57 protein-coding genes, 2 tRNA genes and 1 other RNA gene (1 of these 60 only partly in view) are annotated in these 57,671 nt (G+C 30.0%); 32 read left to right on the forward strand and 28 right to left on the reverse strand.

The window, feature by feature from the left end:
- Positions 1-286: the final stretch of an ArnT family glycosyltransferase gene (locus tag ACW9W3_RS02695; protein ID WP_457764628.1), read on the forward strand. It extends 1,292 nt beyond the left edge of the window; only the last 286 of its 1,578 coding nucleotides appear in the window; the start codon falls outside the window, past its left edge; it ends in the stop codon at positions 284-286.
- A gap of 31 nt (positions 287-317) precedes the next feature.
- On the opposite strand, the gene ACW9W3_RS02700 is transcribed toward ACW9W3_RS02695, so the two are convergent.
- From ACW9W3_RS02700 to ACW9W3_RS02715, 4 genes are all read right to left on the reverse strand, one after another.
- Entirely contained in the window at positions 318-887 is a 570-nt protein-coding gene (locus ACW9W3_RS02700) for a hypothetical protein (RefSeq protein WP_457764629.1), read from the reverse strand.
- Positions 888-955: 68 nt separating this feature from the next.
- On the reverse strand, positions 956-1,810 hold the full coding sequence (locus tag ACW9W3_RS02705) for a sulfotransferase family protein (RefSeq protein ID WP_457764630.1): 855 nt from the start codon (positions 1,808-1,810) through the stop codon (positions 956-958).
- A gap of 77 nt (positions 1,811-1,887) precedes the next feature.
- On the reverse strand, positions 1,888-2,862 hold the full coding sequence (locus tag ACW9W3_RS02710) for a glycosyltransferase (RefSeq protein ID WP_457764631.1): 975 nt from the start codon (positions 2,860-2,862) through the stop codon (positions 1,888-1,890).
- Positions 2,863-2,918: 56 nt separating this feature from the next.
- Positions 2,919-3,413: a hypothetical protein gene (locus tag ACW9W3_RS02715; protein ID WP_457764632.1), complete on the reverse strand. Its 495-nt coding sequence runs from the start codon at positions 3,411-3,413 to the stop codon at positions 2,919-2,921.
- Between the two features lie 202 nt (positions 3,414-3,615).
- On the opposite strand from ACW9W3_RS02715, the gene ACW9W3_RS02720 reads away from it, so the two are divergent.
- From ACW9W3_RS02720 to ACW9W3_RS02730, 3 genes are all read left to right on the forward strand, one after another.
- Positions 3,616-3,891, forward strand: a complete 276-nt coding sequence (locus ACW9W3_RS02720; RefSeq protein ID WP_457764693.1) for a glycosyltransferase — start codon at positions 3,616-3,618, stop codon at positions 3,889-3,891.
- Positions 3,892-4,028: 137 nt separating this feature from the next.
- Positions 4,029-4,892 carry a sulfotransferase domain-containing protein gene (locus ACW9W3_RS02725; protein ID WP_457764633.1) on the forward strand — a complete coding sequence of 288 codons (864 nt, stop codon included), beginning with the start codon at positions 4,029-4,031 and terminating at the stop codon, positions 4,890-4,892.
- Positions 4,893-4,972: 80 nt separating this feature from the next.
- A complete protein-coding gene (locus ACW9W3_RS02730; RefSeq protein WP_457764634.1) occupies positions 4,973-5,104 on the forward strand; it encodes a glycosyltransferase in 132 nt (43 codons plus the stop codon).
- Positions 5,105-5,124: 20 nt separating this feature from the next.
- Here the strand turns inward: ACW9W3_RS02730 and ACW9W3_RS02735 are convergent, their stop codons facing one another.
- The 4 genes from ACW9W3_RS02735 to ACW9W3_RS02750 all read right to left on the reverse strand — a co-directional run bounded on the left by ACW9W3_RS02735 (position 5,125) and on the right by ACW9W3_RS02750 (position 10,310).
- Positions 5,125-6,243: a hypothetical protein gene (locus ACW9W3_RS02735; protein WP_457764635.1), complete on the reverse strand. Its 1,119-nt coding sequence runs from the start codon at positions 6,241-6,243 to the stop codon at positions 5,125-5,127.
- A gap of 280 nt (positions 6,244-6,523) precedes the next feature.
- Complete coding sequence (locus ACW9W3_RS02740; RefSeq protein ID WP_457764636.1) at positions 6,524-7,612, reverse strand: glycosyltransferase; 1,089 nt, start codon at positions 7,610-7,612, stop codon at positions 6,524-6,526.
- 120 nt (positions 7,613-7,732) lie between these two features.
- Complete coding sequence (locus tag ACW9W3_RS02745) at positions 7,733-8,950, reverse strand: asparagine synthase-related protein (RefSeq protein ID WP_457764637.1); 1,218 nt, start codon at positions 8,948-8,950, stop codon at positions 7,733-7,735.
- Positions 8,940-10,310 carry a nucleotide sugar dehydrogenase gene (locus tag ACW9W3_RS02750; protein WP_457764638.1) on the reverse strand — a complete coding sequence of 457 codons (1,371 nt, stop codon included), beginning with the start codon at positions 10,308-10,310 and terminating at the stop codon, positions 8,940-8,942. Before ACW9W3_RS02750 ends, ACW9W3_RS02745 begins: the two co-directional genes overlap by 11 nt.
- Positions 10,311-10,420: 110 nt before the next feature.
- On the opposite strand from ACW9W3_RS02750, the gene ACW9W3_RS02755 reads away from it, so the two are divergent.
- From ACW9W3_RS02755 to ACW9W3_RS02765, 3 genes are read left to right on the forward strand one after another with little or no spacing between them, the layout of a single operon-like run.
- A complete protein-coding gene (locus tag ACW9W3_RS02755) occupies positions 10,421-11,260 on the forward strand; it encodes a sugar phosphate nucleotidyltransferase (protein ID WP_457764639.1) in 840 nt (279 codons plus the stop codon).
- A 31-nt stretch (positions 11,261-11,291) separates the two neighbouring features.
- Positions 11,292-12,599: a UDP-glucose dehydrogenase family protein gene (locus ACW9W3_RS02760; RefSeq protein WP_457764640.1), complete on the forward strand. Its 1,308-nt coding sequence runs from the start codon at positions 11,292-11,294 to the stop codon at positions 12,597-12,599.
- A gap of 48 nt (positions 12,600-12,647) precedes the next feature.
- Positions 12,648-13,562, forward strand: a complete 915-nt coding sequence (locus ACW9W3_RS02765) for an NAD-dependent epimerase/dehydratase family protein (RefSeq protein WP_457764641.1) — start codon at positions 12,648-12,650, stop codon at positions 13,560-13,562.
- A 219-nt stretch (positions 13,563-13,781) separates the two neighbouring features.
- On the opposite strand, the gene ACW9W3_RS02770 is transcribed toward ACW9W3_RS02765, so the two are convergent.
- Complete coding sequence (locus ACW9W3_RS02770) at positions 13,782-15,833, reverse strand: pentapeptide repeat-containing protein (protein WP_457764642.1); 2,052 nt, start codon at positions 15,831-15,833, stop codon at positions 13,782-13,784.
- A gap of 195 nt (positions 15,834-16,028) precedes the next feature.
- Here ACW9W3_RS02770 and ACW9W3_RS02775 point away from each other — a divergent pair, with 195 nt between their 5' ends.
- Positions 16,029-17,078, forward strand: a complete 1,050-nt coding sequence (locus ACW9W3_RS02775) for a glycosyltransferase family 4 protein (protein ID WP_457764643.1) — start codon at positions 16,029-16,031, stop codon at positions 17,076-17,078.
- Positions 17,079-17,088: 10 nt separating this feature from the next.
- Here the strand turns inward: ACW9W3_RS02775 and ACW9W3_RS02780 are convergent, their stop codons facing one another.
- On the reverse strand, positions 17,089-18,141 hold the full coding sequence (locus tag ACW9W3_RS02780) for a methyltransferase domain-containing protein (protein ID WP_457764644.1): 1,053 nt from the start codon (positions 18,139-18,141) through the stop codon (positions 17,089-17,091).
- A gap of 54 nt (positions 18,142-18,195) precedes the next feature.
- Positions 18,196-19,134, reverse strand: coding sequence for a glycosyltransferase family 4 protein (locus ACW9W3_RS02785; protein ID WP_457764645.1), 939 nt, complete (start codon positions 19,132-19,134; stop codon positions 18,196-18,198).
- Between the two features lie 261 nt (positions 19,135-19,395).
- Between ACW9W3_RS02785 and ACW9W3_RS02790 the strand changes: the two genes are divergently transcribed.
- A complete protein-coding gene (locus tag ACW9W3_RS02790; RefSeq protein WP_457764646.1) occupies positions 19,396-20,103 on the forward strand; it encodes a class I SAM-dependent methyltransferase in 708 nt (235 codons plus the stop codon).
- Between the two features lie 7 nt (positions 20,104-20,110).
- Here the strand turns inward: ACW9W3_RS02790 and tes are convergent, their stop codons facing one another.
- A complete protein-coding gene (tes, locus tag ACW9W3_RS02795) occupies positions 20,111-21,775 on the reverse strand; it encodes a tetraether lipid synthase Tes (protein ID WP_182129610.1) in 1,665 nt (554 codons plus the stop codon).
- A gap of 118 nt (positions 21,776-21,893) precedes the next feature.
- Between tes and ACW9W3_RS02800 the strand changes: the two genes are divergently transcribed.
- Genes ACW9W3_RS02800 through ACW9W3_RS02810 form a run of 3 tightly spaced genes read left to right on the forward strand, consistent with a single transcriptional unit; the run spans position 21,894 to position 23,326 of the window.
- Positions 21,894-22,661, forward strand: a complete 768-nt coding sequence (locus ACW9W3_RS02800) for a TrmB family transcriptional regulator (protein ID WP_371504423.1) — start codon at positions 21,894-21,896, stop codon at positions 22,659-22,661.
- A gap of 1 nt (position 22,662) precedes the next feature.
- Entirely contained in the window at positions 22,663-23,112 is a 450-nt protein-coding gene (locus ACW9W3_RS02805; RefSeq protein ID WP_371504422.1) for a metal-dependent transcriptional regulator, read from the forward strand.
- A 49-nt stretch (positions 23,113-23,161) separates the two neighbouring features.
- A complete protein-coding gene (locus tag ACW9W3_RS02810) occupies positions 23,162-23,326 on the forward strand; it encodes a hypothetical protein (RefSeq protein ID WP_008296916.1) in 165 nt (54 codons plus the stop codon).
- On the opposite strand, the gene ACW9W3_RS02815 is transcribed toward ACW9W3_RS02810, so the two are convergent.
- Positions 23,327-23,746: a secondary thiamine-phosphate synthase enzyme YjbQ gene (locus ACW9W3_RS02815; RefSeq protein ID WP_457764647.1), complete on the reverse strand. Its 420-nt coding sequence runs from the start codon at positions 23,744-23,746 to the stop codon at positions 23,327-23,329.
- A 170-nt stretch (positions 23,747-23,916) separates the two neighbouring features.
- Between ACW9W3_RS02815 and ACW9W3_RS02820 the strand changes: the two genes are divergently transcribed.
- Positions 23,917-24,333: a hypothetical protein gene (locus tag ACW9W3_RS02820; RefSeq protein ID WP_457764648.1), complete on the forward strand. Its 417-nt coding sequence runs from the start codon at positions 23,917-23,919 to the stop codon at positions 24,331-24,333.
- A gap of 32 nt (positions 24,334-24,365) precedes the next feature.
- Positions 24,366-25,409: a pelota family protein gene (locus ACW9W3_RS02825; protein WP_457764649.1), complete on the forward strand. Its 1,044-nt coding sequence runs from the start codon at positions 24,366-24,368 to the stop codon at positions 25,407-25,409.
- Here the strand turns inward: ACW9W3_RS02825 and cutA are convergent.
- A complete protein-coding gene (gene cutA, locus ACW9W3_RS02830; protein ID WP_457764650.1) occupies positions 25,406-25,717 on the reverse strand; it encodes a divalent-cation tolerance protein CutA in 312 nt (103 codons plus the stop codon). The two genes, ACW9W3_RS02825 and cutA, sit on opposite strands and share 4 nt — an antisense overlap.
- 88 nt (positions 25,718-25,805) lie before the next feature.
- On the opposite strand from cutA, the gene ACW9W3_RS02835 reads away from it, so the two are divergent.
- From ACW9W3_RS02835 to ACW9W3_RS02850, 4 genes are all read left to right on the forward strand, one after another.
- Positions 25,806-26,957, forward strand: coding sequence for a site-2 protease family protein (locus tag ACW9W3_RS02835; RefSeq protein ID WP_457764694.1), 1,152 nt, complete (start codon positions 25,806-25,808; stop codon positions 26,955-26,957).
- Between the two features lie 43 nt (positions 26,958-27,000).
- A complete protein-coding gene (locus ACW9W3_RS02840) occupies positions 27,001-27,915 on the forward strand; it encodes a TIGR00269 family protein (RefSeq protein WP_457764651.1) in 915 nt (304 codons plus the stop codon).
- A gap of 34 nt (positions 27,916-27,949) precedes the next feature.
- Positions 27,950-28,261, forward strand: an RNA gene (ffs, locus tag ACW9W3_RS02845) — signal recognition particle sRNA.
- Positions 28,262-28,292: 31 nt separating this feature from the next.
- The gene (locus ACW9W3_RS02850) at positions 28,293-28,625 is read left to right on the forward strand and encodes a hypothetical protein (RefSeq protein ID WP_457764652.1); all 333 of its coding nucleotides are present in this window, start codon (positions 28,293-28,295) and stop codon (positions 28,623-28,625) included.
- Here the strand turns inward: ACW9W3_RS02850 and ACW9W3_RS02855 are convergent.
- Both ACW9W3_RS02855 and ACW9W3_RS02860 read right to left on the reverse strand, forming a co-directional pair.
- Positions 28,622-28,900, reverse strand: a complete 279-nt coding sequence (locus tag ACW9W3_RS02855) for an acylphosphatase (protein ID WP_457764653.1) — start codon at positions 28,898-28,900, stop codon at positions 28,622-28,624. The two genes, ACW9W3_RS02850 and ACW9W3_RS02855, sit on opposite strands and share 4 nt — an antisense overlap.
- A 49-nt stretch (positions 28,901-28,949) precedes the next feature.
- Positions 28,950-29,684 (reverse strand): 50S ribosomal protein L2, encoded by a 735-nt coding sequence (locus ACW9W3_RS02860; RefSeq protein WP_457764654.1) that lies wholly within the window; start codon positions 29,682-29,684, stop codon positions 28,950-28,952.
- Between the two features lie 103 nt (positions 29,685-29,787).
- On the opposite strand from ACW9W3_RS02860, the gene ACW9W3_RS02865 reads away from it, so the two are divergent.
- The 3 genes from ACW9W3_RS02865 to gatE are packed head-to-tail and all read left to right on the forward strand — an operon-like array spanning position 29,788 to position 35,217.
- Complete coding sequence (locus tag ACW9W3_RS02865; RefSeq protein ID WP_457764655.1) at positions 29,788-31,974, forward strand: CDC48 family AAA ATPase; 2,187 nt, start codon at positions 29,788-29,790, stop codon at positions 31,972-31,974.
- A 32-nt stretch (positions 31,975-32,006) separates the two neighbouring features.
- Positions 32,007-33,296: a Glu-tRNA(Gln) amidotransferase subunit GatD gene (gene gatD / locus ACW9W3_RS02870; RefSeq protein WP_457764656.1), complete on the forward strand. Its 1,290-nt coding sequence runs from the start codon at positions 32,007-32,009 to the stop codon at positions 33,294-33,296.
- A 13-nt stretch (positions 33,297-33,309) separates the two neighbouring features.
- Positions 33,310-35,217 carry a Glu-tRNA(Gln) amidotransferase subunit GatE gene (gene gatE / locus ACW9W3_RS02875; protein WP_457764657.1) on the forward strand — a complete coding sequence of 636 codons (1,908 nt, stop codon included), beginning with the start codon at positions 33,310-33,312 and terminating at the stop codon, positions 35,215-35,217.
- Between the two features lie 5 nt (positions 35,218-35,222).
- Here gatE and ACW9W3_RS02880 read toward each other — a convergent pair.
- The 6 genes from ACW9W3_RS02880 to ACW9W3_RS02905 all read right to left on the reverse strand — a co-directional run bounded on the left by ACW9W3_RS02880 (position 35,223) and on the right by ACW9W3_RS02905 (position 40,822).
- A tRNA-Leu gene (locus ACW9W3_RS02880) sits at positions 35,223-35,307 on the reverse strand.
- A gap of 238 nt (positions 35,308-35,545) precedes the next feature.
- Entirely contained in the window at positions 35,546-36,085 is a 540-nt protein-coding gene (locus tag ACW9W3_RS02885; RefSeq protein ID WP_457764658.1) for a 5' nucleotidase, NT5C type, read from the reverse strand.
- A 4-nt stretch (positions 36,086-36,089) separates the two neighbouring features.
- Positions 36,090-37,175, reverse strand: coding sequence for a molecular chaperone DnaJ (dnaJ, locus tag ACW9W3_RS02890; RefSeq protein ID WP_457764659.1), 1,086 nt, complete (start codon positions 37,173-37,175; stop codon positions 36,090-36,092).
- Positions 37,176-37,223: 48 nt separating this feature from the next.
- Positions 37,224-39,083 (reverse strand): molecular chaperone DnaK, encoded by a 1,860-nt coding sequence (gene dnaK / locus ACW9W3_RS02895; RefSeq protein ID WP_457764660.1) that lies wholly within the window; start codon positions 39,081-39,083, stop codon positions 37,224-37,226.
- A gap of 6 nt (positions 39,084-39,089) precedes the next feature.
- The gene (locus tag ACW9W3_RS02900) at positions 39,090-39,647 is read right to left on the reverse strand and encodes a nucleotide exchange factor GrpE (RefSeq protein ID WP_457764661.1); all 558 of its coding nucleotides are present in this window, start codon (positions 39,645-39,647) and stop codon (positions 39,090-39,092) included.
- A gap of 35 nt (positions 39,648-39,682) precedes the next feature.
- Positions 39,683-40,822, reverse strand: coding sequence for a hypothetical protein (locus ACW9W3_RS02905; RefSeq protein WP_457764662.1), 1,140 nt, complete (start codon positions 40,820-40,822; stop codon positions 39,683-39,685).
- 62 nt (positions 40,823-40,884) lie between these two features.
- Here ACW9W3_RS02905 and ACW9W3_RS02910 point away from each other — a divergent pair, with 62 nt between their 5' ends.
- The 3 genes from ACW9W3_RS02910 to ACW9W3_RS02920 all read left to right on the forward strand — a co-directional run bounded on the left by ACW9W3_RS02910 (position 40,885) and on the right by ACW9W3_RS02920 (position 42,860).
- The gene (locus ACW9W3_RS02910) at positions 40,885-41,913 is read left to right on the forward strand and encodes a DUF354 domain-containing protein (protein WP_457764663.1); all 1,029 of its coding nucleotides are present in this window, start codon (positions 40,885-40,887) and stop codon (positions 41,911-41,913) included.
- Positions 41,914-41,981: 68 nt separating this feature from the next.
- Positions 41,982-42,054: transfer RNA gene (locus tag ACW9W3_RS02915), tRNA-Gln, on the forward strand.
- Positions 42,055-42,122: 68 nt separating this feature from the next.
- Positions 42,123-42,860 carry a GDP-mannose dehydrogenase gene (locus tag ACW9W3_RS02920; protein ID WP_457764664.1) on the forward strand — a complete coding sequence of 246 codons (738 nt, stop codon included), beginning with the start codon at positions 42,123-42,125 and terminating at the stop codon, positions 42,858-42,860.
- A 9-nt stretch (positions 42,861-42,869) separates the two neighbouring features.
- Here ACW9W3_RS02920 and ACW9W3_RS02925 read toward each other — a convergent pair whose 3' ends face one another.
- Positions 42,870-43,631 carry an ABC transporter permease gene (locus ACW9W3_RS02925; protein ID WP_457764665.1) on the reverse strand — a complete coding sequence of 254 codons (762 nt, stop codon included), beginning with the start codon at positions 43,629-43,631 and terminating at the stop codon, positions 42,870-42,872.
- Positions 43,615-44,553 carry an ABC transporter ATP-binding protein gene (locus tag ACW9W3_RS02930; RefSeq protein ID WP_457764666.1) on the reverse strand — a complete coding sequence of 313 codons (939 nt, stop codon included), beginning with the start codon at positions 44,551-44,553 and terminating at the stop codon, positions 43,615-43,617. Before ACW9W3_RS02930 ends, ACW9W3_RS02925 begins: the two co-directional genes overlap by 17 nt.
- 244 nt (positions 44,554-44,797) lie before the next feature.
- On the opposite strand from ACW9W3_RS02930, the gene ACW9W3_RS02935 reads away from it, so the two are divergent.
- On the forward strand, positions 44,798-46,174 hold the full coding sequence (locus ACW9W3_RS02935) for a single-stranded DNA-binding protein (RefSeq protein WP_457764695.1): 1,377 nt from the start codon (positions 44,798-44,800) through the stop codon (positions 46,172-46,174).
- Here the strand turns inward: ACW9W3_RS02935 and ACW9W3_RS02940 are convergent.
- Positions 46,171-48,912: a DEAD/DEAH box helicase gene (locus ACW9W3_RS02940; RefSeq protein ID WP_457764667.1), complete on the reverse strand. Its 2,742-nt coding sequence runs from the start codon at positions 48,910-48,912 to the stop codon at positions 46,171-46,173. The two genes, ACW9W3_RS02935 and ACW9W3_RS02940, sit on opposite strands and share 4 nt — an antisense overlap.
- 99 nt (positions 48,913-49,011) lie before the next feature.
- Positions 49,012-49,671, reverse strand: a complete 660-nt coding sequence (locus tag ACW9W3_RS02945) for an ATPase domain-containing protein (RefSeq protein ID WP_457764668.1) — start codon at positions 49,669-49,671, stop codon at positions 49,012-49,014.
- Between the two features lie 108 nt (positions 49,672-49,779).
- Between ACW9W3_RS02945 and ACW9W3_RS02950 the strand changes: the two genes are divergently transcribed.
- Positions 49,780-50,025 carry a U6 snRNA-associated Sm-like protein LSm6 gene (locus tag ACW9W3_RS02950; RefSeq protein ID WP_014964213.1) on the forward strand — a complete coding sequence of 82 codons (246 nt, stop codon included), beginning with the start codon at positions 49,780-49,782 and terminating at the stop codon, positions 50,023-50,025.
- Between the two features lie 16 nt (positions 50,026-50,041).
- The gene (gene metK, locus ACW9W3_RS02955; protein WP_457764669.1) at positions 50,042-51,208 is read left to right on the forward strand and encodes a methionine adenosyltransferase; all 1,167 of its coding nucleotides are present in this window, start codon (positions 50,042-50,044) and stop codon (positions 51,206-51,208) included.
- On the opposite strand, the gene ACW9W3_RS02960 is transcribed toward metK, so the two are convergent.
- Positions 51,185-52,054 (reverse strand): SDR family oxidoreductase, encoded by an 870-nt coding sequence (locus ACW9W3_RS02960; protein WP_457764670.1) that lies wholly within the window; start codon positions 52,052-52,054, stop codon positions 51,185-51,187. The two genes, metK and ACW9W3_RS02960, sit on opposite strands and share 24 nt — an antisense overlap.
- Positions 52,055-52,133: 79 nt before the next feature.
- On the opposite strand from ACW9W3_RS02960, the gene ACW9W3_RS02965 reads away from it, so the two are divergent.
- The 4 genes from ACW9W3_RS02965 to ACW9W3_RS02980 are packed head-to-tail and all read left to right on the forward strand — an operon-like array spanning position 52,134 to position 55,701.
- Positions 52,134-53,237, forward strand: coding sequence for a cobalt-precorrin-5B (C(1))-methyltransferase (locus tag ACW9W3_RS02965; protein ID WP_457764671.1), 1,104 nt, complete (start codon positions 52,134-52,136; stop codon positions 53,235-53,237).
- Between the two features lie 31 nt (positions 53,238-53,268).
- On the forward strand, positions 53,269-54,321 hold the full coding sequence (locus ACW9W3_RS02970) for a cobalt-precorrin 5A hydrolase (protein WP_457764672.1): 1,053 nt from the start codon (positions 53,269-53,271) through the stop codon (positions 54,319-54,321).
- The gene (locus ACW9W3_RS02975; protein ID WP_457764673.1) at positions 54,318-55,070 is read left to right on the forward strand and encodes a sirohydrochlorin chelatase; all 753 of its coding nucleotides are present in this window, start codon (positions 54,318-54,320) and stop codon (positions 55,068-55,070) included. Before ACW9W3_RS02970 ends, ACW9W3_RS02975 begins: the two co-directional genes overlap by 4 nt.
- Positions 55,060-55,701: a precorrin-8X methylmutase gene (locus ACW9W3_RS02980; protein ID WP_457764674.1), complete on the forward strand. Its 642-nt coding sequence runs from the start codon at positions 55,060-55,062 to the stop codon at positions 55,699-55,701. Before ACW9W3_RS02975 ends, ACW9W3_RS02980 begins: the two co-directional genes overlap by 11 nt.
- Here the strand turns inward: ACW9W3_RS02980 and ACW9W3_RS02985 are convergent.
- Positions 55,690-57,045, reverse strand: a complete 1,356-nt coding sequence (locus ACW9W3_RS02985; protein WP_457764675.1) for a cobyrinate a,c-diamide synthase — start codon at positions 57,043-57,045, stop codon at positions 55,690-55,692. The two genes, ACW9W3_RS02980 and ACW9W3_RS02985, sit on opposite strands and share 12 nt — an antisense overlap.
- An 86-nt stretch (positions 57,046-57,131) precedes the next feature.
- Between ACW9W3_RS02985 and cobO the strand changes: the two genes are divergently transcribed.
- Entirely contained in the window at positions 57,132-57,665 is a 534-nt protein-coding gene (cobO, locus tag ACW9W3_RS02990) for a cob(I)yrinic acid a,c-diamide adenosyltransferase (protein WP_457764676.1), read from the forward strand.
- Positions 57,666-57,671: the final 6 nt, after the last annotated feature.

Below are 57,671 nucleotides of genomic sequence, written 5' to 3' on the forward strand. Positions count from 1 at the left end.
ATTACTAGAAATTGATCATCGGAAGAAAATGACTACAAATGTAAAAAAAATTTCATCAGAAGGGTTTGAAACATTAGAAGAATTTTTAATTAAAAATAAAAATAATAAATTATCTCATTTAGTGGTATTTGAAAATGATAAAAGAATATTCCTAAAAAACATATTCAATAATGAAAATAAATATACTTTTTTAACCAAAGTATATGATTCTGAAAGATTTGGATTTGAAAACAAAATAAGAATTTATCAAATAAATTATAATCTTTTTAATTCACTTCAAAATTAATTATTTTTAGAATTATAATTTCAAAAAAAAATTATTTCATATATTCTGTAACTCTTTTTTCTTGATCACTAAATACAACTCCTATGGTTCTTAATAATTCAACATCATTTGAATTACAGTAATTTACTAATCTTGTAAAATATTCTTTAAAATGTACTGGTGATTGATTTTGTTTTAGAGTATTTGAAAACAAATCATCATGATCTAGCATAACGGTTTTTTTATCACCAAGAAAATTTACAATTTCTTTGATATTTTTGACTCCTTCAGGACTTTCAATTTTTGGTACAATTGTAATATGTTCAGGAATTGTTGTGACATAGGGTTCTAAATCATGTTTAGAATTGACATTAGATATTGCAAAATATTTGATATTTTTAAAAATATTTAGAATGGATAGAAGATCATCATAAGAGTATTTGTTGTCAGGAGGTTTTGTTCTGCCTATTGGCAAATCAAGGAAGATTTTGTGTTCAGAATGTCTTTCAAGAAGAGATTTTAATTCTTCAATACTATTCACCCAAGCAAGATTAATTCTAAAAATTGCATCATTAGGTAATGAAAAATCAAAATTTGATAAATTCTGAGATATAATAATCATATTTGTACATAAAAATCGCCCTATTTAATTTTAATATTAAAAAAAATAAATGTTCATTAAAAATATAACTATTCATCCCAATCAAATTTTTGATTTAAAAATTCATAGAGTTTGGCATTATGAGATTGATAGAAATCTATTAAACTTTTTCTTGTTTTTGGATCCATTTTTAATTTTTTTGAAACATTAGTTTTTTCTATGTTTGGTATTTCATATTTAGGTAAATTTAAAAATTGGAATATATCATTCATCACATTTTTTGTTTGTAATGCTAGATTTTCACTTTGTATAATTAAAATTTGATTCTTAGAAAAAAGTTTAAACCATATACTAAGTTGTTCTGCATAGAATCCTCTGGCTAAAATTGAATTTTCAACTTTGGTTGCAAAATATTTATCATCTTTTAAATTAACATCCCATTTTGAGATTGTATTCATATCTTCTTCAATAACTTCTTCAAATTTTCTTGTTTCTCCAGAATTTTTACTTAGATAGTAGTGAGAATAAGCTCTATCAACAGGATTTCTTAAAACAATTATTAATTTAGAATTTGGGAATAAATTTTTAATTCTTTTTGCTATCCAAGGTCTACGAACATATGATGGGGTTACATCATAAGTCATAAAAAAATGAGTTTTTGATTTTATTCTAAATTTGGTTAAAAATGTGGGAAATAATGAACGATACCATCCTAATCCAAGATGATAATTTACATCAAAAAATCCTATTTCGTCATATGCAGACTTTGATAATGATGGATGTTGATCTAAATAATAATACAAAGATGTGGTTCCTGTTCTTCCAGCACCAATTACAAAAAAATCAGGTAAAACTCTGAATGGACTAGTTATTCCAAAAAAATGTCTTTTTATAAATAACTGGTAAAACCTTTTGTAAGATGGTTTTGGTGATTCTAGATACATAGAGATATCAATTTAACATAGATTTCAGTCTTATTTTAAAACACTTGCATAATTGATAAAAGGTCATAGAAGAAAATCTAAAGATATGAAACCATAAGATCTACTAGAGAATTTACTGCGGTATCATTGTTTAAATTTTTCAAAACGTATTGTCGCCCATTATTTGCAATATTAGACCATTTAGAATTTTCAATATCTGATAGATATTCTTCAAATTTTTCTTTATAGTTTTTTTCATTAATAAAAATTGCATTTTTTCCATCTTCAAAACCAAGATAAACTCCATGATTTTTTTCAGTAATTTCCATAAATGTAAGGCATCCTGCAGCTGGGATTTCCCAATATTTTACATTCGGGGAAAATGTTGTAGCAGCTATTGCAGCTGCATATTTCTGTAACAGAAGTGGATATCTATCATTTACATATTCATGTTCTAAAGTGGATGTATAATCAACAAAAGGTAATTTGGCACAAATTGTTCTTAAATGGTAACATCTAAAAGCATTCCACTTTGGATTTTGTATGTCATTAATCATTCTTGATAAAAATTTTGTATTTCCAATTGCTCCTGAATTAAGAATTTTATTTTTTATTCTCTCATTAAACGGTTTTACATTTTCATAGAACGATGGCTCGAGTCCAAAAATTATGGTTTTAAATTTAAAATTTTTTGGATATAATTCATAAAACAATTCTTCCGGAATAAAATGAAAGTAATAGTCTATTTTCCATTTAGAGTGGTGTTTTATTGCATTTTTTGTATCTACTGGATCTGTAGCTCTTGCTATGACAGGTTTGTTTAATTCCTTAATTCCAAAAATTTCATCTGGCATTCCATAATTTGAATTAGACCACAAAAGTACAACATCACAATCATCTTTCAAACATTTTGCATCAAAAGTATCACTAGTTGGAAAATATTTAACTTCTAAATGTTCATTTCTTTTTAAAGCCTTCATAAAAAAATTGTAATAAGTATTATCAAAATGTTTTCCAGTTAAAAATTCATTAGATTTTTTATAAATGAATGCCACTCTTATTTTCTTAGTCATGATGATGTTAATGATTTACTCCTTAAAATGCTTCATGATGAATTTAAAAAATTAATTTAAGAATTTTGAAGTTTTTTTAGGATATCAAGATCAGTGTCTTCATTGAAACTTCGATTATCAAAATAATCTATAAACTTTTTTTCCATTTTAAGAATTTCATCCAATTTTTCTTGTTCTATTTTTTCATTTTTAGAAAGTTTAATTATAATTTTTAATAATTCTAGATTAATTTGTAAATTCATTTCAGAATTAATTAAAGTTCTTCTTATATACGGATTGGTTTGATATAGAATTCCTGTTTCTGACCTGTAAGCAGATGATTTTTTGTAATGAGTATATCCTATTCCTACTAACAAGGGTACACCAATAAGAACCACAATTGCAATATAATGAAAAAATGTAGGGAAAATATTACTTAACAAGGGATAATTTTCAATGGCAAGATAATAGGTAACAGTCAATGTGTTAATAGCAGCAAAAATAAATGCAAAATATACCGACCATCCTTGTCTAAAATAATACCAAGCACGAAATGGTACTCTTTCTTTCATACCAAGTTTTCTAGATTACAAGTATATCAACTTCGCGAGAAATTAGTTTTAAGTGATAATATCACTCAGAAATTTTTGGAGAATTGAATTATTGATTTCATGCTTAGATGTAGATTTATCAAGAATTACATCAAATGCACCATTTCCTAAAGTTAGAGAGTTTTTATCAAAAGTAGACATTTATGCATTGATTAGCTGAATGATGGTTCCTTTGACATTAAAGGAGGCTCAATTAATGGGAAAATCAGTTATTGAGACAAATGTAGAAAGAATTCATGAAATGATGAAAGAAAAAATTTCTGGATTTTTAGTTAAAGAAGGAGATCCTGATGATTTGATAGAAAAATTATCTATTTTATTAAATAATGAGGAATTAAGGGTGAAAATGGGAAAAGAAGGAAGAAAATTTGTTGAAGAAAGTTTTAGTTGGGATGTAGTTACCCAAAAAAATTATTGGAAATACATCATCATATATTAAAAAATAAAATTTAAAAATTTTAGTTTCAGATTAGATGCTTTTAATATATTGTGGAAAAGGTATTCTCAAATTTTGTTAAATTAATAAGATGTAAAAGTATTGGAATTAAATAATCACAAAGGTGAAAAATTTAAAAATTGTCCAAAATAAAAAATTCAAGTCTTAATAAAATATATAAAAAATTGTATTATGGATTAATTAAAAGAAATTATTCATACATTACAAGTCCCATTAGATTACTTCCAGAATTCATCATATTTGGTGGAGTTAGGTGTGGTACTACATCATTGTATTATGACATTTGTGAACATTCAAGTGTATTGCCAGCAGCGTACGATGAAATTGGATTTTTTGATTCTAATTATGAATTAGGTATCAACTGGTACAAATCTATGTTTCCAACAAAATTTCAAAGAAAAAAAATTGAATCCAAAACAGGAAAATGTATTACAGGTGAAGATACACCTTTCTATTTTTGGAACAAAAAAGCTATTGAAAGAATAAAAAATGATATTCCCAATATCAAATTAATTGTAATTTTAAGAAATCCTGTTGATAGAGCATATTCAAATTATCAATTAGGAGTTAGATCAGGTTCAGAATCTTTGTCTTTTGAGAATTCCATTAAAAAAGAAATTGAACTTTTAGACGAAACGGATGATATAGATAGTAATAATATTGAAAAATTTCTTAGGCCCAGATCATATATTGCTAAAGGATTGTATTATAATCAAATTAAAAATTGGTTTGAAATATTTCCAAAGGATCAAATTTTAATTTTATCGACAGAAAATTTTCAAAAAAATCCTGATAATACATTAGAAGAAATTTTTAAATTTCTAGGTCTTCCAAATGAAAAAATTAAAAATCAACAAAAGCGAAAAGTTGAAAATTATCAAAAAATGAATGATGAGACAAAAGATTACTTAAAAAAATTTTTCAAGTCTTATAATGAAAAATTCTTTAAATTAATTGAACAAAAATTTGAATGGAATGACTAGTATTAAGTTATTTTTATAGCCAAAAGATGTCTTTATACTGTTTTTTTTGAAGATTAGGTGAAATTAATATTTATTCATTAATGTCTGGATTAGATATGTCTCCATTAACATTAATTGAAGCACAATTAATACAAAAACCTGTCATTGCGACTAATGTTGGTGGAATTCGAGAATTAATAATAAATCTAAAAAACAAGTTTTTAAAAAATTAACATAATGAAAAAAGTAAAACTCAATTTGAATTTAATTCTTCAAGAATTATATCTATTACATAATTAGAAATTTTATGTTCATTATGTGTTTCATCTAAATATATTTGAAAATTACCATTTCCTAATTCAGATATTTTATTTTTAACATGTTCTTCATAAGAAGTAAATGAATTTCCAGAGAAACAGCAAGGGTCATTATTATTAAAGAATTGTAGATGAGTTCTATTTTCTCCATATGCACTCATTATGTATAATTCTAAATAATTTGATAAAGTATATAATTCCGGTACAGTTTGTTCATAATCACCAAAATTTTTTGGATCACTTCTAAGATAAATTGGGTAGGAACCAGCAACGGAAAAACTATCAGATATTCTTTCATCTAATGCAGAATACAAAGTCGCTATCCATCCTCCAGTAGATATTCCAAGTATGGAATATGATTTATAATTAAAATTTTCATCTATGTAATTTAATGAAATAGTAATCGGTTCAAGAAAATATACTATAGGAGAGAAATCATCAGATTCTAAAAATTTTAGATGATTATGGGTAGTTAATTTTATTTTTCCAAAATTAGGAACATCAACAATCGGTTGATTATTCATTCCTAATAATGGTAAACTAAATGCTAAAACATCATAACCCTCATCTAGAAAAATCTGAATTGTATCAATCCCATGAATGAAATCTCCTTTATGACCCTGATGATAAATAATTAAATTTCCATTAGGGGTTTTTGAATGAAAAAGATAAGATATTGAATTTACATTTTTCTCCATTGAAATAGTTAATTGATCAATATTTTGTAAATTTTTCAAGTCTTTATATTTTGAATTTGTAATTTCTTTTTCAAAAAGTAAATCAGAATCAGTAGGCATGTGCCCAGTTTTCCATATATATTGAATTAAAGCTGTTTGTTTTTCTAAAATATCTTTATCATTGGAAATATGAATAAGAGAACCAATATCAGATTCATACCATTGTGCATTAATAGATTCATGATCTAAATTTTTATTTGTTAAAATGACTTTTGTGTCTTTTAATATATTATATGGAAAAATCTCATAATGACCAATTATAATACCTAAAAAAACCAAAAGAAATGCTAAAACAATTAAAATTAATATTTTTATCATAACATATCGATTTTTCTAAAAAAAAATTTAAAATAAGTGCAATTAGAATAATATGAAATAGAATATAAATTGTAATTAAATTTGAATATAGAAAAATCAAAGAAATGAAAATGTTGTTCCATATTTTTATGATTAATTTACTATTATATCAATGAATATCAAATTGTATTGAATTTATTAAAAAAATTAAATTATTATTTTGATTTTAGTAAAAATAGTTTTAATACTATATTGATTTCTAAAATTATATTTATTATTTATCCATCAAAAAGTATGAAATCTAAGTTCTTTTTTTAATAAATGGTTTTACAATTTCAACAAATTCTTTAGAGAGTTTTTCCCAATTAAATTTTTCAATCACCAAGTTTCTTGCATTTTTACCTAATGTTTCTCGTAATTCCTTTTTCTCAACTAAAAGATTGATCTTTTCTATCCATTTTTCTGAATCGCCTTCTTCAATCAAAAAACCAGTTTCTCCATCATAAATCATTTCAGGGATTCCTCCAACATTTGTTGCAATGGTAGGATTTTGCATTGACATTGATTCTCTACACGATAATGGCGTAGTATCCATACCAGTAGGTAATGCATAAATGTCAATTTCTGTTAAATATTTTCGAACTTCGTCAGGATATTCTAAACTGCCTAAATAATGAAAATTTTCAAATTTTTCTAAAACTTCAAGTATTTCAGTTTTATATTGACCATCTCCAGCCCAATAGAAATGAACGTGAGGTAATTTTTTAACAACATTTTCTAGTGTTAACATTTCTTTTGTTTTTCCCCACCAATTAGCGTCATGTAACATTCCAACACATGGATGTTTTAATTCCATACCAGTTTCCGGATACCATCTTGAAGTATCTAATCCTTCAAGAAAATGAAATGTTCTAGCATTTGGAATATGTTTTTTAATAACTCTTTCAAGATAATCTCCCGTCATTAAAATTCCTTGACAATCTTTAAAGACTTTTTCAGCAATTTTAGCACGCAAATCAATAACTGTTCTCATTACAAAATCTTTATAGATTGTTTTTTTGGCCCATTCTTGTTCCAACCAAAAATGACCTCTCAAATATACAAATAATGGAATTCCAGCTTTTATTGTTTCTAAACCAAAATGTGATTGTCTATCCACAAAAACAACATCAGGTTTAAAATCATCTATTAATTCATGGAATTTTTTTTTAGAAAACCAACTTTTGATATCCTTACTAGGGAAACCTGAAACATAATCATTTTCTGAAACTAATTTGTATTCCACATCAATTTTTTTTAGTGCCTCACCAAATTCTTTCAAATGAAAAAATTTCCCCACACTTTTTTTAGCAGATCCACCACCAGCGCCTGAGGCAATTAAAACTTTCAATAAAAACTAGACCATAATGTAGCAATTTAATTGTTAACATCAAATTGAAGTTAATTTATTGTGTTTTGATGATTAATCTTATAATCATACTTTTTCAATTTATATATTGTAAAAAATTAATTAATCCAATTTAGTTTCGCTGTTAATTTCCTTTGTGATAAATAGTCTATACCATATTTCAAATGCCAATAATCCTAAAAATTTGTTTACATAAATAATATCTAAATTATTTTTATGAATATATTTTTCAATCCATTCACTTTTGATCCATTTATCTTTGACAATTCTAGAATCTAAAAGAAATGATTTACAAAGATCATAACCATGTGATTTCCAAAGAGATAATGTATTAACATTAAAACCAAGTTTTTCTTTTGATATTAATGAATCAGCTTGATTTTTTACAAGTAATTTTCTTAATGGAAGTTTTCCAATGTTTTTTGTTTCATCATATTTGAATTTACTAGGAATTTTTAATCCATAGGAAATAATATTTTCATTTAATAATGGTGCAATTACATCAATACCGAAACTTTTAGTAATTCTTGAATTTATTGGATTAAAATTATACAATAATTTTCCATTATAATCAGCAACAAACACTTGTTCTAATGGAGATAATGGGTTATCAAAATATGGTAAAAGTAATTCATAGATCGAATTCCATGAAAAATTGGATTTATCTGCAAAAAGTAACTCTTGATCAGGAACACGATCTCGTTCATGACATGAAAGATATGCTTTGACTTTTTCTAAGGGAGTAGAATTAGGATTTATCAATGATAGAAATTTTTCATATCTGAAAATATAACCGCCAAAAATTTCATCACCTCCATCACCTGAAGCAAGAATATTTGAGAGTGTTTGAGATTTTTGTACTACATAATACCAATGCAAATCCCAAAATGGCAGTTTAATTAGGCTTATAGCTTTAGGTAATTCAGATAAGTAATTCTCGAGGTAAACAATATGATGATTTGCCTCAAATTTTTCTGCAATTTTGGATGCGTTTGGTGTTTCATCTACACTATTTGCAAATTTTATAGAAATAGCATCTATTTCAATTTCAGGATTTGTTTTTCTAATTAATGAAAGAATTAAAGTTGAATCTACTCCCCCACTAAGAGCAATACATAGTTTTTTTGCGTTTAGTGATTCAAGTTTTTCGGATATATCTTTAGAAATTAAATTCTCAATTAATTCTATATTTGGAGGCTCATTAATTGCTTCAAAATCTCTCCACGTTTTTTTAGGAAGATTGGGTGAAATTGAAGGATCATATCGAAGTGTTAGAATGTCTACTACAGATGAAGCATTTAATGAAGAATTAGTTTCCACGACCTAATCCTCTAAAAATTATATTTTCATTTCTTGCAGATTGAGGATCAACAATTCCTCTAGTATCAACTAAGATACGACTTTTCATTTTTGCAAAAGAAGAGATGGGTATTTTTTTGAATTCATCATGACCAGTTACAATCACAACTCCATCCATTTTAGAAATAATATTATCAAGATTATCTTCAACCTTTATATCAAAAACTTTAGTTGATGAAAAAAATGGATCATAGATATGTACATTTACACCTAAACGCTGAAATTTTTCTATTATATTTTTAGCTGGAGAAAGTTGAATATCTTTTACATTGGGTTTGTAAGAAATGCCTAAAATTAAAATTTCAGATTTTTCTAAGGATTTATTACATTCGTTAAAGGCATCTAAAGTTAATTTAATCACATGATCAGGCATTTTTTCATTTATCTTTCTACCATATTCTATTAGATTCAATTTAACGCCAGTTCGTTTTGCAGTATTAAGAAGTTGATAAGAGTTAATTGGTAAACATGGACCTCCTACACCTGAACCTGGATAATGAATTTGAAAATTATATTTTTGTTTTGCAGCTTCTAGAACTTTTATTGTATCAATTCCTAATTTTTCAAACATCAAAGCTAATTCACTAACAAATGCGATATTGATATCTCGAAATACATTGGTAGTTAACTTAACCGCATTTGCAGTCTTACAATTTGGCATTTCAACAAGTTCTACCGAAAATACATAATTGTAAATCATTTTGATGATTTGTGTAGCATTATTATTGATTCCACCTACTAATCTAGGAAGATTTGTAAAATCATGCAATATTTCACCAGGATTTGCATTTTCTGGACAAACACCAATAAGAAAATTTTCTTCAGTTTTTAATCTTCCCGATTTTGATATTAATGAAATCATTTCATTTTCAATAAATCCTGGTTCAATTGTACTTTCAACTATTACTAAAGAATTTGGTAATAAAATTTCTGAGAGTTTTGAACCAACATCTATCAATGCGGAATAATCTGGAATATTGTTTTCATCCATAGGTGTTGGTAATGACAATAAGATTAAGTCCGAATTAGAAACAGCATCTTCAATTTTTGTAGTAGCAAAAAAGGTTTTTTTCTTTAGAACTTGATTAAAAATTTCTTCATATCCAGGTTCATCTTTTAGAGGAAAAATCCCTGAATTGATATTTTGAACCAGATTTGAATTGATGTCAACGCCAATAGTATGTAAACCAGATTTAGCAAAGGATAGTGCAGTTGGAAGGCCTATTCTTCCTATACCAATTACACAAACGCGAAGTGTTTTGGAATCTAGTGATTTTTTTACATCTTCAAAATTATTCATGTTTATTTTCAAATTAGACATTATTACCACAGATGATATTTTGAACCTATTTTGACCTTATTTTAATATGTAATCTTGAATAATATCCATAAATTTTAAAAACTTAATGATAAGACTAAGAATGGATTTTTGTGACTAAGGTTGTAATTACAGCTGCAGGTAAAGGTACAAGGCTGTTACCATTTACAAAGGAAATACCTAAAGAAATGATGCCGATTTTTTCAAAGGTTTTTACAAAGAAAAAAGTAGTTTTGCCATTATTACAATATGTATATGAACAATTATACTCAATGAATTTTAGAGATTATTGTTTCATTGTAGGAAGAGAGAAAAGATCAATTGAGGATCATTTTACTCCACATGAAACATATTTGAGAGATTTATCTGGAGATTATAAAAAAGTAATATCAGGGTTTTATCAAAAATTAGAAAAATCTCATTTGGTTTGGATTAATCAAAATAGACCATTAGGATTTGGTGATGCAGTTAGACGTGCAGAAAGATATGTTGGAAAAGAAGATTTTATTGTTCATGCAGGAGATGTAACAATACTAAGCAATTCTAAACATCCCATTTTACGATTAATTGAGACTGCAAAAAAAAATCCCAATGCAAAAGTAATTTTACTTTGTAAAAAAGTTAGAGACTCAAAAAAATATGGAGTTCCGACAGTTAATAAATTATCTAGGGATTTATTTGATGTTAAAGAGGTTATAGAAAAACCAGACAAACCAAAATCAGAATTTGGAATATTGCCATTATATTATTTTAGATCAGATATTTTTTCAAGCTTAAAAAAAATTAAACCAGGGAAAGGAAAAGAGTTTCAGCTTACAGACGCTATACAAAAAACAATTCAGGATAAACAAAAAGTTCTAGCAATTACACTAAATAAAGACGAAGAAGAGGTTGACGTTGGAACTGTCGAATCTTATAGAAATGCCCAAGACATAACATTTAGGAAGGCATGATTTTTAAGATTATTAAAATTTGGATAAGGGTATGAAAATAGGAATAGTGGGATTAGGTTTTGTAGGATTATCCCTTGCTAGTGTATTATCTTCAAAAGGATACAATGTTGTTGGAATAGATACAGATAAAGAAAAATGTGGCAAAATTAGTGATGGCATAGTACCATTTTTTGAACCCGATTTAGAAAAAACTTTGAAAAAAGGAATTAAACAGAAATTATCTATCAGTAATGAATTTTCAGATATAAAAGATTGTAATATTATTTTTGTAAGTGTTGGAACACCACAAAAATCAGACGGTTCTATAGAATTGTCAATGATTAGAAAAGCAATAATTGCCATAGGAAAAATCCTTCGAGAAAATAAGAAAAAACCAATCTTGTTAATTAAAAGTACTGTAATTCCTGGGACCATGCAAAATGTAATTATGCCAATTTTAGAAAAAGAATCTGGGAAAAAAGCTGGAAGAGAATTTGGATTAATATCAAATCCAGAATTTTTACAGGAAAGTAGTGCAATTAGAGATACAAAATTTCCACATGCAATTGTTCTTGGAGGATATCAAACAAAATACATGAAAAAAATGAAAAACTTTTTTCAAAATTTACATCCTAATGTTCCAATAATTGAAACAAATCATCAGACAGCTGAAATGATAAAATATGCAAATAATTCATTTCTAGCAACAAAAATTAGTTTTATCAATCAATTAGCAAACATATGTCAAAGTATTCCAGGTGCCAACATAGACGATATTGCAGAAACAATTGGATTAGATCCTAGAATTGGGAAATTATTTTTAAATGCAGGGCCTGGTTATGGAGGTTCTTGTTTACCAAAAGATGTGAAAGCCATAATGAATTTTTCATCAAAATCTGGAGTTTCGCCATTATTTCTTAATGCTGTAGAAAAAACCAATCAACAACAAATTGAAAATATAATTAAACTAATTGAAAAAAATTGTGGTAATTTAAGAGGAAAAAAGATTTCAGTTTTAGGATTAGCGTTTAAGCCTAAAACAGATGACATTAGAGATTCTATTTCATTAATAATTATTGAAAAACTCTTGAAAAAACATGCAAAAATTACAGTTCATGATCCAATGGCAATTGAAAATGTAAAAAAAAAATTCAAAAATAAAATTGAATACACAAAAACAATTTCTGATGCACTAAAAGATAGTTATTGTGGAATAATAATGACTGCATGGCCAGAATATTCAAAAATCAATAATAAGAATATCAAAAATATGAAAAAACGAACCATTATTGATTCTCGTAGAATTTTGAAAAATAAAAACATTGACTGTAATTATTACGCAATAGGAATTGGGAATTAATTTATTTTTTATGGTAAACTATTTTAAAAGAAATAATTTTTATCAAATATGAAAAAATTTCTTATTACAGGTGGTGCAGGCTTTGTTGGTAGTCATTTGGCTGAAGAACTAATCAGACGCGGTTATTCTGTAACCATTTTAGACGATCTAAATACAGGAAAAATTTCAAATCTTGAGAAAATAAAAGAAAGAATTAATTTTGTTAATGGAGACATTCGAGATGTTGAACTTTTAAAAGATATTTGTAAAGATAAGGATGGTATTTTTCATCAAGCTGCAAGAATATCTGTTCAGGAATCTTTCATTAATCCCAAAGAATATCACGATGTAAATGTAAACGGAACTAAAAATATTTTCACACAAGCACTAGAATTTGGAATTAAAGTAGTATATGCTAGTTCTTCAAGTGTGTATGGAAATCCTATAGATCTTCCAATTAATGAAAATTCTAAAATGAATCCAATTAATCCATATGCGCAAACTAAAGTAGACAAAGAAAAACTTGCAAAGGAATATGCTGAAAAAGGATTAAAGGTGATTGGGATGCGATATTTCAATATTTTTGGAGAAAGACAATCAAAGGAATATGCCGGTGTAGTGACACTATTTTTGGATCAAATTAGAAATAAATTACCACCAAAAATTAATGGTGATGGTCAACAATCTAGAGATTTTATATTTGTGGGAGATGTTGTTAAAGCAAATATTATGGCAATGGAGAGTAACATTGATCATGCATTTTTTAATGTAGGAACAAATTCCAGCATATCTATTCTGGAACTAGCAAATACAATGATTGAAGCAGGAAATTTGAATATTAAACCAATTTTTGGGCCTCCGTTGAAGGGAGATGTAAAAGTTTCAATTGCAGACATTAGTTTAATTGAAAAATCATTAGATTGGCATCCATCAATAACAATTCAAGAATGGTTAAAACAAAAAATATCTAATCAAAACAATTAAATTTGAAAATACAAATATTTTAAAGATTCATTTTGTTTATTGTAAAATATTAAAAATAATTTTTTAAAATTTACTAGAAGTTTATAACCATATTGAAGTTTTACTGTAAAAAAGAGATCAAATTAATAGATATGGATCGGCCTAATGGTTTTTTCACACATAGTTTTTATTTTTTTAAATAAGCAAATAATCTAAAACAATTTTTTACGTAGTATATTATTATGGAATAATTAAATCAAAAACTTGAATTCTATAATTATCGGAATCAGCTACAAAAATCTGTTTGCCATTGGAAATTATTTTCTGAGGATTGTTAAATTCACCATAATGATTACCTGCCTTACCCATTTTCATTATCAGATTTCCATTTAAATCAAGTATGAGAAACAAATTATTTGTCGCATCGGATAGAAATATCAATTCATCATGAACATCTATTCCAGATATTAAAATATGAGAAGAAGAATCAAGCAGAAAAGAATTTGATAATTTTCCGTCTAGATCAAAAACAAGTATTGAAGATGTAGAGCTATCTGCAACAAATATCTTATTCTTGTAAATGTCTAGATCTATTGGTGTGGAAATTACTGATTCTTTCAGACTAGTGGAAAATTGTTTAAGGAGTTTTCCATCAGAATCAAATATTTGAACCCTATGATTTTGTGAATCTGCAACAAATATCTTATTTTCTGAGGCTGAGATTCTAAATGGCCCATCAAATTCATTTTCATTGGATCCACTATTTCCAAATTTATACAAAAATTGTCCTTGTAAATCAAATACTTGTATATGATTTTGAAATCCATAAGCTACAAAAATTTGTTCATCAAGAAATGCAATAGATGTGGGAAGGTTTCGCATTTCAGAAAAACAGTTTTCTGTTGTGTCTGTCCAAGTATTTGTAGTATCACAATATTCCTGAATAGGAGAGACAAATCCGAATGTTTTTTCTAAGGTATTTACATCATAACTAATAATTCTATGATTGTCAGTGTCTACAACATATAATATTTGTTCATGTATAACAAGATCCATAGGCCAATTTACTAAACCTTCATCTATTACATCTGCAAATTTAATATCAAGATCAATTTTTTTAGGATTAGAAAATTTTTGAGAATTGTCAATATCTAATATTATTTTAGATTTATTTTTGGGTAGTATCAAATAATCAATTTCAGAGATACTTTGGTATTCACTTCCAAGTGAGGTATTTGAGAGAAGTATATCATCGAATGATGTATTAGACAAATCCGAATTAGAAAATTTAACGTCGGTTAAGGTTTCAATTTTAAACATAGAATGGGACAAATCCGAATTTTTAAAAAGTACATTATGCATATCTGAACCGATAAAACTTGATACATGTCTCCACATGGTTCTTTGGTCACTTTTATCGTTAATAATAGAAACCAATCTAAGATTAGTTGGAAGTTTATCTTTTTCAAATGTGATATCTAATAGTTGTTTCATATCAACATCTTCAGATTCTAGAGTATACCGTGAAATGAAACAGGGTTTAAAATAACAAGAGAATGTAGGACCACTATAATTATGATACGAGAATATTACGAATGGAAAATCAAAATCATTGGGAGAAAAATCAACATTTTCAAAAACTATATTTGACATTGGAGAATTCAAAAAAACTGTTCCATGAAGAACGCTATCTGAAAAAGTGGTATTGTTGATAAAGGAGTCATGAAATTCTGTATTAATCATTCGTGTGTTTGAAAAATCAGCATTGGTCAAAGTAACATTATAGAATACATAAAATGAAAGATCACCATTGAAATTACAATCACTCCAGTCCTTATTTTGAAATATAAAATTAGTTTTGGCTAATTCGCTAGATGAAATACCAGACAAAATAGGCAGATCCTCAATCTCATCAGGGATATTGTTTGTATTTACATCACCATTGCAATTAGATTTTGAGATTGAAAATATTCCTGTTTTTATCAAAAACTCAATTGCGTCGATAAATGTAGAATCAGAGATCTGGTCATCAGACCACCAGCCTGCATTGTTTTTTACCCATTCGGGAATTACATCTGTTTGTAATTTATTTTGTTGAGTATTTGCGATAACAATAATTTCATCTTTTATCAAAAACTCAATTGCGTCGATAAATGTAGAATCAGAGATCTGGTCATCAGACCACCAGCCTGCATTGTTTTTTACCCATTCGGGAATTTGTTCCTCAGCAAATGCATTAAACGTTATTGTTCCAAATACAATAACTACTATGATAAGAAAAAAAATCTTCACTAATTTTATTTCAACATTTCAAGTATAATAATTATCGTCCGTAAAAATAAAAATTTGTCACTCATTACATTTACAATGAAATTTATTTTTTATTAAAAATCTCCCTATAATACACAAAGATATTGATAATTTTAAAAAGGTAAAAAATATAAAGATAAGGCAAAGTATTAAGAATATTAAAGAATTATAAATATAATGAGAATACTAATTGGTGCTTCAAGTTCAAAAATATTTCATCTAAAAGAATTTGCAAATGCTTTAAACAATTTAAAAATAGAGACTAAAGTTGTTTTTGATGCTGATTATTCTGATGGATTCCCTAGTAGAAAAATAAAAAATTGGTTTAAATCAAAAAAGGCATTTAAAAAATTACTTAGAGAATTTAAACCAGATATTATTTTAGTTGACAGACAAAGACATTTTGGATTAGATGTTATAAAAGAGAAAATTCCTCTAGTGATTCATCTAAGAGGTAATTATTGGAAAGAAATAGAAATTGCACGAAAAACTATTTACAAATCATTTCCAAAAAAAATAGCACTTAATGCATGGGGAAAAATTGGGAAAAAAAATTTTGAAGGTGCAAAAGTAATTGTTCCAATTTGCAAATATCTTGATAAAATTACAAAAAATGAATATCCTAATAAAAATACATTCGTAATGTATCAAGGAATAAATCCATCTAATTGGTTTTATGAAAAAGGTATTAAATTAGAACACCCATGTGTAGGATTACTTCAAGGTGCAGTAATATGGGATAAAACAAAAGAATTGCTTATCTTAGAAAATATTCTTGAGAAATTACCTAATGTAAAATTTTATTGGGTGGGGGATGGACCATTCAGGAAAGAAATTCTTTCAAAGTTAGAAAAATACAAAAACTTTGAATGGTTAGGAGCATTAGATTATCCTGACAAAGTTAGAAAATATTTAAGTGAAATTGATATTTATGCATTAATTTCTGGATTAGATATGGCTCCATTAACTTTACTTGAAGCACAATTAATGCAAAAACCTGTCATAGCAACTAATGTGGGAGGCATTCCAGAATTAATGATAAACGGTAAAACAGGGTATTTAATTGAGAAAGGAGACTCAGAAAATTTGTTGAAGAAAATTTTAGAGTTATTAGAAGATAAACAAAAAATGGAAAATATGGGAAGTGAAGGACGAAAATTTGTTGAAGAAAATTTTAGTTGGGAAAGAATTGCTAAAAAATTTGTATTGGATCTAAAAAAATATTAATCAAGATTAATTAGTGATTAGAATTCTTTCCGGTTACACTTATTCCACTTTCAATTTCTTTAAAATTAGTTATTTTTAATTTAGCTTCTTTAAACCAATTTTTTACTTCTTTTGGAGTATGTCTAAAAGCAAATTTAGGAGAATACCAATCAAAATTTACACCAACACTTCTTTCAAAATTATCGGATTCATCCCAAAAGCATTTTAAAAAATGCCAATATACAAAACGTTGAACATCATATTCTCCAGCTTTTACTCCCAAAAGGGGAATATCAGAAGGAATTTTGATTTTCTTTTTTAATTGTGCCAAACTTTTTCCTAAATATGTCATTTGTTTGGAAAATTCTGTACATTCTTCAATAGACATTTTGACAGTTTTATTTCTAATAAAATCATCAACGTATTCTCTAATTGGTGCTTTTTTATTATAAACATAAATTGATATATGACCCAAATTCGTAAGAAACTTTGTTAAGTATTTGAATGAGGTTCCTGTATTTTTTGTGTGATGAAGTACTTGATCTGAGTAAATATAATCAAAAAAATTTCTCTTAAATGGTAGTTGGCGAAGATCTGCTTGTAAAAAATGAATATTTGATTGCTTTCCATATTTAGCATATGCAAAATCAACACTATCGCTTGCATCTAAAGCAAAAACATGAGAATTTTTATTTGCAGAAAGAAATTTTGCGCTATTACCAATTCCAGTTCCTGCATCAAGAATCAAATTCTTTGAATCTAAAAAATTGTTGAAATTTTCTTCAGTTTTCCAACCATATCTTTCTAAAAACCATTTTCGTTGAAAATCTACCCAATCTTTTTCTTGGTGATTTTTATGATGTTTTTTCCATTTTGAATTAAAAGCTTCTTCTGTCCTTACGAAATCTTTTGTTTTATCAACTACAAAACGAGGAATTCCATTTGAAATTTTGAAATTATCCTTGCATTCATGGCAAATAATTGAACCTTCAATAATTTCTGTTCCTCTTTTTTTACGAATTTTTACATTTATTGAATGTCTACAGGTAGGACATACTAGAAATTCAATAAGTTTTTGCTTCAAAATCAAATAAAATTTAGAGTAGTTAAATAAAAACTAATAAAATTTGGAATTAGATCATTTTTCATATAGTTCGATATATTGAGGCAATAAGTTTTTCCAAGAAAAATTTTCAATTATAGATTTAAAGGCATTTTCTGTTAGATAATTTATCAATTCTTCATTTTTCAATAAATTATTTATTGCATCTAACATTTTAAGAGGATTTTCAGGTGGAACTAGAATTCCAGTTTGCTGATCCTGAATTAATTCTGGAATACCTCCCACATTAGTTGCTATAACTGGAATTTTAAGATAAAATGCTTCTTTAATTACTTGGGGAATACTTTCCATCCTAGATGGAACAACCAAAATGGTTGATGATTTTAAAATGCTCATAGTTTTTTTCCAAGGAAGATTAGTACAATAAATCACTTTTCCATTTATCTTAGGTTCTATGTTTTTTAAAATGTCAATTCCTTTTTCATAACTATCCCTTCCTACATAAATAACCTGATTTTTTATTTTTTCATATTCTTCAATTTCTTTGAATTTTTTTGTATCTAATGGTGCTGGTAAATAGATAAAATTAACATTATTTTTTTTGGCATATGATGTTTGTACTGATTTAGAATCAGTGGTAAGTTTATCTGCATATGTGAATGCTTTTGATTCTGCAGTATTTGCAATTTTTCCAGTGGTTTTTGAATGAAGAAGTGAAATTTGTTCAGAGTAAATTCCGTGTACTGAAAGAATTTTTTTATTTGAATTAATGTATCGCATTACAAAAGATGATGGGATATTCCAGGCATGTACAACATCATAATGTTCACGATCAGTCAATGCTCTAAATATTCCAAAAATGGAGAATGATAAATTTTTCAATTTTTTAACTGGAATATGAGATATTTGCATTAACTTAACCTCATGTCCTTCTTCACGTAGTTTTTCTGCCACTCTAAATGCATGACCACCTATCCCTCCTTCAAATCGTGGGGAAATATACAAAATTTTCATAAAAACAAAATAAATTCTTAAGGTTAAAAGGTATTGGATTATAAAAGAAATTTCTTCATATTTTGAAATCCATTACATAGGATTCTATTTAAAATACCAAAATTATTTTTTAAGGAAATATTATTAATTACACTACAAAGAAATTCTATGAATTGTATTATTTGTAAAAATAAACTAGAGAAATATTTGGACGATTCTAATTTAGATATGCCTGTTTATTTTTGTAAAAATTGTGATTATTATGTCACAGGAGAAACAGAAATGGAGATTAAGCAAAAATTGAAAAAATTATACAGTGGAGATTACTGGAATGAAAGAAAGGCAAAAGAATCAATTGAATCTAATTATACAGATTCAGATTCACTTGGAAAACTAAGAAATTGGATTTCACAATTTGCTTATTGTCAGCCATATTTTAAAAACAAAAAAACCATTCTAGATATAGGGGTTGGAGGAGGTCAAGCAATTTATTGGTTTGAAAAAAAAGGTTTTGAAGTTACAGGAATTGAACCAGATTCTAGAAATGTTGAATTAATTAATAAAAAATTGCTAAGAGGTAATGTAATCCATAGTTTTATTGAAGATTCAAATATTGATAAAACATTTGATATTGTTTGGATGTCTCATGTTTTAGAACATTTGGTTAGACCGGATATTTTTTTAAATAATATTAATAGAAACTTGGAAAAAAATGGTATTTTTTTCATAGAAGTTCCTGGATGCGATCACGAATTCACATTACAAGCATCGATTTTCAAAAATCCGCACATTCATCATTTTACAAAAAAATCTCTTTTAAAATTGGTAAAAAGAAATTTTAATATTATTGCATGTGATTGTTTTAGACCCGCTACAAAAATAGAAGGACTCATACAGAAAATTTTTAGTCCTTATCAATATTATCCAAGAATTAAAACATCTCCTGAAAAAGGTCGAGATCTTAGAGTTATTTTACAAAAAAAGGAATAAAAAAATTTTACATTGTGGCTTGTGCTGCATCATGGAACATCTGACTCTTTGCACAGCCAGCAGCAAGTTCATCACCTGCTCCACGTCTCATGAGACCTCTGTAAAGACCATCTTCTAGTTTGACGCCTTCTCTTTCTTCCCATTCTTCTACAGTAATAGAATACTTCTTTTGGATTCTGTCTCTATACCATTCTGGAATAACATTGAATGCACAGAATGGAACTATTCTGAGGTCTGGAGTAAGATAGTGAATATCACATCTTTGTAATCTTTCCAAGTCTTCATTGTATTTGTCTTGGAAGTGCATCATACCAAGGAATAATCCCTTGACGTGCCATGAACCAACTGAATCAAATGATCTCTTCATTAGGATATTACCAAACATTTTTGCTAAATCTAATCCTGCTGGTTGTTTCTTTGTATCAACAAAACCTTTGAGTTTTCTAACAACTTCAAGCATTGTAAAGTACTTGTTTTTACCAGAACGAATCTCTTCTGCTTTATCTTCAAAGAGTTCTAACATTCCTTGAATATCACAGAATTTTGTTAATGGGACAAATTTCTTTGTATCTGCATCTTCAAAGATGTATGTACCTGCACCACAAGCAAAATGAATTGATAATTCGTATTTTGGTTTGCTTGAGAATGCTTCAATTACATTTGTTAGTGGCATACAACTTGGGACTGGGAACCAATCATCAACAGTTACTTCACCATTTGTTTGTTCTTCAATTCTTTGAACACAATCAGGAACTGTAATTCTGTATTTTTCACGTTCACTTTTACCCATTCTTCCAGTTAGCGATACTGGTTGAAAGTTTACAGCGTGAACTACATCCATATTCTTTTGTGCATATCTGATAATTCCACCTAATTCGTGGTCATTAATTGATTTGATTACTGTTGGAACAAATACTACAGTAGTGCCTGTCTTTCTGCAACTATCAAGTGCATATGGAATTTCCCAGTGGTTTTTAGGGTTTGTTCTTGCAGTTACACCATCAAAGGAAAGATACAAGTTGTTACATCCAGCAAGTCTTACTTCTCTTGCAGCTTCTGGATCCATGGCGTGTCTAATACCATTTGTGTTCATTTGAATATGGTCAACGCCTTCTTCTTTCATTATTTTAATAACATCAGCAATATCTTCTCTAAGCATTGGTTCACCACCAGTAATTTGCATAGAATTTCCTGGAATTGGTCTCTCAGATCTCAGTGTCTTCATCATTGCTCTAACTTGAGTATGATCTGGTTCATACATGTAAGCGCCTTCAAGACCTTTCTTTACATAAAAGAAGCAATACCAGCATGTTAAATCACACCTATTAGTTACAATCATGTTTGCAAGTCCACTATGTGACAGATGATTTGAGCATAATCCACAGTTGTTAGGACATGAACATTTGTCAATCATTACATTTGGAGAATGGGCACCTTTTCCATCCATCCAGTATGTACTGAATTTCTTGTACATTTCATAAGAACCAAAGTATAATTCTTCACATTCACCGTGAGTAGGACAAACTTTAGACATGAAGACTTTGTTATCCCTCTCAAAGACTTCTGCATCCAGAATCATGTTACAGTCTGGACATATGCTTTGAGTAAATCTAATCGTAGATTTTTTACCTAAATTTTTTGTTGATTGATTGGATATCTGAATTAGTGCCATACCTGTAATCGAAATTCTTCTGAAATACTATATAATCCATTTCACACTCACCCCCGTGTGGAATTTAGTAATTAGGCATACTTCATTTAAATACCAAAACTGATCGACTAGATCGCATATGAGCATATCTGATAAAACAAGAAAGGCATTAGAAAAAATCGGGCTTACAAGTTATGAAATTAGAACATTCTCTGCTTTGTTAAAATCTGGAGAATTAACAGCATCAGACCTTAGTCAAAAATCAGGAGTGCCATATTCAAAAATTTACGAAGTGTTAGGAACTCTAGAGGATAAAGGATGGATTGGTTCAGATGACTCAAGACCAACAAAATATTTTGCAAAATCACCATCCACAGGACTAGAAACTACAAAACAGAAAATGGAAAATGATTTTTCTCAAAATCAAAGTGTAATACTAAATGAATTGGTTCCATTATATGAAAAAAGTGGAACTAGTGAGAGACCAGATATTTGGGTACTCTCAGGTGCAATTAACATTGCAGCTAAAATTTTAGAGATGGTAGATACATGTAGAAATGAGGTAATGATTGCATTACCCGAAGCTGGAGTAGATTTAGTTAAACAAGCATTACCAAAATTAAGATCACTTCATGATAAAGGAGTAGATATCACAATACTCACATCAGATAAAATGGATAAAGAATCAATTAAAGCAATCAAACGTGTATCAACTGTAAAAATTAAGAAAGGACTGTTTGGAGGAGGTATAATTTCTGATAAAAGATATGTTGTAATATTATTAGGTCCAGAAATAGGAGGTGCTAACACTTCAGAAGTTGTAGCAATTTGGGCAGATCATGCAGGATTGGCTGGATTTGCACGTCAATACTTTGAATATTTATTAAAAGATTCAAAGGTGATATAATATGGATGCAATAGATGAAGAAACTCTCTTTGTAGGAACTGCAGAAGCAGAACATGTAGAGATGTATCTAAAGGCAATCTGGCATATTAAAGAAAGAGGAGAAGATGTTAAGATCAGTACCATTGCAAAAATGCTCAATGTCAGGCAACCAAGTGTTGTTCAAATGCTCAAGAAATTAAATTCCAAAAATCTTGTAAATTACAACAAAGCAGGTGTGAAACTTACAGAGGATGGTGAGCGAATAGGTGCAAGTATGATGAGAAACAGTAGATTACTTGAAGTTCTCATGGATAGTGCATTAAAAGTAGAAATTGATGAGGAAATGGTATGTGGAATTGAACACCATATGAATAAACAATTTACAGATGCACTTTGTGTAATGTTAAAGCATCCAAGAAAATGTCCACATGATCATGAAATTCCTATGGGCGAATGTTGTAAATCTGCATAATTAAATTTGTATCCCAAAAGATATATCATCTTAGAAAATAAATTGATTCATGGCATGCTTCTGTGGCTGTGAAACTTATGAGAAAAATGATGATGGATTCAAAATTGCATGTGTAAAGTGCGGTCATGGACCTCAAAATCATGATGAAGAATTCAGAGCTGCTGCAAGAAAGAATGAATCACAAAGTCAAAAGCGTGATGCAGACTTTGGATAGTTATTCCCCAATTATTTTAACTAAAACTCTTTTTGGTCGTTTACCATCAAATTCACCATAGAAGATTTCTTCCCAGGGTCCAAAATCTAATTCCCCATTAGTTATTGCAATTACAACTTCTCTTCCCATAACTTGTCTTTTTAGATGAGCATCTGCATTATCTTCACCAGTTTTGTTATGTTCATATTGAGTGGTTGGTTCATGTGGAGCTAAGCCTTCTAACCATTTCTCATAATCATGAAGCAATCCTCCCTCATTATCATTAATGAAAACACTGGCAGTGATATGCATAGCATTCACAAGACAAAATCCTTCCTTGACTTTGCTTTTTGTAACAAGATTACTTACATCATTTGTAATATTGACAAATGCTCTTCGTGTTTTAACTTCAAATGTAAGATATTCTGTAAGAGATTTCATATTTTTTAGCACAGAACAATCATTAAAAACCTAAGGCAGGCTCAGAACTCAAGATCCTCATCATCATTTCAAAGGGATAGGTTCATCACTGCCTGCATGCATAATTCAGGTAGATTCCTATTGAGTCTTTCAAGAAGCTTGATAAATGGCTAATAGTTCAATCTTTCAAAATGGTTGCAATTGATACTCCTGCCTCATTGGAAAGTTTTAGAAGATTTATCATTTCAAGTACCTGTAAATCCTATGCCCCACGAAGTTATTTGGAAGATTCAGAAGTATTTGCAGAAAGAGAAGATAATTTAGGTGCAATTTATGTGGAAGCAGCTGATAAAGTAACTTTGAAAAAAATAAGAGATATTACATTTGTTAATGCAAGAGATATTTTAGGAATTATATATAATTCAAAAAGTGGAAACACATCTTTGAAATGGCGTCAATTAAGAAGAAATAATGGCAAAGTTTCTGGTGAAGCTTCTGCAAACTCTCTAACAAATCTAGCAGAATCAGGTGTTCTTACTTTAGATTGGGTTGAAAACTATCTAAAGAAAAAAACAGAAGAATCAAATACAAACGAAGTTACAAGCTAAACTCTTTTCTTGTTGTGGATTAAATCATTATTATGATTACAAAGACTATTGATGATAATTCAATTTCAGTTATAGCAGAAGATCCTGATGATCTTTTGAATCTACGTCGCATTATTAAAAAAGAGGATAAAGTGATAGGTGATACAACTAGAGTATTAAAACAAGACAAAGATTATTCAAGACCTGATAAAGGAGAAAGAATCAAAGTTAGAATTGCATTAACTGTAGAAAAAATTTCTCTAGATGATGTTCTGGATAGGTTGAGGGTTGGTGGAACAATTTACGAATCAAGTAATGAATCAGTTCCTCATGGATCACACCATTCTTTTATTCTAAAAATTAATGATGGAATTACAATTTCAAAGAAAAAATGGTTACCTGTTGAGAAGAAACTTTTAGAATCAAACAATGATCAAATTGCTTTTGTACTTGTAGCTATTGATACTGCTGATTGTGGAATTGCAAGATTAAGAGGAACACATTTAGAATTTATGCCAAATATTTATTCAGGTGCTGGCGGTAAAAGATACAAGACAAATTTTAACATCGAAAAATTCTTTGATCAAGTACAACAAGCAGTATTTTCTATTTCTAAAAAAGAAGATCATGTAGTAATTTTTGGTCCAGGTGAAACAAAAAAAAGATTTGCAAATTTTATTGAAAAGTTACAAAAATTCAAAATTCAGATAGTTGAAGGAATAGATTCAGGAGGAGAGGATGGAATATACACATTTACAAAATCTCAAGCAATGCAAGAAATAATGTCAGAAAGTAAACTAGCTAAAGCTTCATCTATAATTGACGAGGTAATGATTCTTGCAAATCAAAAAAGTAAAAAGTTTACGATGGGGTTTAATGAAACTTTTCATGCAAATAAAATGGGTGCAGTTGAATCTCTCGTATTCTCAGATAAAGCAATACAAGATAATGATGAGCAAAAAATTATGGATTTTCTCAATGATGTTGAAAGTAAAGGAGTTACAATTTACAGTGTTGATGCATCTACAGATATTGGTCTTAGAGTTTCAGGTTTGGGAGGAATAGTTTCTTTGTTACGATATCCAATTGAATCTTAATTTGTAGAGTCAATCAACCAATCAAGATATGACTTGTTAATTGAAGAAATATCAATCTCTATTATTTCAGGGACATCATATGGGTGAGATTCCAAAATTTTCTTTTTCAGTAATCCCTTATTTTTTGTCATAGTTTTAAAAATAGCAAGATATTCAGATGTATTTTCAATTTTTTTATTCCAAGAATAAATTGAAGAAATTTTTGAAATGTTAACGCATGCCACAACCTTATTTTTGACAAGATCATTTGCAATTTTAGAAATAGATTTCTTACTAGGATATGTTGAGACAATTATTACAGGTTTCATAGTAACCGATAAATGTACGTACCTTAAAAAATTAACAATTAGTTTGGAACTTGATTTTATTACACAGAATTCGATTATCTATGTCTTAATTGCTTGGGTCATAATTGTCATAATTGCAAAAGGTCTGAAATTAGAAAAACATGGTTTTGAAATAAAGGCATATAGTTTAGTATACAAAAACAAAGAAGTCAATTCAGTTCTAAACAAAGTTCTCAGTAGAACAAAAAGAGGAATCAGAGTCTTTGCAGATACAAGTGTCATTGCAGGTTTTATTATGATGGGTTTTGCATTCTGGTTTTTGCTCAATAATGTATCAAACTTTTTTGTTGCACAGTCCGAATTTTCAGAATTAACTGTACTTATTCCAGGAGTGACACTAACATCTGCATCATCAATTACATACTTTTTACTATCAATTCCAATTGTTCTTGTAATACATGAAGGAGCACATGGGATAGTTGCAGCTTTGGAAAAAATAAAAATCAAGACAGGAGGCTTTGCAATATTTATCGCAATGTTTGCAGGATTTGTAGAACCAGATGAAGAAGAATTTGAAAAGGCAAAAAAGATTTCAAAATTAAGAGTAATTGGTGCAGGGGCAACATCAAATGTAATGTTTGCATTTGTTTTAGGAGCTATATTATTAACAAACCCATTTTTTGCAATGGTACTACCTGAGCCACTTCTCAGTGTATTTTATGAATTACCAGATGGGGTTTTGATTCTATCAATTATAGAAAACTCAGGAGCTGAACAAGCAGGATTACTTGCAAATGATATCATTACATCAATTAATGGAATACCGATCTTTAGTCCAATTGATTTTCCCAGTTTGAATCCAGGTGAAACAGCAACTGTAACTGTGTTAAGAGATAGTCAAACACTAGAATTTGGGGTCGAGGTAATTCCATCTCCTGAAGATCCTGAGAGAGGATTAATTGGAATTATGAGAGACAACACATTTGCATACAAGCCAGTAATGAATTTTATCACATGGAATGATCCAAATGTTTCAATGTTTTTGTTATGGTTATGGATGATTTCATTTTTCATAGGAATAATCAATATGCTTCCTCTACCAATATTAGACGGAGGGAAATTCATTCATACAATTATTGATAAAAAAATATCAGATAAATCAGTAAATGTAGTAATGTGGGGAATTTACGCATTCACGTTTACTCTATTTGGACTTAACATTGCATTATCATATTTAAAATCTGGTTGGTTTACAATATAGAATTCACCTAAAGAATCATTAATGAAAAAATATCAAGAAATTCATGATATGTGATAGTTGCCAAAATCCAGCTGTATATACGAGAAAATATTCAGGTCAAAAATTATGTTCACCTTGTTTCTCAAATTCTATTGTAAGAAAAACTGCTAAGACTATTTCAAAATATAACATGATTCAATATAATGAATTAGTGGCTGTTGCTGTTTCTGGTGGAAAAGATTCCTTAGCATTACTAAAAATTATTCATGAAATGGCATCTACACATCAGTTTAGAATAATAGTAATTACCATTGATGAAGGAATTCCAGGATATAGAAATGAGGCTTTAGAAATTGTTGAAAAATTTTGTTCCGAACTTAATGTAGAACATAAAGTTTATGCATATAAAGATCTTTTTGAATTGACATTAGATGAAGCTTTAGATTTACGAGAAAATGAAAAAACTTCATCATGTTCAATATGTGGAACCCTTAGAAGAAGAGCAATAGATTATGCTGCAAAGGATGTTGGTGCTAATGTGATAGCAACGGGTCACAATCTAGATGATACATTACAAACATTTGTAATAAACATGCTTTCAGGTGATACAACTAAGATTGGTTGGATGGATCCTGATACATCCTCAAATTCTTTAAGAAAAATAAAACCATTTTGTGAAATTTATGAATCTGAAATAGTCTTTTATGCATTTACAAATAATATTCCATTTCAATCAGAACCCTGTCCACACATGAATGAAGGTATTAGAACAGAGATTCGTGAATTTCTAAATTCTCTAGAAACCAAACATAGTGGAATTAAAAATAATTTGTATCAATCAATTCTCAAAGTTTCTCAAATTGTAAAGACTTCAAATTCAAAAGTAAAAATGACTTGTGAAAAATGTGGAACTGAATGCACTGGAAGCATATGCTCAGTTTGTAATATGGTTTTAAAACTAAAAGAAAATCAAACCTAATGCAAATATAACATACTTTTTTTAGAATAAATGGTAGTAGGTAGGATTAGGGTGCCAGCCGTGCCCTGTTCTGAAACCGGCTATATGCAGAGATCAGTAACTGTTGGGTAAATCTCTAGATGGGTAATTCCCGCTTGGTGTGCGGAAATGAAATCACGCCGAGGCGGGTGGTTGCAGGACTAGAAATATCCGAAGGGATAACTTCTAAGACCGAACCATCGAAAGGGATGAGGTCCGGGAGGGAGCAATCCTAAGGTGGAGCATCCACGCTTCCTCGTCAACGTGGCGGATCTTGTATGCCTTGAAATGGGGCTATTCGTCTAGACTGGAGCCAGCAGATCTACTACCTTTATAATTTCAATCAAAACAACAAGATCATGGAAGGAATAATCTCATTTGGGAATAAAAGAGATTATGAAGATTTTAAGAAACAGATTCCAAGTTCAGTATTACCTCTTTTTAATTCCATTAGAGAATTTTGTTTCTCTTTAGGAGAAAATGTAGTGGAGGACATTAGGATGCATAGAGTTGTTTTTTGTAAATCAATTACTTTTAGATGGTTTGTCGATGTAGAGCCTCAAAGTGAAGGAGTGATTATTAAAATTCAAAAAAGTAGAAAACAACCAATAGAAGTAATTCAGATTAGCAAGGAACAAAAAATTTCAGAATTTGGCAATATGATAAAAGAAGCATTTGAGAAAATTCACTAGTATACAACATCAAATTTTGAAAATTCACCGCTGAATTCTTCATTTTGAATTTCTATATCTTCAACAATTGCATTTGCAGGTCCACCATGAGCCCATTCAACTAATCTAGTAACATTTTCTATGTCTCCTTCTAAAACAGATTCAACACGACCATCCTTCAAATTTTTGACCCAACCAAAAACATCATTTTGTTTTGCTTTCGCTTTTAATGTCTGACGGAAAAAAACTCCTTGTACTCTACCTGTTACAAAAATTCTAATTCGTTGTTTTGACATTAAAGATAGATTTCATAGAGTCATTAATCAATTTTAGGTTAAAGAGAAACTACTTTCTTTCTTTAATTCTAGCTCTACCAGTCTTTCTAGCAGCAATACTTCCCACCTTTGCACCAGGAGGAGCATCTCTTGAAACAGTTGAGCTTTGTCCAACGTGTTGATGACGACCACCACCGTGTGGGTGAACATAAGCTGCTTGAGCAACACCTCTAACAATTGGGTATTTCTTTCCTTTAGCCTTAAAACTACGCCATTTGTTTCCTGCACTCATAAAGTGTCGTTCACTTGCTCCACCACCAGCAAGTGTACCAATCATGGCTCTATTCTTTGGATTTAGTGTAGTAAATCTTCCAGATGGTAGTTTAACAGTAACTCCCTCATCACCATGAGAGAAAATAGTTGCATTAGTACCTGCAGATTTGACAATGGCTCCGCCATCTCCAAAATGCTTTTCAATATTACATACAATTGTGCCGTCAGGAATATTTTGAACACTAATTACATTTCCTTTCTCAATCTCTGATTTTAATCCAAATTGTAAAAATTCACCTACTTTGGCTCCTAAAATTGCTGGAACATATGAAACAGATCCATCTTCGAATCTAATCTTGGCTAATGGTGCTTCGCGTCCACGTTCATGAACTAAATCGATAATTTCCCCTTCATGTTGTTCGGCAAGTGGAAAACGAGGGTAATTTGCTTTGGAGCCTACTTTACCAGTAGATGTAGATCTAAACTGCATTCCTCCACGGCCACGTCTTCTAACTAATGGTCTCTTACCCATGTTGATCGTTTCCTACGGAAAGAGGATTTTAAGCTTGTGATGTCTATTGTAAGTTAAGAAAATTACCACAAAGGTATAAAAATTAGACAGAGGGCATTTCTGTATGAGCCAAAGTGGTCTTTCTCTCAAAGTTCTTGAAGCATATACCAGAGATGTTGGGAGAGGAGTGGCAAGAATAGATTATGATTCTATGGATACTCTAAATGCCTCTACAGGCGATGTTATTGAGATTAAAGGTAAAAGAAGAACAGTTGCAAAATGTCTTCCTTTGTATCCATCTGATGAAGGAAAGGGGATTATCAGAATTGATGGGCTTGGCAGAAATAATTCAGGAATTGCAATTGGAGATACGATTTCAGTTAGAAAAATAAAAGCAGTTGCTGCAGAAAAAGTAGTAGTTGCTCCATTAGAAGCGATTCCACCAATTGATGAAAGATATCTTGCTGATGCCTTAGAAAGTGTTCCTTTGATTAAGGGCGATAATGTGATGGTTCCATATTTTGGTGGTCGTTTAACTTTTCAAGTAATTGGAGTCACTCCTGCAGCTGACGCTGTTTTAGTAACTCAAAAAACTGTTTTCCATATTGCAGAAAAAGGAGAAACATTACGTGGAGTTCCTCAAGTAACATATGAAGACATTGGTGGATTAACAGATGAGATTAAGAAAGTTAGAGAAATGATTGAGCTTCCATTAAGACATCCAGAAATTTTTGAAAAGTTAGGAATTGAAGCACCAAAAGGTGTTTTATTGTATGGTCCTCCAGGAACAGGTAAAACATTACTTGCAAAAGCAGTAGCCAATGAAAGTAATGCACATTTTATCAGTATTTCTGGTCCAGAAATTATGAGTAAGTTTTACGGAGAGAGTGAAGCAAGACTAAGAGAAATTTTCAAAGAGGCCAGAGAAAAATCCCCATCAATTATCTTTGTAGATGAAATAGATTCTATTGCACCAAAGAGAGAGGAAGTTACTGGAGAAGTTGAACGAAGAGTTGTTTCTCAAATGTTGTCATTAATGGATGGTCTAGAAGCTAGAGGTAAAGTAATTGTTATTTCTGCAACAAACAGACCAAATGCAATTGATCCCGCACTTAGAAGACCAGGAAGATTTGATAGAGAAATTGAGATTAAAGTTCCAGATAAAAAAGGAAGAAAAGACATCCTTGCAATTCATAGTAGAAACATGCCTCTATCTGATGATGTTAATATTGATAAAATTTCAGCTGTCAGTCACGGTTATGTTGGTGCAGATTTGGAATATCTCTGTAAAGAGGCTGCAATGAAATGTTTGAGAAGATTATTACCTATTCTTAATTTAGAAGAAGAGAAAATTCCACCAGAAACTTTAGACAAATTAATCGTAAACAATGATGATTTCCTCAAAGCTTTGATTGAAGTAACACCATCAGGAATGAGAGAAGTTTTCATAGAGAATCCAGATGTAAAATGGGATGATGTTGGAGGATTAGATGATGTTAAACGGGAACTGCAAGAGGCTGTTGAATGGCCTATGAAATATCCTGGTCTTTATGATAAATTAGGACATACTATGCCAAGAGGAATTTTACTTCATGGTCCAAGTGGAACAGGTAAAACATTACTTGCAAAAGCAGTAGCTACACAAAGTGAAGCAAATTTTGTTTCTGTTAGAGGTCCCGAACTTTTATCAAAATGGGTAGGAGAATCCGAAAGAGGAATCAGGGAGATTTTCAAAAGAGCACGTCAATCTGCTCCATGTGTTGTATTCTTTGATGAAATTGATTCTATTGCACCAATTAGAGGTGCAGGTGGAGAAACAGCTGTTACTGAAAGAGTTGTCAGTCAATTACTTACAGAATTAGATGGAATGGAAAATATGCATGGCGTTATTGTTTTAGCTGCTACAAATAGAGCAGATATGATAGATCCTGCATTATTAAGACCAGGTAGATTCGATAAAATTATTCAAATTCCACTTCCAGATAAAGAAAGCAGAAAGAGTATATTGAAAATTAATGCAGCAAAAATTCCAATAATTGATGATTCAAGTGATCCTCAACATGTTGACATTGAGAAAATTGCTGATCTAACTGATGGGTTAAGTGGTGCAGATACAGCATCGATTGCAAATACTGCAGTATCTCTAGTAATACATGAATTTTTAGATTCTCATCCAGATGAAAAAGATATTGAGAAAACTACAATTGATGCTAAGGTAACAATGAAACACTTTGAAGAAGCAGTCAAAAAAGTCAGAGAACAAAAAGATCTAAAGTTAGGCGAAAAACTAGTCGCTTCCTATTACAGGTAGTTTTAATAAAATAACAAATCTAATTCTCATAAATGTCAGAATATAGAGGATATGAAGGGAATTCGCTAGAATTTCTTAAAACAAATAAAATTGTAGTAGGAGATTCTGTCAAGATTACTTGCGATATAACGTATTCTGGCATAATAATGCCAAGATATGAACACAGTGATGACAAACATATTGTTTTGAAATTAAAAAATGGATATAATATTGGATTAGAAATTAGTGAGATAAAGAAAATTGAGAAAAATCAAGTAATTGAAAAAATAATTGAAAAAAATGAAAGTGTGGAAAAAAATGAAGGGTTGCCAAAAATTTTACTATTATCAACTGGAGGAACGATTGCAAGTAAGGTTGATTATAGAACAGGTTCAGTAACTCCTGTATTAACAGCTGAAGAACTTAATGCTTCTGTTCCAGAGCTTGCTAAAATTGCCAATATTGATGCAGAGGTAATATTTTCAGAGTATTCTGAAAACATACAACCTGAACAGTGGTTACAAATTGCTGAGAAAATAAAGGAACATTCAAAATCAGATTATGTTGGAATAATTATAGCACATGGTACAGATACTATGCATTATACATCATCATTTCTTTCATTTGCATTAGCAGGATTTCCAATACCAATTGTACTTGTAGGTTCTCAAAGATCTTCAGATCGTGCTTCATCTGACGCAGCATTAAATTTGATTGGTGCAACAAAATTTATCACTACAAGTAATACTATAGGAGTCTACATTGTTATGCATCATGATGAAAATGATGAAACAGTAGCATGCCATATAGGAACTAGAGTGAGAAAAAATCACACGAGTAAAAGAGGAGCATTTCAAACAATTGGAGATGTTCCAGCATTCATAATTGCAGAAAATCAAATTCAAAAAAACATTCAGAGTGATTTTTTTACAACTAAAGAGTTTCTACCAAAAATTAAACTAGACACCAAAGTCGCATTAGTAAAATATCATCCTGGATATGATCCAGATTTGTTAGAAAAAATTATTGAGATGGGCTATAAAGGAATAATTTTTGAAGGTACAGGATTAGGCCATATTGGAAAAACAATGTACAAATGTGTAAAAAAGGCTAATGAAAAAGGAATTTTTCTAGGTATGACTTCTCAATGTATTGACGGTCGAGTTAGAATGACAGTGTATGAAAGCGGTCGTGATTTACTTAATTTAGGCATAATTCCATTAGAAAATATGATCCCTGAAGTAGCATTAGTAAAGACAATGTGGGCATTAGGGAATTTACAAGATATTGAAGAAGTGAAAAAAATTATGCTTCAAAATATTGCTTCAGAGATTTCAACTTAAAGGAGTGAATAAAGTGTCAGAATTTTCTATTAGTAATATTGGATTAAAGGTAGGACTAGAAATTCATCAACAATTAGCAACTAATAAAAAATTATTTTGTAATTGCAAACCAATTGAATCTGAAGAATATTCTATTAAATTTCAAAGAAAATTGCGTGCAGTTAAGAGTGAATTAGGCGAATATGATCCAGCTGCATTATTTGAAAAGTCAAAATCTAAAATAATAGTCTATTATGCAAATAGAGAAAGTAGTTGTTTAGTTGAACAAGATGAGGAACCACCACATAACTTAGATAATGACGCAAAAGATCTTGCACTGGTAATTGCAAAATCACTAAATTCAAAAATCTTTAATGAGATTTATCCAATGAGAAAAACAGTAATTGATGGTTCAAACACGACAGGTTTTCAACGAACTATGTTAATTTCACAAGGAGGGTATATTGAAGTTGATGGTGATAAAGTAGGAGTTCAAGCAATTTGTCTTGAAGAAGATGCAGCAAAACTTCTTGGAGATAAAGGAAACATTAGAGAATACAGTTTAGATAGACTTGGTGTTCCTCTTTTAGAGATTGCATTAGATCCTGTAGAAGGGGATTCTAAAAAAATTAAAAAAATTGCATTATCTTTAGGTAGGCTATTACGAAGTACTAAAAAAGTAGCCAGGGGGATTGGATCAATAAGACAAGATGTCAATGTTTCAGTAAAAAATGGAGGAGCAGTAGTAGAAGTAAAAGGAGTTCAACAATTAGATCAATTAGAAAAAGTAGTAGAATTTGAGGCTAAAAGGCAATTTGGATTAGTAAAAATTGCTGAGAAATTAAGGAATTCAGAGTTTAAAGGAATTTCAAAAAAAGAAAATATTTTTGATATCACTGAAAATTGGAAAAATTGTAAATCTAAAATAATTCAAAAAGCATTAAAAGATAATTCAATTATCAAAGCAATAAAAATTGAAAATTTTTGTGGAATGTTTGGATATACTCCATTTGAAGGAATTAGATTAGGAAAAGAAATAGGACAATTAGTAAAGTTTTATGGAATTGGGGGTGTTTTTCATTCTGATGAATTACCAAACTATGGAATTGAAGATGGAGATATCACGATTGTTAAAAATATTTTAAAAGTTAAACAAAACGATGCATTTTTGATAATTGCTGCCCCTTCTTCAAAAATAGATTTTGCAATTAATTCAATTATTAATAGATTGGAAGTGGCCAAGAAAGGTGTTCCTGCAGAAACTAGATTGGCTACACAGACTGGTGAAACTGTTTTCTTAAGACCCCGTCCAGGTGCATCAAGAATGTATCCTGAAACAGATATTCCACCAATCTCAGTTTCAAATGAAGAATTAGAAAATGCTAGTAAAAATATTCCAAAATCATGGGATGAATCACTTTTAGAATTACAAAAAAAATATGAATTGAATCCTCAGCTGTCTGAGCAGATTTTTGATTCACGATATATTGAATTATTTGAAAAAATAGTTAAAAAAATTGCAGTCAATCCTACCTTTGTAGCATCAATTTTATGTTCAACAATTACTAATTTAGAGAGAAACGGTCTTGATTCTAAACTATTAACAGAAGAAAATATTGTAAAATCATTCCAACTATTAGAAGAAGGAAAAATTGCAAAAGAATCAATTGAGATAATCTATGGGAATATTATGTCTAGGAAGTCTCAGTCTATCGATGAAGCCTTGAAAAATGCATCAATTGAAGCTATTGATGAAGGAAAAGTGGAAGAAATTATCATAGAAATAATTGAAAAAAATCAAGAAATTGTAAAAAATCAAAAAGAACGATCAGTTGGACCATTGATGGGTATTGTTATGAAAGAATTAAGAGGAAAAGTTTCGGGTGAAATAGTAAATAATCTTCTTTTAAAAAATATTAAGAAAAAATTAGAGAATATTTGATTAAATGCGGGAAGTGGGATTTGAACCCACGAACTCCTAGAAGATAAGGATCTGAACCTTACACCGTTGACCAGGCTGGGTGACTCCCGCAATGTGAATTTTTGAAATCTAGAATAAGTTTCTTTATTATACTATGAAAAAAGTATTCAAATCAATCAAGTGAAAAAATGGAATTTAATGAAGTATATTGTTCAAATTGTAAAAAAGTTCTAGGGCAATATAATGTAAAATTCTACAATGATGAAAAAGTTAAGGAGCTATTGAATACAACTCATTCTTCTCATGTCAGAAATGGGCATCAAGTAAATATTAGAAAACTTGTAAAAGACTAAACAGATTTAATTTTTTCTATAGCTTCTTCAAGAATTGAAATTCTATGTATTTTATTATCATACATTTGTTGATTCCAAGGTTGTGAGTAAAGAATTACTGTTTTTTTATTTTTAAGAAATTTTACAGTATTTAGAGGTGAATCGTCAATAAAAATATCATAATCTAAATCAGCTTTCATAGGTCCATCTATTACAGATACATAATTATCAAAAAATATTTTATGATGATTTAGCCAATTTTTTACAAAAATATCAGTGGAACGTTCTCTCGCAGTAACAATATCTACCTGACCTAATTCTAAAAGATTTTTTGTAACTAATGATAAATTTTCTTCAGTAGGAGGGATGGAATTCCAATTTTTCCAGCAGGCACTTAATTCTGTATAGAAATCATATTGATTAATTTGATGTTTCTTCCAAAAATCCCAATCTGTAATATCATTTTTTGAGATTTTAGGCCTAATTTTATTACTAAAATTTAACCAAGGCACTATTACATCAGCAAGTACACCATCAACATCCAAAGCTATTTTCATTTAACTAGTCACTATCTTTTTGAAATTCCTCTAGAAGCTTTTTTTGGTGTTTACTGAGTTTTTTTGGAATATTTACAACAATTCGAACATACTGATCACCCTTACCTCTAGAATTAATGTGTGTGACTCCTTTTCCCTTTAGTTTGATAATTGTATTTGGTTGACTACCAGAATCAACTTTAATTTTTTCGTTTCCATCTAAAGTTGGAACAACAATATCACAACCTAATGTAGCATCAATCATTGAAACATCCTGATCATAAAAAATATCTTTTCCGTCTCTTTTGAATTTTAAATGAGGTTTAACTCTCACTCTTACTATCAAATCACCATTTGATCCTCCTGGAACCTCATTTCCTTCATCTGGAACTGTGTAATCTCCTGAATCAATTCCAGGTGGAATTTCAAAAGTTATTTTTTTATTACCTTTTTTCTTACCTTGACCTCTACATTCATTACATGGCGTCTCAATAATCGAACCTTGACCATTACATGTGGAACATGGTGCTGCAGTTACAAAAGATGCAAAACCCATGTTTCGAGTTTGTCTTACTTGTCCTTGACCATTACATGTGGAACATGTTTTCTTATTAGTTCCAGGTTTACATCCACTTCCATTACAATTATTACATTGAATTTGTTTTTCTAAATCAATTTCCATTTTTTTTCCATGAAGGACATCCTCTAATGTTACTGAAGTTTCATATAGAATGTCAGAGCCTCTTTGTTGGTTAAAACCAAATCCTCCTCCACCGCGACCAAATATTGATTCAAAAATAGAATCAAATCCTCCTCCACCGCGACCAAAAATATCACTGAAATCTCCTCGAGCACCTTGAAAAATATCTTCACTGGAATATCTTCCATCTACACCTGCATGACCATGTTGATCATAGAGTTGTTTCTTTTCAGGGTCAGAAAGTACTGCATATGCTTCAGAGATTTCTTTAAAATGCTCGCCTGCATCAGAAGATTTGTTACGGTCAGGATGGAATTTTAGAGCTAGTTTTCGATATTGTTTTTTTATTTCATCTGTAGAAGATGTTTTTGAAACTCCTAAAACCTCATAATAATCACGTTTTGCTGCCATGAATCATACCTTTACAATTATTACCGTATAAATGATTGAATTTGAAAATTAGTTAGTTTTTGTTTCATCGTTTGAAGATGATTCGTTAGTTTGATTTTCAGTACTTTGTTGTCCTTCAGCACCTGCACTTTGTCCTTCAGCATCTGGAGGAGGTGAAGCATTTTTGTAAAGTTCTGTAGTTACTTCATTTACCAAAGATTGTAATGCTTCAAGTTTAGGTTTTAGTTCATTTGGTTCTTTATCTAAAACTTCTTTGACTTCTTTTACAGCATCTGTAATTTTAATTCCTTGTTCTTGAGAGATTTTATCCTTTAAATCATGATTAACCAATTTTTCTGTAGTGTAAATGTAACTTTCTGCCTCATTTCTAAGATCTATCTTTTCTTTCTTCTTTTTATCTTCATCAGAGAATTTTTCTGCATCTTCTTTTAATTTTTCAATTTCTTCTTTAGATAATTTTGATGTTGATTCAATGGTAATTTTTGCTTCTTTCTGCGTTCCAAGATCTTTTGCAGTTACATTGATTATTCCGTTTGCATCAATGTCAAATTTTACTTCGATTTGGGGAATTCCTCTTGGAGCAGGAGGTAAATCAGTTAGATTAAAGCTTCCTAATGAAACATTATCAGTTGCCATTGGACGTTCACCTTGAACAACGTGAATGGTAACAGCAGTTTGATTATCAGCAGCTGTAGTGAAAACTTTACTTTTTGAAGTTGGAATAGTTGTATTTCTTTCAATTAGTGGTTCTCGTACACCACCTAAAGTTTCAATTCCTAGTGTTAGTGGAGTTACATCAAGTAAGACTATATCACTAGTAACGTCTCCGGCAATAATTCCTGCCTGAATTGCTGCTCCCATTGCTACAGCTTCCATTGGATCAACTCCAGATTCAGTTTCTTTACCTATAATACCACTTACAAATTTTTTAACTAATGGAATTCTTGTTGGTCCACCGACCATGACAATTTTATTAATATCAGAGTTGGAAAGTTTTGCATCTTCAAGTGCTTTCAATATAGAAGGTTTACATCGTTCAACTATTGGTTCAATTAGCTCATCTAATTTAGCTCTAGTTAATCTCAATTCAAGATTTTTTGCTCCTGTTGAAGGATCTTGTGCAATAAATGGTAAATTGATATCAGTTTCCATAACAGTTGATAACTCAATTTTTGCTTTTTCAGAAGCTTCTCTAATTCTCGTCATTGCAGTTGTATCTTGTGAAAGATCCACACCTTCTTTCTTTTTGAATTCATCAACAATGAAATCAATCAGAACTTTATCCATATCTGTTCCACCTAACTGAGTATCACCTGATGTGCTCATTACTTCGAAGACACCGCCACCCATTTCCATTATTGTTACGTCTAATGTACCACCACCAAAATCAAAAACAAGAATTTTCATGTCTTCTTTTGCTTTATCTAATCCAAATGCTAGAGATGCAGCGGTTGGTTCGTTAATAATTCTGACCACATCAAGGCCAGCGATTGTTCCTGCATCTTTAGTTGCTTGACGTTGATTATCATCAAAGTATGCAGGTACTGTAATTACTGCTTTTTCCACAGGTTCACCAATAAAAGCCTCAGCATCTTTTTTGATTTTTTGGAGAATAAATGATGAAATTTGTTGAGGTTTGTATTCTTTATCTAAAATTTTAAAAGTATAATCTGTTCCCATTTTCCTTTTTGCAGCAACAATAGTTCTATCAGGATTTGTAATTGCTTGTCGTCTTGCAGGCTCACCTACCAAGAGATCCCCATCTTTAGAAAATGCTACAACTGATGGGAATGCTTTTCCACCCACAGTGGAGCCTTCAGCAGCTGGGATAATTGTTGGTTTTCCACCCATTACTACTGCTGCTGCAGAATTACTTGTTCCTAAATCAATACCAATTATTTTTGCCATTTTTTATCATCCTTTTTTTGAAATTTCTACTAATGTCGGTCTTATAACTCTCTCATGAGAAATATATCCTTTCCTGATCTCTTTTGTAATTGTATTGTCATCTAAATCGGGATCAGTAATAATAGAAATTGCTTCATGGAAATTTGGGTCAAATATTTCTCCTAGAGATTCAATTGGAATTACATGATATTTTTTTAATAGTGAATCCATGTTTTTTAAAATAGACTCTAATCCATCTGAATTTATTTTATTGTCAGACAACACTTCCTTTGCACGAATAAAATCATCATATATTTTTAGAAAATCCAACATAAATTCATCTACTTTTGTATTTACGCCTTTTTCTATATCAGATTGTGTTTTTTTATTTTGATTTTGAAAGTCTGCCAATATGTGTTTTAATTTTTCTTCACATTCAGACACTTTTGCTTTTTCTTCATCAAGTAATTTTGTTAGTTCTTCAACATTAATTGTAGTTGATTCTTCCGATGAATCTTCAGAATCTGTTTGTTTTTCAGATATTATGTTTATTGGTATCTCATCAGAATTTTTTTCACTTGACAAATCAAAGAAAATAATTTTTTAGCTAATTTATACTATTATTGAATTGTTTCACATAAAGGATTAGCCTTAACGATAATTAATTCAGAACCTTGTTTGGTTTTTTCAATTATATCAAAATCATTTTTCGAACAGGCTACGACAATTGTGGTTTTATCACTATGAAATAAATCAAAATTTGGATCTTCATAGGCTTCAACATCACCAATATAATCACGCAATCTAGATGTCAAATTTTGAAGCATTTCGATTTTATCACCGCGCATTGCATGCTGATCAAGAGTCCATGATAATGCAATTTTTGTTCTACTTGCTTTGAGATCATTTTTCTTTAAAGTAGCTCGAATTTCATCAATTAATCGTTTGATATAACCATCAATACCCTTTACACTTCCATTAATTAGGTACATGAGGGAATTTGCTCCTTCAAATGAGGAACCCAAAGACTTCAGATCAAATAGACCACTGACCATATTATCTAGGAATATCTCTTGAAAATCATCTGAAGAAAGATCATTTTTAGTAACATCGTCTTGAGCATATTTACAAACTTCCAAAACACTACACAAACTAGAAAATCTAGATAGGACATTAATCGCATGAAAATGTTCTGATGATGAAATGGCTACAAATCTTTTTTCTTTTTTACCTAGAGTAAGTAAATCATGTAGTATTGGATCTTTCTTCCCATTAAAAGAACCAATAATTTTTGGTTGTTGATTTAGATCTTCTAATGGATAATAAAAATAAGAAATATGCTTTCCAGCCTCAAGACCGGTTACATGTTCAAGTAATGAAATATTTTCATTATTTCCACCAAATCCTGTTGGAAGTGTAAAAACAACAGAGCTATTTTTCTTTAATGAAGTAACTGCATCCTTAAATTTTGAATGTATTTCAGTTTTGATATCTTGTCCTGTTTTTCTAATTCTTGGTGTAAAGAAAAGATATTGAGCTTTAGAAATGGCCACATCAATTGGTTCCATAGCCAAAAGAGGTTCATCTTCTTTTAGAGAAGATACATTAGGATATGTTTTAGCTATTTCTGCTTTTAGAGAAATTGCTGATGGAGTAGATTCATCTATTATGTAAACATCTGCACCTTTGATTGCCATTTGTGATGCAATTGCATATCCCTCTGTACTGAGACCATAAACGACAACTTTTGCTCCCCCCATACATTTACACTGATAATGGACTAAGAAAAACTTATTGAACTAACTAGAATTATGAAAATTACTTGAAAATATGGATAGATATTCTCACTCCGAAACAATTATTGTTTTCTGAACCAATAATTGAGAAATTAGGAAAAAAACATAAAATTTTATGTACATCTAGAGACTATAATGAAGTTTCAAAATTAGCAAAAATACGTGATTTTGACCTTATTTTTGTTGGAAAACACGGTGGTAGAGATAAAAAAACCAAGCTTAAAGCTAGTATTATCAGAATAGAGAAACTATCCAAAATAATTGAGAAGTTTTCACCAGAAATAGCAATTAGTTTTTGTTCTCCTGAAGCTGCCAGAATTTCATTTGGATTGGGAATTAAGCACATAGCATTTTGTGATTCACCACATGCTTCTGCAGTAATGCGATTAACATTACCATTAATTCAAAAATTATTGATTCCTAATGTGATACCAAAAAATGAATTTTCAAAATATGGAATTGATAAAAAAGACATTATATCATACAATGCCATAGATGCATCTGTAACAATTAAAAGAAAAATTAATCAAAATAAGGCATCCCCATTTAAGAAAAATAATAGGAGAAATATTTTGATTAGAATAGAAGAAGAAGAAGCAGCATATGCTTCAAAATCAAGTAAAATAATTCCAATAATCAAACGAATTGTAAATGAATATAACAATGAAAATATTGTAATTTTGGGTAGATATACAAAACAAATTAAAAATATTCAAAAAATAATTGATAAAAAGGCTAAAGTTGTAAAAATGACATTTGATGGAAAACACTTGCTAAGTAATACGGATATTTTTGTAGGATCAGGGGGAACAATGACAGCTGAATCAGCACTAATGGGAATTCCAACGATTTCATATAATGCGGTTCCAAACATAATAGAGAATTTTTTGGTGAAAAAATATTTGATTAAAAGAGAAACAGATCCAATTAAAATTTCTAGATATATTAACAATATTTTTGAATCATCAAACAGCAAAAATCAAAAAAGAGCAAAAAAAATAGTTGGACAAATGGAAAATCCCATTGAAAAACTAATCAAAATTATCAATCAATGATTTGAGTTATTTTAAGACTCAAATTCAGATAAAAAGTTCATTAAGGGAATGAGAGTGCTCGATTTAGCAGCCCGGTAGTGTAGCGGTCAAGCATAGAGGCCTTTGAAGCCTTTGACCCCAGTTCGAGTCTGGGCCGGGCTACTTTTTTTAATAAAATATGATTTCGTAACAAGAATATACCACAGATAGTTTTATTGGAATTAGGCATAATGACTGATATTATTTTAGGAATGGGTGAAGTAGGAGAAACACTATTTCATCTTCTTGAAGAAAGAAATTTTCAAAGTATAGGTATTGATGTTGATATTTCAAAATGTAAGAATTTTTCGGAGAGTAAACAAATTGAAAACCCTGAATATCTTCATGTTTGCTTACCAGGAGAATTACCAGAATTTGTGGATATTACAGTGAATTGGATTAATAAGATTGATGGGATAAAAGTTATTTTAGTACATTCAACTGTGAAACCTGGAACCACTAAAATGATTCAAGATAAATCTAAAGTCTTAGTTTTATATTCACCAGTTCGTGGAGTACATAGAAGATTTTTAGATGATATCAAAAAATATACAAAATTTATTTCTTCAGATGAAAAAAATATAGATCCTAAAATTAAAAATGATTTAGTAAATAGATTTGAGAAAATTGATTGGATGTCAACAACAAAAACTGCAGAATTAGCAAAGATATTAGTAGATACGAGTTATTATGGATGGTTGATAAATTATGCACAAATAACAAAAATGATTTGTGAAAAAGAAGGTATTGATTTTGACGAGATGTGGAAATTTGCAGATGAAATTCATGAAAATTTAGGTAATAGACCTAAAATGTATCCAGGAATTATTGGAGGACACTGCGTAATTCCTAATCTAAATTTAATAGACTATGAGGTTTTAGATATGATTAAAAAAATAAATGAGATGTATGACCAATTTAAAAAATAATTTTAAATTCTAAAAATCTAATTTAGTTAAGAGTCTAGATGCAATTACAAATAATATTGAAGCAATTGCAACAAGAATTATCATTTCAATTATTACAAATTCAGTAACAGCTCCAAATATTCCTGCCCTGATTACATCAACAAGATATGTTAATGGATTTAGATAAAATGCTGTTCGTAATGGTTCAGGAGCACCACCTGCTGGATAAAACGCTGTACTAACAAATGCAAAGAAAAGAAAAACAGTGTTAATAATTACATTAAATCCCTCACTTGATCGTAATCTAGTGGAAATAATTGAGGCTAGTGAGCCAAAAAGTACTGAACCTGTAATCGCTCCAAAAATGATTATCGGGATAGTAACTAGAGAAAATTCTACAGATTCAAAAAATACAGGATATCCAACTACTGCTATTAATGATGCACTAACTAATCCAATAATTCCTATTGTGCAAATATTGCTAAGAATATAATGACTCCTAGTAAATGGACCGGACATAATTTGTTCAAACATTCCATGCTTTCTATCATTCCAAATTATGATACCAGAAATTAGTGTACTGTTCATTATATTAAACCCAATCATTCCTGAAGCTAAAAATGCAGGATAGTCAAGATCTTTATTTCCAAATGGAACTGCACTAATTAATGGTGCATAAGCAAATCCTGCTACAAAAATATAGATTAAAGGAAAGATAACCTGCCAAATTAAAAATCCAGGATTAAGAGAAATTGTTAGATTTCTATTTACTAATCTAATTATTGGATGCATTTTCTCTCACCATGTTTAAAAAGATCTCTTCAAGATTTGTTGGTACTGCAGATAGATCTTCTATCTCAATTTTATTTTCATTAAGTATTTTCAAAACTTGTAATAGAACTAATTCTGATTGTTCTGAACGAATAACAATGTTGGTTCCAGTTTCAAAATCAATTTTACAATCCGGTATCCCAGATAAAAGGGAAGGGATATCTAATTGTTTTTCTAATAAATGAATTTTAATGGTTTTTTCTTTTCCAAATCTGTTTTTTAAGGCATCAGGAGAATCAACTGTAACAATTTTACCTTTATCAATAATGGCTATTTTGTCACAAAGATATTCTGCCTCAGATAAAATATGAGTAGTATAAAAAATTGTTAGGCCAGTTTTAACTTTATTTTTTAAATAATCTAACAGTTTTCTTCTTGCACCAGGATCTAATCCTACAGTAGGTTCATCTAAAAATAATAATTCCATATCATGCATGAATTCTCGTGCAACCTGTACTCTTCTTCTTTGACCTATAGAAAGATCTTCATTTCTTTTTTTACGAATTTCAACAAGATCAAAGTCTTTCAAGAGTTGTTCCATTCTTTTTTTGCATTCTATTTTTGGAACGTTCCACATCATTCCATATTTATCAAGAGATTTTTCAACGGATAATGTAGGCTCATAGCTTGGTTGCTGTAAAACAACGCCTATTTTATGACGAATTTTGAAGGGATGGGCTACAGCATCAATGCCTAAAATTGATAGAGTTCCACTTGAAGGGGGAATTAGAGTGGTAAGAAGTTTGATTGTAGTAGATTTTCCAGCACCGTTAGGACCTAAAAATCCAAAAACCTGTCCTGATTTTACTGATAATTCAATATTTTGTACAGCATGAATTGAACCATATAATTTAGACAGATTCCTAACATCAATACATGACATAACAAAACTGCGATCTTCCTATTAATTTAGTTAATGAGATAAATCAAGACCATTCTTAAGAAAATTGAGTTATCTAAGAAAAATCATGAAGAAATTTGATAAAAAGAAGTTTTTGAGAATTTCATCATTAAAAAAAGGAGTTAAAAGCGATCATTCTTCTAATCTAAAAAAAATTAGAAACTAATGAAATTTTTATTAATACATCAAGTTAACAAAAAATGAATTGTCAGAAATAGAAAATTTGATGAATAAATTACTTGAGCAAAAACCTGAACTGACAAAAGAAGATGTAGAAGAACAAATTAAAATAAAAAAAGAAAAAATTGGTGCGGGATATCTTACAGATCAGGGTGCAATTTTTTTGATTGCTTCTGATTACGGAGTTACTTTGTCTGAGCCACTAAAAGTTGAAATGAGTTTAAAAGATCTTTATGCAGGAGCAAAAGAGATTTCATTAGAAACAAGGGTTTTGAATCTTTCACCAGCAAAACAATTCTCAAGAAAAGATGGTTCTCCATTTTATCTTAGAACAATGACAGTATACGATGAAAACTCTACTGCTAGTGTAAAATTATGGGATGAAAAAGCAAATTTGCCAAGTCTAGAAAATCTAAAACCAGGAGATTTAATTAAAATCATTAAAGCTTATGTAAAATCAGATCTTGATGGCTCACCAACAATAAACATTGGTTCTGGTTCAAATATTGAAACTACAGATAGTGAAAGTGAGATTCCAACTATCGATACTATTACAAAAGATATTAGTGGATTACAAGAAGGTCAAAAAGATCTTGTAATATCAGGTATGATTGATGGTGTTATTAGCGGAATGGAATTTACTAACTCTCGAGGTATGCCTGGAAAAGCACTTAGAATGAGGCTAAAAGGAAAAGTCGGAAATGGTATTAGAGTAGTACTTTGGGGAAAAGACGAATCATCCATTCCCAACATGATATCACAATCTGCAAAAGTGAGATTGTTAGGAGTCAAAGTCAAATCAGGAAATCAAGGATTAGAAATTCATGGGAATGATGCAACAATTGTTGAAATCGAAGGAGGAAAAGAAGCAGAGCCAGTAATTGCAAGAGTTCTTTCTATATCACCAACCGAGAAGGGAAATAATATGATTTTAGCAGTTGATAATAAGAAGAATCTGTACAACATTAGTGATTTTTCAAATTCAACTAGTATTTGTGTTGAAGGTGATGTAATAGAGTGTATGCCATCAAAAGTATATGGAAATTCAATTACATTGGATGATAATTCATTTGTAAGAAAATTAGAAAATGATGAATCTATTCCTTCATTATCTAAAATTAGAACAAAAATCAATGATGTCAAAGTAGATGGGATTTATTGTATTGAAGCAATTATCTTAAAAGTTCCTGAAAGACGTGAAGTTCAAACAAAATCTGGAGAATCAATTTCACTTTCAGAAATGTTTGTAGAAGATGATACAGGTCAAATTTGGGTTAAAGGTTGGAGAAATCAAGCAAGACTAATTGATAAATGTGAATTAGGTGAAATTGTTTCAATAACTGGATTAAATGCAAAAGCAGGATTAGAAGGTAGAATTGAATTGTTTATTTCTGCATTTTCCAAAATTACAAAGAAAAATTAAGAATCCCAAAATCCTCTTGTTACAACATATTGTCTTTCTGCCTCATAGATTTGTTTGAAGAGATGTTCTTCATCAACCATATTTCGTAAAATTCGTGCTGCAGTATCAGCACCAACACCATATCCAGACATTACGGTAATAGCAATTTTACCAAAGTTTTCCACCAAAGATGAGACTTTCCAGGCACGATCAAACTTGTGTTTTTCTTCAATTGATAGTTTTTTTCCTTCATGTTTCTTTCTGATAATTTTTGGGAGATCATAATCAGAATGATAAGTTGCAGTGATTTGTCTTCCCTTACAATAAGGACAGATTAAGATATTTTTAACTTCATTAGTTTCAACTAATCGTTCCCATTTACCACATCTAGCACAAATTAAGCGGTGCTTTGTTTTCTGAAGTCGAGCTTTGACAAGATCAAGAATTCCTTTATCAAGATTTGCAGGTGATGAGTAATATTTTGTTGTATGTTCTAAAATAGGTTCTGCTAATTTTGAAAATTGATCAACTTCTAACCATTTAATATGGATTTGATCTTCACGGATTTTTTTTAAAATAATGTCAGAATTTATAAGATCATATTTGTCATGAAATAATTCACGAAGTGCTTCACGTACAAGTGCAGTTTTATAGTATCGTTCATACAAAAACCTAGCTGATTTTCTTTCGTAAATTGCTCCACGACCAACAATTCCAAATTTTTTAGCAATACACCATGTTCGCCAATTTATATTATGAGTTCCTGTTAGAGATGCACTAATAATTGAATGTAGATCATAGTCATCTTTTATAACTTCAATGAAAAGTTTTTCTGAAATACGTGATCTAGAAGATAAAACAATCCTATAACCATCTGAACGTGAATCAACTACTGAACCCAGCAATGATGAAAGAAATGAAGAAAGTAGTGTAGATATAGTAGAATTGATTTTAGTTCCAAAACATGAATGAATTACAATTGAACCATGAGATCTGTTTGATTCAATAACAATATTATTTTCATCAGGTATTACATCAAAATTTAATTGTTCAATTAGTTTATTGTTTAAAACAAGGGATCCATTCTTAACTTTACTACGAAATTTTCCTACTTTTCTTGCAGTTTTATAGTCAATAGGAATACTTTCTCCCTCCCAGTAAGGGACAGTTATTCCACCTCCTCTAAATGGTTCAACATTTACAGTGAAAGATTTTTCATCGACATTTAATATTCGCCATTGTGAGCCTTTTAGCACAAAAATATTTCCAGAATCTCCAAAATCACCTACAAATCTTTGATCAAGTGAACCAATAATTTTTTTACCTACACTATCAAAAACTTTGAATTTTAAAATATCTGGAATTGTAGAAAGATTCTCAAAATAATATTTGAATGAACGGCCTTTCTTCCAAAAAGTCATTTTTGTTCGATCAAAGAATATCAGGTAATTGGAATCCAATAAATCTAGCACATCTATAAGATCTTTAACTTGTAAATTCCTAAACGGGTATGCTCTGGTAACCAAATCAAAAGCCTGATCAACTGAAATTTCACCACTTTGCATTGCAAGTCCAACCAAGTGATGAGCTAAAACATCCAGAGAGCCATCATGAATTTTTTGTTCTTCAATTGAGCCTTCTTGAATACGATCAAGTATTGCTTGAGCTTCAAATTCATCATCAGGATTATTTGTTATAATTAATCCCTTTGCTGATGCGTCACGATTATGTCTACTTCTTCCTATTCTTTGTACAAATTTTGATACTTGTCTAGGTGAACCATAATGAATTACTAATTCAATAGAGCCAATATCTAAGCCTAATTCCAAAGACGAAGTACATACAACAATACCTCTTCTTCCCTTACGTAAAGACGATTCAGTTTCTTCTCTAACTTCTTTTGAGAGCGAACCATGATGTAATTCAATAGGAATTGATGATTTATCTTTCAAAATTGAGGCTAGAAATTCTGCTTCGCCTCTAGTATTCGTAAATAGAAGTACAGGAGAATCTAGTTTTAATTCTAAAACATAATCAATAATTTTTTCTGCAACATCAGAAATTGTGCCTTGTACAAATTTTATTTCTACATCATATTTTCTTACTGATGTATCTCTGATTATCTCACATTTTCTTTTAGTTCCAACAACAAATTTTCCTGCCTCTTCAAAATTTCCCACTGTGGCAGATAATCCTATTTTGGTGAGAGGGTATTTTGAGTTGAATTCTAATCTTTCAATACTTAATGAGAGTTGAGAGCCTCTTTCACTAGAGAGTAATTCATGGACTTCATCAATTATTATCCATTCCAAATCAGATAATGCATTAAGCATTTTGATTTGTGTCAAAAGTATAACTAGAGTTTCAGGAGTTGTAATTAGGATATCTGGAGGATTTTCATTGATTTTTTTCCTATCTTTTTGAGTTGTATCTCCATGTCGGATTTCAATTGATAATTTATTTTGTTGGGCATAATTTGTGATTCTTCGAAATACATCACGATTTAATGCACGTAGAGGAGTTATGTAAAGAGCTTTGATTTTTCCTTGTTTTTTAGATTTTTTCATGATTGAAAAAATAGGAATCACAGCACACTCTGTTTTTCCTGAACCAGTTGGGGCTATTACTAAACAATCTTTTTTTTGTAGAATAAATGGGGAAGCTTGTTTCTGAATTTCAGTTAGTTTAGGAAATCCAAATTTTTTAAATAAAGATTCAAGAATTTGATTCGTCTGTTGTGTTTCTTTGTGATCTCGCATAAACAATAACACCTATCAATCCAAGTGCAAATAACACAACAGTGATAATTGGAATTGAATCAAAAATTCCTGCCATTGATAAAATATTATGATTGACCGTTAAATATCTTCAGAATTGTGTGATAAACCCATTTTATTGATGGTATAAGAAAAAGATTGCTTATCAAATGCCCAATAGATTTGGCCTTGAAATTTTGAGGAGTTTTTAGTTAGATGAATTTTGATGTGTGTAAAAGGATCAACAGCACTTTTCATATTTTCTACTTCTTTATCTTCAAGAATTCTAATCATATTGGTAATTATAATTGGAATTTTGTTAGTAATTGCAAATTTTGAAAACTGATTCAAATATTTCATAAATAATGAATTTTTTTCAAAGATTGATTCATCGTTTTTGTATTCATAAGAAAATAAATCAGTAATATTATCAATTACTATTAAAGAGAAATGGTTTTTTCCAAAGTTGTTAATTGATTTGATTTGTTCCGAAGTATTTCTAATTCTAGATACAGTAATTTTTTCAAGATAATCAAATTCTATTCCTAATTGTTTTTGAATTTCTAAAATTCTTTCAGGTCTAAATCCACCAGTTGTATCCAAATACAAAACATTTCCACCATTTTTGATTGAATTCATACATAATTGCAAAAGAAGTTGAGTTTTTCCAGTCCCATTCCCACCAAAAATATCAACGATCACTCCATCAGGAATTCCTCCAGACAAGAAATCATCTAATTTTTCTAAACCAGTAGAGATCATTTGTATAATTATTAGAAAAAGAAGAAAAAATTTAAGGAATTTCAATTTTAACAAAGGAGGTAAGGCTTTTATTCAAGAGAAAAAAGTTTCAAAACAAGTGAACAATTAGTGTCCCAATCAAATAGTGCAAAAAGACCTTTAACAACTCTTCAAAAAAGTACAAAGAAGAAAGTTACAGTGAGACTGAAAAACGAAGTAGAGTATAAAGGGAAAATGGACAATGTTGATTCATACATGAATTTGATTATGACAGATGCTGAAGAGCTTCATGATGGTAAAACAATTGCAAATTATGGAAGAGTTATCGTAAGAGGCAATAACGTCTTATTTATCAAACTAGAAAATGAACTCTAGTTAAAAGGGCGATTTAATGACTAACAGCTTTCTATTCACATCTGAATCAGTAACAGAAGGTCATCCAGATAAAATATGTGATAATATTTCAGATGCATTCTTGGATGAATTTCTCAAACAAGATCCAGATTCAAGAGTAGCTGTTGAAACAATGGTAACCACAGACTTTGTAGCAGTTGCAGGAGAGGTAACATCTAAAGCAAATTTTGACAAAAAAGCTCAAGAAGAATTAGTTAGAAAAACAATTAGAGATATCGGATATGACAACAAAGATTTGATGTTTGATACAGAAACTTGTGAAATAACTTTACGTCTGCATTCTCAAAGTCCAGATATCAGTCAAGGTGTTACAGCTACTGAAGAAAAAGAACAGGGTGCTGGAGATCAAGGATTAATGTTTGGCTATGCAACAAATGAAACTGCAGAGCTTATGCCAATGCCAATTTTACTTTCACAAAAACTTGCACAAAAATTAGCTGAAGTTAGAAAAAATCATGTTCTTCCTTGGGCAAGGCCTGATGGAAAAACCCAAGTTTCTGTCAGATATGAAAACAACAGACCAGTAAAAATTGAAACCGTTGTAGTTTCAACACAGCATGCACCTGAAATCTCTCAAGAAGAAATAACAAATGAAATAATAAATAAAGTAATCAAACCAGTTTTAGGAAATCTTTGGAATGCTGAAATCAAAATTCACATCAATCCAACTGGAAAATTTGTGATTGGAGGCCCACATGGGGATGCAGGTTTAACTGGCAGAAAAATTATTGTCGATACTTATGGAGGATTTGGAAGGCATGGAGGAGGAGCTTTTTCAGGAAAGGATCCATCCAAAGTCGATAGATCAGCATGTTACATGTGTAGATACATTGCAAAGAACCTTGTTGCAGCAGACCTAGCAGATAGATGTGAAGTTCAACTAGCATACGCAATTGGAGTTGCAGAACCAGTGTCACTTTATGTTAATACATTTGGAACAAACAAAATTCCAGAAAATCAAATTGAAGAATTGGTTAGAAAGAATTTTGATATGAAGCCATCAGGCATTATCTCTCAACTAGATTTGAAAAGACCAATTTATAAAAAAACTGCATCATACGGTCATTTTGGAAGAAATGAGCCTGAATTTAGTTGGGAAAAAACAGACAAGGCTGAAACATTAAAGCAATTGGCCGGACTCTAATAGTTTCACGACAGATTCAAATTTCATATTAGTGAGTTTTTTAAGTTTGGTGTAATTACCATGGAAATTACCAATTAGAATATTGAGATCATCAATACCAAAATCAGATTTTGGATTAGTTATTGCATCATGATAAGAATCTTCCAAATTAATTTTTTTAATATTTGTGTTCGTTCCTTTAGAAAATAGTTTAACATATTTCTCAAAAGTAATAGTCTCAGGACCTACAAGATCAATAATTTTATTCTTAAATTTTTCTTCAGAAAGTGATTTAAAAATAATTTTTACAACATCATCAATATGAATTGGTTGAATTGAATACTTTCCAGAGCCTGGTATTTTGATTTCACCTTTTTTAACTTGTTTTTTTAGATATTTTGTAAAAAGATCATCTTTTCCAACAATATATGATGGTCTAAAGATGGTGAAATTTAATCCAGAATTTATGATTTGCTGCTCAGCCTTATATTTTGAAATAAAATAACCTAATGAAGTATTTGATGAAACGCCTAATCCACTCAAATAAACAATTTTTTTAATTTTAGCTTTCTTACTTAGGTTAACCATATGGTTTGTTAAATCAGTATTCACCATATCGTAATCAGTGTTAACAGTTTGTTTACCTATTCCCACAAGATGGATTAATACATCAGAATTTTTAATTATTTTAAGGAGATTCTTTTCATCATAATAGTTTGAGATAATTTTAGATTCACATTTGAATTTTTTAAAATCATTTCTGGATATTGAGATTAATTCAATGTTATTTACAGATAGATGTTTTCTAAGATTTTTGGCAATGAATCCACTTGCTCCAGTTACAACAATCTTTAGGCAATTAACCATAATTGAACCAAGTTTGTTTTAATTTTAAATCTATTTACTTGATTCTCAAAAATTATGAAATAAGAGTTAATACCATAAAATGAATTTAACATATGTGGAAGGAGAAAATGTAAAATTAAAGACAGGTTACACTACAGGAAGTTCAGCTTCTGCTGCAGCAAAAGCAGCATTATTATCAATAATTAATCAGGAAAAAATAGAAAGTGTAGAGATTCTATTACCAAAACGATCTTTTATTCAGATTCCTATACATTCATGTGAATTTGAATTGAATAATGCAAAATGCTCTGTGATTAAAAATGGTGGTGATGATCCAGATGTAACTCATGGTGCAGAAATTATTGTAGAGTTATCAATAACTAACAAAATAAATGAAATTGAAATTGACGGTGGAGAAGGAGTGGGAATTGTAACCAAACCAGGGTTAGGTTTAGAAATTAACAAACCGGCAATAAATCCTGTACCCAAAAAAATGATTACAGAAAACTTAAGAGAAATAGGAAAAGAAATTCTGTTTAAAAATGGAATTAGAGTCTTAATCTCAGTTCCTAAAGGTAAAGAGTTAGGTCCCAAAACAGATAATCCTAGATTAGGAATTATTAACGGAATTTCAATTTTAGGAACTAGTGGGATAGTAATTCCATTTTCAACTGCATCTTATGCAGCGTCAATAAGGCAAAATCTTGATGTTGCAATTGCAATGGGAAATGATACAGTTGTACTAACAACTGGTGGTAGAAGTGAAGATTTTGCAAAAAAAATAGTAGATTTGCCTGAACATTGTTTTGTGCAGATGGGTGATTTTTCAGGGTACACTATTCAGCAATGTGGTAAAAAAGATATCAATAAAGCATATGTTGTTGGTTTTATTGGAAAACTTGCAAAAATGGCAGCAGGTGTTAAACAAACACATGTTAAAGGATCAAAAGTTGACATGACTTTTCTATCTGAATTAGCAAAGAAATGTAATGCAAATGAAAATATTATTCAAAAAATTAAAAAGGCTAATACAGCAAGACATGTGTCAGAAATAATTATTGAAAATAAAATAGAGGGTTTTTTTGATTTAATTTGTGGTGAGACGTTTAAACATATGAGAAAACATTCAGAAGAAAAGGTTCCAATTGATGTCATATTGTTTGATTTTGATGGAAATATTTTAGCTAGAAAATCTGAAGAGTAAGGTATTTTATTAAAGCTGGGAGATTTTGATTATGGAAAAAACTTCATTACTTGCTATTACTAAAAACGGAGTAAAAATTGGTGAAAAGCTAAAAAAGTTATTTCCAGACTGGAAAATTTTTGCACCTTCAAAACTATCAAATGGGAATAATGGAGTAATATGGTATTCTGAGCCTACATCTGAGAAAATTATTGAACTTTTCAAAAGTAGCAATGCATTAATTTGTCTTTTTTCATTAGGTGCAGTAATTAGATTAATTGCACCACATTTGAAAGATAAGAAAACTGATCCTGCAGTAATTGTAATTGATGATAAAATGAATTTTGTAATCAGTGTTTTATCTGGACATATTGGAGGTGCAAATGAATTTACAGAAGAAATTGCAGAAAAACTTGGAGCAACATCGGTAATTACTACTGCGGCAGATGTAAACAAAACTATAGCTGTTGATTTGGTAGGAAGGGAGTTTAATTGGAAAATTGATGATGATTCTACTGTAACAAAAATTAGTGCACATATGGTAAATGAAGAGCCAATCGGTGTTTTTCAGGATATAGGAGAAAAAAATTGGTATAAAAAATTACCAAAGAATGTTGTGATTTATGAGAATATGGAAGATTTAAGAAAATCAAATTCAAGAGCATATTTGATAATTTCTGATAAAATAATTGATGATGATATTATAAAAGAATCTGTGATTTATCGCCCTCCAAGTTTAGTTATTGGTATTGGATTACATTGGGATACTTCAAAAGAAACTATTAGAGGAGGGGTTGAAACTTGTTTGGAAAAATTCAAACTTAGTTCAAAATCCATTGCAAAATTAGTTTCAATAAAAAAACCACAAGATGTACAAGGGTTGATAGATCTTGGAAAAGAAATGGGAATTACAGTAGAGTACGTAGACAGAGAAGATCTGGCAGAAATTTCTGCACCAAATCCTTCTGAAACAGTTAAAGCATTTGAGGGAACTGCAAGTGTTTCTGAAGCTGCTGCGATTAAGGTTTCAGGAGGAGAATTAATCGTAGAAAAGCAGAAATTCCCACCAAATTTGACTATAGCAATAGCGAGGATTATGAATTGAAGCGAGGATTATTACTTATCGATAGAGGAAGTAGAGAAAGAGAAGCTTCTGAAGAATTAGAAATTATTTGTAAAGGAATCAAGGCTAAAGGTGACTATGTTTTTACTGATTATTGTTTTCTCGAGGTAGAACCACCATATATCGAGGATGGGATTCCTAAATGTTTAAAACAAGATATAGATTCGTTAACGATAGTTCCATACTTTTTGTATCCTGGTAAAAAAGTGAAAAATGCAGTAACGGATGTAATGAAATTCCAAAAAGATACTAAAGTGAAATTTCTAGTAACAAAACAAATGAGCATGCATAAAACTTTGGTAGATGTTGTTGAAAACAGAATATCTACAACACTAAAAGAAAATAAAATTACACTTTCAAATAACGAAGTAGATGTTATGATTATTGGGCACGGCAGTAAAGATCCTAATGCACAAAGATCATTGGATTACATTGTAAATGAATTAACAGACTCCTACAGAAATGTCAGTAGATGTTGGCTTGAAATTGAGCAGCCGGATATTTTTGAAGGAATTAAAAAATGTGAAAAAGATAATCCCAAAGTATTGATAATTGTTTTTTATTTTCTTCATGAAGGTGCACATGTCAAAACTGATATTAATAATGATTTGATACCAGCGCTTGAAAAATCCACTATAGAAAAAGCATTCATTACAAAACACATAGGAACAGATCAAAAAATGGTAGATTTGATATTAGAGAGAGCAAAAGAGGTTGAAGATGCAAACTAAGAAAGGTCAATCAATTGAAGATGCAAGTATGCAAATGATCGAAGATGAAATAGGATCACATGAATTCAATGAAAAAGAATGGCCTATTGTTAGAAGAATTATTCATTCAACAGCTGATTTTGATTTTGCAAACAAAAACAAGTTGATTTTTCACAAAGATGCAATTCAAGGCGGTATGAATGCTTTGAAGAATGGGTGTAGCATAGTAGTTGATGTTAATGGAGTAATTGGAGGAATGAATAAGCAAAATCCTATAGATTTTGGAAATAACATTGTTTGTAATATTTCAAAACCAGAAATTATGGAATTAGCAAAAAAAGAAGGTAAAACTCGCTCCCAAGTATCCATGAGGGCAGCAATCTCAGACATTGATGGAGGAGTTGTAGCAATAGGAAATGCACCTACAGCACTTTTAGAAGTAATTCAGATGGTCAAAGAAGGCGTAGTAAAACCTGCCCTAATTATTGGGATTCCAGTAGGATTCATCTGTGCTGTAGAATCAAAAGCAGAACTAGCAAAGTTGGAAGAGGTTCCATTTATCACAAATATTGGCAGAAAGGGAGGAAGTTCTTCAGTATCTGCTACAATTAATGCTCTTTTCAAACTAATTAGAGCAGAATCATCTCTTTGAATTTTTTATACAGTTTTTTACAAAAATTTCTGCATAGTTTGAGCTATCAAAATAGAGATGACCATATGATGCAAGGGTATTATCTTGAATAAAGCCATCTTGATGATTTTTAATTCCTTCACCTATTTCTAAAGTATAAGCAAATTTTGAATCAGGTGAGACAGAATCTAAATGTGAATAGTGAAATTCATGTCCTTGAAAATTATGTAGTTTTTCAGATATTGGATTTTTTGAAATAATCTTACCCTTTGTATAATTTAGTCTCATTTTTTTTGTCATTTTAGTTTCAGCATCAAATAGACCAATCATTTTGTATTTTTTATCTTCAGATAATATGGATTTTGTCAAATACATCAATCCACCACATTCGGCATAAATAGGAAGATTGTCTTCAGATAGTTTTTTTATTGCTTTTTTCATTGTTTGGTTTTTTTCAAGGGAATCACCTAGAATTTCGGGAAACCCACCACCAATGTAAAGACCATCACACTTTGGGATTTTTTTATCCTTGACCGGACTAAAGAATTTTAATTTTGCACCTTCACGACGTAATGCTTCTAAGTTATCTTGATAATAGAAATTAAATGAGGTATCAAGTGCAACTGCAATAGTAGTTTTTGGTTTCTTGTGTGTTGGTTTAGATTTTTTTGTAAGATCAGATGAATTTTTTGCGATTTTAATAATTTGGTTAATATCAATATTTTCTGAAATAATTTTAGATATTTTTTCAATCTGTTTTTTGAGAATTTTACTCTCTAATGTTGAAATTAATCCAAGGTGTCGAGATGGAATTACCAATAAAGGGTTTTTTGGAATTACGCCAATTATTGGGATTTTAGTTTTTTCTAGAGCACTTTTACACAAAAGTTCATGTTTTTTACTACCTATTTTGTTTAGAATAATTCCAGATATACGAGAGTTTCTATGAAATTTTAAAAATCCAAGTGCAGTTGCAGCAATTGAACGAGAAGTTTTGCTTGCATCTAGAACCAATATGACATGAGATTTTGTTATAGATGCCACATGGTGAGTACTTGCATAGTTTGAATCACCGCCAAATCCATCATAATATCCCATTACGCCTTCTATAATAGAAATATCAGATTTTGAATTTGAAAGAAAACTATTCAAAAGTTGATTTTCACCCATTAACCAAGTATCCAAGTTGTATGTTTCACATTTAGAAATACTTGAAAGATATACTGGATCGATGTAATCAGGTCCAACCTTAAATGGTTGAACAGTAAAACCTTTTTTTTGTAATCCATAGATTATTGAGCAGGTAATTGATGTCTTTCCTACTCCACTAGTAGCACCTGCAATTACAATTCTAGGGATTCTCAATTGTGTGACTAGAACCAATTTTTATTTAAAGTGATAGATTACTAAAAATCCTCAATGTTTTTAGTTAGAATCATTTGTTGTAATTTATGGAAGAAGATGGGCTAACCATTGTTTATACTGGTAAAGGTAAAGGGAAAACAACTGCAGCTTTGGGAATCGCATTACGTGCGACAGGGTATCAAAAGAGAACTTGTATGATTCAATTTATCAAGGGTTCATGGCATTATGGTGAAATGGATTCATCGAAAAAACTTGAACCAGAATTTGAAATGGTTGCAGTTGGGAAAGGGTTTGTCGGCATAATTGATGATAAAAGTCCAAAAGAAGATCATCAACAAGTTGCAAAAGAGGCCATAAGGATTAGTAATGAAAAAATTCAGTCAGGGAATTTTGACATAGTAATTTTAGATGAGATAAACTATGCAGTAAATCTCAATTTAATTTCAGTTGATGATGTTTTAAACATTATAAAATCAAAACCAAAAGGTATAGATCTGATATTAACTGGGAATTATGCCAAAGATGAAGTCATTGAAATTGCGGATTTAGTTACGGAGATGAGAGAGATAAAACACCCTTTTCAAAAGGGCATAAAGGCTAAGAAAGGCATTGATTTCTAGCCAGCA

Source organism: Candidatus Nitrosopumilus sp. bin_68KS (assembly GCF_054095825.1).

What these genes read in the sequence shown, in the direction of transcription:
- ACW9W3_RS02925 (WP_457764665.1), bottom strand. Translation starts at nt 43,631, where the DNA reads ATGCATCCAATAATTAGATTAGTAAATAGAAATCTAACAATTTCTCTT.
- ACW9W3_RS02855 (WP_457764653.1), bottom strand. Translation starts at nt 28,900, where the DNA reads ATGTCAAAACAACGAATTAGAATTTTTGTAACAGGTAGAGTACAAGGA.
- ACW9W3_RS02930 (WP_457764666.1), bottom strand. Translation starts at nt 44,553, where the DNA reads ATGTCATGTATTGATGTTAGGAATCTGTCTAAATTATATGGTTCAATT.
- ACW9W3_RS02965 (WP_457764671.1), top strand. Translation starts at nt 52,134, where the DNA reads ATGAATTTAACATATGTGGAAGGAGAAAATGTAAAATTAAAGACAGGT.
- ACW9W3_RS02790 (WP_457764646.1), top strand. Translation starts at nt 19,396, where the DNA reads ATGGAGATTAAGCAAAAATTGAAAAAATTATACAGTGGAGATTACTGG.
- dnaK (WP_457764660.1), bottom strand. Translation starts at nt 39,083, where the DNA reads ATGGCAAAAATAATTGGTATTGATTTAGGAACAAGTAATTCTGCAGCA.
- ACW9W3_RS02750 (WP_457764638.1), bottom strand. Translation starts at nt 10,310, where the DNA reads ATGTCTAATTTGAAAATAAACATGAATAATTTTGAAGATGTAAAAAAA.
- ACW9W3_RS02840 (WP_457764651.1), top strand. Translation starts at nt 27,001, where the DNA reads ATGATATGTGATAGTTGCCAAAATCCAGCTGTATATACGAGAAAATAT.
- ACW9W3_RS02765 (WP_457764641.1), top strand. Translation starts at nt 12,648, where the DNA reads ATGAAAAAATTTCTTATTACAGGTGGTGCAGGCTTTGTTGGTAGTCAT.
- ACW9W3_RS02885 (WP_457764658.1), bottom strand. Translation starts at nt 36,085, where the DNA reads ATGAAAATAGCTTTGGATGTTGATGGTGTACTTGCTGATGTAATAGTG.
- ACW9W3_RS02820 (WP_457764648.1), top strand. Translation starts at nt 23,917, where the DNA reads ATGGTTGCAATTGATACTCCTGCCTCATTGGAAAGTTTTAGAAGATTT.
- ACW9W3_RS02810 (WP_008296916.1), top strand. Translation starts at nt 23,162, where the DNA reads ATGGCATGCTTCTGTGGCTGTGAAACTTATGAGAAAAATGATGATGGA.
- ACW9W3_RS02775 (WP_457764643.1), top strand. Translation starts at nt 16,029, where the DNA reads ATGAGAATACTAATTGGTGCTTCAAGTTCAAAAATATTTCATCTAAAA.
- ACW9W3_RS02935 (WP_457764695.1), top strand. Translation starts at nt 44,798, where the DNA reads ATGAATAAATTACTTGAGCAAAAACCTGAACTGACAAAAGAAGATGTA.
- ACW9W3_RS02850 (WP_457764652.1), top strand. Translation starts at nt 28,293, where the DNA reads ATGGAAGGAATAATCTCATTTGGGAATAAAAGAGATTATGAAGATTTT.
- ACW9W3_RS02945 (WP_457764668.1), bottom strand. Translation starts at nt 49,671, where the DNA reads ATGATCTCTACTGGTTTAGAAAAATTAGATGATTTCTTGTCTGGAGGA.
- tes (WP_182129610.1), bottom strand. Translation starts at nt 21,775, where the DNA reads ATGGCACTAATTCAGATATCCAATCAATCAACAAAAAATTTAGGTAAA.
- ACW9W3_RS02865 (WP_457764655.1), top strand. Translation starts at nt 29,788, where the DNA reads ATGAGCCAAAGTGGTCTTTCTCTCAAAGTTCTTGAAGCATATACCAGA.
- ACW9W3_RS02940 (WP_457764667.1), bottom strand. Translation starts at nt 48,912, where the DNA reads ATGCGAGATCACAAAGAAACACAACAGACGAATCAAATTCTTGAATCT.
- ACW9W3_RS02825 (WP_457764649.1), top strand. Translation starts at nt 24,366, where the DNA reads ATGATTACAAAGACTATTGATGATAATTCAATTTCAGTTATAGCAGAA.
- ACW9W3_RS02970 (WP_457764672.1), top strand. Translation starts at nt 53,269, where the DNA reads ATGGAAAAAACTTCATTACTTGCTATTACTAAAAACGGAGTAAAAATT.
- cobO (WP_457764676.1), top strand. Translation starts at nt 57,132, where the DNA reads ATGGAAGAAGATGGGCTAACCATTGTTTATACTGGTAAAGGTAAAGGG.
- ACW9W3_RS02805 (WP_371504422.1), top strand. Translation starts at nt 22,663, where the DNA reads ATGGATGCAATAGATGAAGAAACTCTCTTTGTAGGAACTGCAGAAGCA.
- ACW9W3_RS02730 (WP_457764634.1), top strand. Translation starts at nt 4,973, where the DNA reads ATGTCTGGATTAGATATGTCTCCATTAACATTAATTGAAGCACAATTA.
- ACW9W3_RS02705 (WP_457764630.1), bottom strand. Translation starts at nt 1,810, where the DNA reads ATGTATCTAGAATCACCAAAACCATCTTACAAAAGGTTTTACCAGTTA.
- ACW9W3_RS02760 (WP_457764640.1), top strand. Translation starts at nt 11,292, where the DNA reads ATGAAAATAGGAATAGTGGGATTAGGTTTTGTAGGATTATCCCTTGCT.
- ACW9W3_RS02905 (WP_457764662.1), bottom strand. Translation starts at nt 40,822, where the DNA reads ATGGGGGGAGCAAAAGTTGTCGTTTATGGTCTCAGTACAGAGGGATAT.
- ACW9W3_RS02700 (WP_457764629.1), bottom strand. Translation starts at nt 887, where the DNA reads ATGATTATTATATCTCAGAATTTATCAAATTTTGATTTTTCATTACCT.
- ACW9W3_RS02860 (WP_457764654.1), bottom strand. Translation starts at nt 29,684, where the DNA reads ATGGGTAAGAGACCATTAGTTAGAAGACGTGGCCGTGGAGGAATGCAG.
- ACW9W3_RS02715 (WP_457764632.1), bottom strand. Translation starts at nt 3,413, where the DNA reads ATGAAAGAAAGAGTACCATTTCGTGCTTGGTATTATTTTAGACAAGGA.
- gatD (WP_457764656.1), top strand. Translation starts at nt 32,007, where the DNA reads ATGTCAGAATATAGAGGATATGAAGGGAATTCGCTAGAATTTCTTAAA.
- metK (WP_457764669.1), top strand. Translation starts at nt 50,042, where the DNA reads ATGACTAACAGCTTTCTATTCACATCTGAATCAGTAACAGAAGGTCAT.
- ACW9W3_RS02815 (WP_457764647.1), bottom strand. Translation starts at nt 23,746, where the DNA reads ATGAAATCTCTTACAGAATATCTTACATTTGAAGTTAAAACACGAAGA.
- dnaJ (WP_457764659.1), bottom strand. Translation starts at nt 37,175, where the DNA reads ATGGCAGCAAAACGTGATTATTATGAGGTTTTAGGAGTTTCAAAAACA.
- cutA (WP_457764650.1), bottom strand. Translation starts at nt 25,717, where the DNA reads ATGAAACCTGTAATAATTGTCTCAACATATCCTAGTAAGAAATCTATT.
- ACW9W3_RS02720 (WP_457764693.1), top strand. Translation starts at nt 3,616, where the DNA reads ATGGTTCCTTTGACATTAAAGGAGGCTCAATTAATGGGAAAATCAGTT.
- ACW9W3_RS02960 (WP_457764670.1), bottom strand. Translation starts at nt 52,054, where the DNA reads ATGGTTAATTGCCTAAAGATTGTTGTAACTGGAGCAAGTGGATTCATT.
- ACW9W3_RS02785 (WP_457764645.1), bottom strand. Translation starts at nt 19,134, where the DNA reads ATGAAAATTTTGTATATTTCCCCACGATTTGAAGGAGGGATAGGTGGT.
- ACW9W3_RS02800 (WP_371504423.1), top strand. Translation starts at nt 21,894, where the DNA reads ATGAGCATATCTGATAAAACAAGAAAGGCATTAGAAAAAATCGGGCTT.
- ACW9W3_RS02710 (WP_457764631.1), bottom strand. Translation starts at nt 2,862, where the DNA reads ATGACTAAGAAAATAAGAGTGGCATTCATTTATAAAAAATCTAATGAA.
- ACW9W3_RS02920 (WP_457764664.1), top strand. Translation starts at nt 42,123, where the DNA reads ATGACTGATATTATTTTAGGAATGGGTGAAGTAGGAGAAACACTATTT.
- ACW9W3_RS02980 (WP_457764674.1), top strand. Translation starts at nt 55,060, where the DNA reads ATGCAAACTAAGAAAGGTCAATCAATTGAAGATGCAAGTATGCAAATG.
- ACW9W3_RS02735 (WP_457764635.1), bottom strand. Translation starts at nt 6,243, where the DNA reads ATGATAAAAATATTAATTTTAATTGTTTTAGCATTTCTTTTGGTTTTT.